The following is a 57671-nucleotide window of genomic DNA, read 5'->3' as shown; positions in this document are numbered from 1 at the left end:
AGCCACTTTTAAAACCACTATTATTCCATTAACAAATGCCGATTCTTGAGTTCCTCTAATCAATAATAAACTTAAAGCTCCTACGATAAATAAAGCTGGTAAATTGATGATTCCACTAACTCCATCAGCTGATGTTTGAAAAGGTGAATGACACCATTCATAAGGAATTGGACTGACATGAAAAACATTGACCAGTAGATTATTAAGATATTCACTCCAAGCAATACCTACAGTTGCTGCTCCCACAGCGTATTCTAATATTAAATCCCAACCTATAATCCAAGCTAGAAATTCTCCCATTGTAGCATAAGTGTATGTGTAAGCACTTCCTGCAATAGGAATTGAAGACGATAATTCAGCATAACATAATCCTGCAAGAGCACATCCAATAGCGGCAACTATAAAACCAATAGTTACTGAAGGTCCTGCGCTATTTGCAGCTGCAGCTGCAGTTCTCACGAACAAACCTGCACCAATGATTGCTCCAATTCCGAGGGCTACAAGAGTCCAAGCGGTTAATGTTCTTTTTAATCCTTTCTCCGAGTCAGCTGCTTCAGCAAGCAACAAGTCGATAGATTTTCTTTTCCAAATTGACATAAATTTTAATTTTGGTTTAGTGCTTCCAAAAATAGGCTTTTTTAAAAACAATTGCACAAAAAAAAAGATTTTCTACTTTTTATTTAACAATTAAACACTTTAAAACCAAAACCCAACACTAAACCAAGTAAAATGTTTATTAGTTTCAGGAGACCAACTATGTTTTATTTCGACTGGACCAATAAAAGTTTCCAATCCATATCCAAAGGCGTAACCTGTATAATTAGGCTTAACAAGCCATTCTTGCTTATCGAAGATTTTATTTCCTATATTTGAGAAGTTTGCAGTAAAATTTAAATGGTTTTTTCTATAAAACTCATAATCCGCCGAAGCGCTTCCTTTCACATAACTGTTACCTGATAATGCTAAATAATCATAACCATAAAATGGTTTAAAATTTCCAAATCGATGAAAACCATAACCTCCAAGATTAAAATCAAAAATATTATTTACATTTTCCCCTACTACAAATCCTCCTTCAGTTTGTAGTTTTACAGAAACTTTTTTAAAGAAAGTTTGCACTACACCCATATCAGCCTTCAAAAGCGTAAATTTTTGAAAGTCAGCAGCATAATTTGAAGAATACAAATACATTTGAGCATCACCCATAAAATACCATCCTTTTGTTGGGAAAAATTTATTGGTAAAGGAGTCAAACTTCATAAAACCTGCTGCCGAAATATAATTACTTCTGTCGATTCTTGGAATAATATTTTCAGTAGTTTTCGAGTTTATTTCCATAAACTCATGTTTCAATCCAGCTCCAATAAGAAACTTTTGAAAAAAGATAGTTTGCACATAAGCTTGATTGGTAAGCTGATGATAATCGATATCTATTTCTTCTAATCCTAGTTTAGATTTTAACTTTCCTCCTTTAAAATCGTTTCTACTTATTCTCTTAAATTGATCAAAACTAGATTTTACTCCAAAACTCCAATGAAATCCATTATCTATATAATAGTCTAAATTATAGCGAATATTATCACCTAGAATTACATCTGCTGAAGCAACATCATTTTTGAATAATAGATTTTTCTTAGTAATATTTAATAAGGCAGCTGACTTAAACAAATCATCATAATGAAGAGCCAATTTTAGATAGGTTCTAACTGGGTTTTCACGAACATTAAGAATTAATGTTTCTTCCTCATTTCTTTTCTCTAATTTATAATTTATAGAACTAAAATTTTGAGTTGCATTGAGATTGTTCATTCCGCTACTGAGCTCTTCATAGGTAATTTTTTCATTAGGTCTAAATCTTAACTTTCCTAATACATAAGATCTAGTATAATTTTTCAACCCATTTACACCTATACCTTTTATGTATAAACTATCTATTTTAGCTTTATTTTCTCGTTCTGTCTTGTAATTTGTTCCTAAAGCAGTTAATTTGTCTTTAACCTTCTGAGCCGCATCAACTCCTTTCTGAATAATAGCTTCTCCATCTTCAAAAGATATCACCGAATAGCCTTCAATATTAGGCTTTATGTAAACATCTGTCTGTGCAATTTTTTGTTTCATTCTTTCCACCATTTGGAAATTTGAAATTTGAACAAGAACCCCAGCTGCCCCATTAATTTGATTAATATTTTTTAGACCATCCTGAACATCTACACCAATGACAATATCGGCACCCATCTTTTTCACTTCTTCAACTGGATAATTATTGGTCACCCCACCATCGATATAATAACTACCATAAATCTCCACAGGAGAAAACAAAGATGGAAAAGCACCACTTGCTGTAATAGCTAAAGGCAATGAACCTTCTCTAAAAACAACCTCTTTACCAGTTTCTACATTTGTAGCAATGCAAACAAAAGGGATTTTAAGCTTATTAAAATCGTTTTCATGTCTGTATTTGTGTGTAAGTCTGCTTAATAAATTGTAGTTATAAAGACCCTTTGATAAACCCTTTGGTACCGAAACCCTCATTTTTTGAAAAGGGAGAGTCACAACATAGACCTCATCGTTGTATTTCTCGTAAAATGTTTTGTTTTTTCTAGGAATATCATCCTGAATTAAAGCATCTGTATTTACATCTCTAAAAATAGAGTCTAGCTCATGGGCGGTATAACCAGCAGCATATAAACCACCTATAATTGCACCCATACTAGTTCCGCCTATATAGTCAATTTTAATACCTGCTTTTTCAATTTCTTTAAGCACACCAATGTGTGCCAACCCTTTTGCACCTCCTCCACTCAAAACCAAACCAATTTTAGGTTTTTTTTGTTCTTGAGAAAAAGCAGAAAAAGTCAGGAAAAAAAATAAAATCAGCGTGAGAGATTTTTTCATTCTATTTTGACGAATTGAATTCCTTGTAAAATTCGATAATTTTTTTGGCTTTTGAAAGCCCTACAACATCAGAAATCTCATTTTCAGTCGCTTTTGACAATCTTTTAACAGATTTAAAATGTTTTATTAATGTAATCATTGTTTTTTCGCCTATACCTGGAATAGTTTCTATCGATGTTTGAATGGCTGCTTTGCTTCTTTTATCTCGATGAAAAGTAATTCCAAAACGATGCGCTTCATTACGCAAATGCTGAATGGTTTTTAGTGTTTCTGATTTTTTATCTAAATACAACGGAACTGAATCTCCGGGATAAAAAATCTCTTCAAGTCGTTTTGCAATACCAATGATAGCTATTTTACCTCGAAGTCCTAAATCGTCTAGACTTTTTAAAGCCGAAGACAACTGCCCTTTTCCACCATCGATGATGATTAACTGCGGTAATGACTCGTTTTCGTCCAATAATCTTTTATAGCGTCTGTAAACGACTTCTTCCATAGAAGCAAAATCATTTGGCCCCTCGACCGTTTTTATATTGAAATGACGATAATCTTTCTTACTTGGCTTACCATCCTTAAAGACTACACAAGCTGAAACGGGATTTGTTCCCTGAATATTCGAATTATCGAAACATTCTATGTGACGTGGTTCGACAGACAATCGTAAATCTTTTTGCATTTGAGCCATAATGCGATTGGTATGTCTGTCAGGATCTACAATTTGAATTTGTTTTAACTGATCCATTCGATAATATTTGGCATTGCGCAGGGATAATTCTAAAATTTGTTTTTTATCGCCCAACTGCGGTACCGTTACTTTTATTTTGTCACCAAAATCCAATTCAAAAGGTACAATAATTTCTCTAGAATTCAAATGAAAACGCTCTCGAAGTTCTACTACAGCCAATTCTAGTAATTCTTCATCTGTTTCTTCTAGCTTCTTTTTAAGCTCAAGAGTATGTGAACGTACAATTGCCCCATACGATATTTGGAGAAAATTAACGTAAGCCATACTTTCATCAGAAATAATAGAAAACACATCAACATTTGAGATTTTAGGATTTAATATGGTTGATTTCGCCTGATAATTTTCAAGCACTTCAATTTTCTCTTTTATTTTTTGAGCTTCTTCAAACTTCATGTCCATTGCTAAATCGGTCATCAGTTTTTTAAACTCCTTTAAGCTTTCTTTGAAATTCCCTTTTAAAATTTCACGAATCGCTTGAACTTGTTTTTCATAATTAGCTATTGTTTCTAAACCTTCACATGGCCCTTTACAATTCCCAATATGATATTCTAAACACACTTTAAACTTTCCACTATCAATATTAGCTTTGGTCAAATCAAAATTACAAGTTCGTAAAGGATAAAGTTCTTTAACCAAATCCAAAATTGTATGCACTGTTTTAAAACTCGTATAAGGTCCAAAATATTCAGAACCGTCCTTTATCATTTTTCGGGTAGAAAAAATTCGCGGAAAACGTTCGTTTTTGATGCAAATCCACGGATAGGTTTTGTCATCTCGTAAAAGGACATTATAACGTGGCTGAAGCGTTTTTATCAAATTATTCTCTAACAAGAGCGCATCAGTCTCTGTAGGAACTACAATATGTTTAATGCTTACAATTTTTTTGACCAAAACATTAGTCTTAGCGTTATCATGTATTTTATTGAAATAAGAAGAGACTCTTTTTTTTAGATTTTTAGCCTTACCTACATAAAGTATTTTACCATCTTTATCATAATACTGATAAACTCCTGGATTATCTGGTAAGGTTTGTATTTGGAGCTCTAAAGGTGTAGGCATTTTTTATTTTTAATATACGTTCAAATTTACGAATTCCATTGGTATAAAGCTCAACTAACATTTATCATATTTTTTAGTTTCTAAAACCAATAGTTTTGATTTAAATTGATTAGTTATGATTACTTGGAAAAAATTAAGTCAGGAAGAACGTCAAGAACGTATTGAAAAAGCACTATTGGAAAATGTGAATTTTTCAAATGATGCTTCTTTGGGTTATCCAGCGTCAAAATTAGATAACAAAGTATTTTACAGCGACGCTTCTTTTCTTAAAGATGCACCAACTTTAAAAACCTATGTTGCTAATCCAAATCATATTGGTTGCCATACCATAGGTTCTTCCGAAAAAGCTTTTAGTGGTACACAAGAAATTGAGAGAGAGGTGCTGAAAGTTTTAGCAGTAGACATTTTTAAAGCAAAGCCAGAAAGTTATGATGGTTATATAGCTCCAGGAGGTACAGAGGCTAATATTCAAGCCATTTGGATGTATCGCAATTTATTCATGAACATTTATGGTGCATCTTTGAACGAAATTACCATTGTCGCTTCAGAAGACACTCATTATTCCATTCCAAAGGCAGCTAACTTATTAATGTTAGATAGAATTCAAGTTCCTGTTGATTTTGAAACAAGAAAAATTAAAAAATCGGAATTAGAAAGTTTACTTATTGAAGCAAAACAAAACGGCAAGAAATATTTTATAATTGTTTCTAACATGGGAACCACAATGTTTGGTGCTGTTGATGACCCAGAAGATTATATTTCGGTGTTAGAAAAACATCAATTAATTTATAAACTTCATATTGACGCTGCTTATGGTGGTTTTGTTTATCCGTTCAGCAATAAAAATAATTCGATTAACTTTAGTAATCCTAAAATTAGCTCCATAACAATTGATGCTCACAAAATGTTACAAGCTCCTTATGGAACAGGTGTTTTTATTTGTAGAAAAGGACTAATTGAAAACGTTTTAACTAAAGAAGCCGAGTATGTAGAAGGAATGGATTTAACTCTTTGTGGAAGTCGAAGTGGTTCTAATGCTGTTTCAGTTTGGATGATCTTGTTTACTTATGGTCCTTTTGGCTGGTTTGAAAAAGTAAGCGTTCTACAAATGCGTACCAACTGGTTGTGTGAACAATTGAAATCGTTAAGTGTTCCTTACTTTAGAGAACCAAATATGAATATTGTGACAATTCCATCTAAATATATCTCTAAAAATTTAGAAGAAAAGTATGATTTGGTTCCTCAAAAACATGATGAAAACAATAAATGGTATAAAATTGTAATAATGGATCACGTAGAAGTCGATCATTTAAGTACTTTTATATCCGATTTAAAAGAAAATTTACATGTTAAAAGCTGATTTGCGAACAAAATACAAAGCATTAAGAAAGCAACTAACGTTTGATGAAATAATGAATGATAGTTTAATCATTGCTAATCATTGTATTGATTTACCCATTTGGGACAAGACTTACTTTCATTTGTTTTTACCTATAGAAAAGCAAAAAGAAATTAACACTGAATTTATTCTTCAAATTTTAGCTGGAAGAGATAAAGAAATAGTGATTTCAAAATCAAATTTTGAAGATTTGTCAATGACTCATTATTTATTGACAGATAATACAACAATAAAAGTCAACTCTTACGGAATTCCCGAACCTGTGGATGGCATTGAAGTACCTATAAACAAAATAGAAGTGATTTTTGTTCCTTTATTAGCTTATGATAAAAAAGGAAACCGTGTAGGATATGGCAAAGGCTTTTACGATAAATTTTTAAGCAAATGTAAAACAGAAAGTATCAAAATTGGGCTTTCCTATTTTGATCCTGAAGATGTTATTGATGATATACAAGATAATGATATAAAATTAGATTATTGTATAACACCCTTTGGAGTAATCAAGTTTTAGTTTATATTCGCAAAACCTAAAACTTAACCTATGAGTAATCAATATTTTAAAAGAATTCGTACAATTGTTACGTTCTTTTTAGTTGCAATTAGTTTAGCTAGTTGTGTTCATGTCCATCATCCCGGACCAAGAAGAACAGTAGTGGTAAAAGAAAAAAGAATTCCACCAGGTCATGCTAAAAAAATGCACGGAGACAAAAGTGCAAGAAACCATGCTCCTGGACATAACAGATAATAAAAAAAGCCCTCAGTGAGGGCTTTTTTTACGTCTTTATTTATTAGTTTTTTGAACCAAATGCTTTTTTATTAAATACAATCAAGATCCCTACTCCGGTAGAAATAGCTACATCAGCAATATTAAAAATGGCATTGAAAAAAGTGAAATTTTTACCTCCTAAAAACGGAACCCATGTTGGCATTGGATAATCCTTTATAATTGGGAAATAGAACATATCCACTACTTTCCCATAAAACCATTTTCCATATGGTTCTTTTGAAAATAAAGTTGCTACTTCGTATGAACTGTCATTAAAGATACGACCATAAAAAACAGAATCTATAATATTACCAAAAGCACCAGCAAGAATTAAAGAAATCGCAATTATTAAAAGATTAGATCCGCTTTTTCTAACCGAATCCCACAACCAGTATCCAATACCAAAAACGGCAAGAATACGAAATAGTGTTAACGCAATTTTACCATAAGCTCCTGGAATTTCAGCTCCCCAAGCCATACCTTCGTTTTCGATGAATAAAATTTTAAACCAACTAAATACTCCAACCTCTTCATGAAGTACAAAATGTGTTTTTACATATATTTTGGATATTTGGTCAATTAATAAAACCAAAAAAACGATTAGATAGGCTTTCTTTAAATTCATTTGTTAATATTTATTGCTTTTCAGCAGTCAAATGCAATCGCTTTATTTGACATATTATTCATCGTTGCGATTCCATTATTTTTCTTTGTAGGACAAAAATAAACATTATTACATAAAAAACGCTCCAAAAAGGAGCGTTCAGTCATTTTTAGAAAAAGATTAACGTTGCAAGTTCTTTGCTTCGATACTCATAGTGGCATGAGGAACCAGTTTTAATCTTTCTTTATTTATAAGTTTTCCTGTTACTTTACAAATCCCGTAGGTTTTATTCTCAATACGGATTAAAGCATTTTTCAAATCACGAATAAATTTCTCCTGACGAATTGCTAACTGTGAGTTGGCTTCCTTAGACATTGTCTCGCTTCCTTCTTCAAACGCTTTGAATGTTGGTGATGTATCATCGGTACCGTTATTCAAATCATTAAGGTAAGCACTCTTGATTAAGTCCAAATCATTTTTAGCTTTTTCTAACTTCTTTTGGATCAATTCTTTGAATTCTGCTAAATCAGCATCAGAATATCTAATTTGTTCTTCTACCATAATTTCCTTCTACTTTGAAATTAATATTTTAGTTCTTAGTTCATCAAACTCAATTTCCGTACCATTATCGATACTTTCTGTGAAAACAAGTTCCTCTGTTAAAGTTTCTGATTTGATGTAATCTGAATTAGCTTCTATCGCTTGCTGAATTATACCATCTTTAAGCATGGTAACTTTAATTTTATCAGTTACTTCAAAACCAGAATCTTTGCGGATATTTTGGATTCTATTTACTAATTCCCTAGCGATACCTTCTTTTCTTAATTCATCGGAAATTGTTATATCCAATGCTACTGTTATACCGTTTGAATTAGCAACCAACCAACCCTCAATATCTTGTGAAGAAATTTCCACATCTTGAGTTGTTAAATTAACATTATTTCCTGAAATAACAATAGAAATCTCACCGTTTCGCTCTATTTCTGCGATTTGTTCTTGTGTAAAATCCTGTATTCCTTTGGAAATCAGATTCATATCCTTTCCAAATTTTGGCCCTAAAGCTTTAAAATTTGGTTTAATTTGCTTCACTAATATGCCCGAAGCATCGTCTAAAAGCTGTACTTCTTTAACGTTTACTTCTGCTTTTATAAGATCAGAAACTGCCTCAATTTCTGCACGTTGTACTTCGTCAAGTACCGGAATCATTACCTTTTGCAATGGTTGACGTACTTTTATCATCTCCTTTTTACGAAGTGACAACACCAATGATGAAACCGTTTGTGCTTTCAACATTTTGCTTTCCAGCGATTTATCAACAAAATTTTCAACAAAATTTGGAAACTCCGCTAAGTGTACACTACTATATTTTTCGGCATTTGTAGCCGCATTTAAGTCCTTATACAATCTATCCATAAAGAACGGAGCGATTGGCGCCGATAATTTTGCAACGGTCATTAAGCACGTGTAAAGCGTTTGATAGGCCGCAATTTTATCTGTTCCGTACTCCCCTTTCCAGAATCTACGACGACATAAACGCACGTACCAGTTACTCAAGTTTTCCTGAACGAAATCAGAAATAGCACGAGCCGCTTTGGTTGGTTCATAATCGGCATAGGCTTCATCAACCAATTGGATTAACGTGTGTAATTCAGACAAAATCCAACGGTCAATTTCAGGTCTTTCAGCCAATGGCACTTCTGCTTCAGCATATTTAAATCCGTCAATGTTCGCATATAACGCAAAGAACGAATACGTATTATACAATGTTCCAAAGAATTTACGACGTACTTCTGCCACTCCTTCTATATCAAACTTTAAGTTATCCCATGGATTTGCATTAGAAATCATGTACCAACGCGTAGCATCTGGACCGTATTCAGCCAAAGTGGTGAATGGATCAACCGCATTTCCTAGACGTTTTGACATTTTTTGTCCGTTTTTGTCTAGCACTAAACCGTTTGATACTACATTTTTATAAGCTACTTGATCAAAGACCAACGTTCCGATGGCGTGCAAGGTATAGAACCAACCACGCGTTTGATCTACTCCTTCTGCAATGAAATCAGCAGGGAATGATTGATGACCATCAATTAATTCCTTGTTTTCAAAAGGATAATGCCATTGTGCATAAGGCATTGCGCCTGAATCGAACCAAACATCAATTAAATCCGTTTCGCGATTCATTGGTTTACCTGATGGCGAAACTAAAACGATGTTATCTACAATATTTTTGTGTAAATCAACTAAATAGTAATTTGTTTCTTCCATATTTCCGATTTGGAATCCTTTGTATGGATTTTCAGTCATGAAACCAGCAGCAACCGCTTTTTCAATTTCGTTGAATAATTCTTCTACAGAACCAATACAGGTTTCTTCGGTTTTATCTTCTGTTCTCCAAATTGGTAAAGGAATTCCCCAATATCTAGAACGTGACAAATTCCAATCGTTGGCATTTTTCAACCAATTTCCGAAACGACCTTCTCCTGTAGCTTTTGGTTTCCAGTTGATGGTTTCGTTTAAGTCGAACATTCTATCTTTGATTTCGGTTACTTTGATGAACCAAGAATCTAATGGATAGTATAAAATTGGTTTGTCGGTTCTCCAACAATGTGGGTAACTGTGGACGTATTTTTCAACCTTAAAGGCTTTGTTTTCTTCTTTTAAACGAATCGCGATTTCAACGTCTACTGATTTTTCAGGTGCTTCACCATCATTGTAGTATTCATTCTTTACGTACTTCCCTCCAAAATCACCTAATTGCGCAACAAATTTTCCTTGTAAGTCAACTAGAGGAACCGGATTTCCATTTTCATCCAATACCAACATTGGTGGTACTTCTGGAGTCGCTTCTTTTGCTACTTTAGCATCATCCGCTCCAAAAGTCGGTGCCGTGTGAACGATACCCGTACCATCTTCGGTAGTAACGAAATCTCCCGAAATTACTCTGAATGCATTTTCAGGATTTTGGTATGGTAACGCCCAAGGCAATAATTGTTCGTAACGAATTCCTACCAAATCAGCACCTTTTGCTTCTGCAATAATCTTAAAAGGTATTTTATTTCTTATTTTTCCTAAAAGATCAATTCTTTCCTTGACTAATTCAGGATGAGTTGCATCTTTTACTCGAAGTGTTAATTCATTTATTTCTCCATTTAAAAACTCTTCATAAGCTTGTAATGAATCACTTTCAGACAAATATTTATTAAACAAAGTATCACTTGAAATATCTATTGTTTTATTACCAAACTGTTTTCCTACTAATGTTTTAGCAAGAATTACATTGATAGGTTCGAATGTATATTGATTGAACGTTTTTACTAAAACATAATCGATTTTAGGACCAACGGTTAATGCAGTATTTGATGGCAATGTCCAAGGAGTTGTTGTCCAAGCCAAGAAATGAATGGTTCCAAAACCTTGTAAGAAACTTGGTAAAGTTTCGTCTTTGGCTTTAAACTGCGCTACAATTGTAGTATCCGTTACATCACGATAGGAACCTGGTTGATTTACTTCGTGAGAAGACAAACCTGTTCCCGCTTTTGGCGAATACGGTTGGATGGTATATCCTTTGTACAACAAATCTTTGTTATAAATCTGTTTTAGTAACCACCAAACCGATTCCATATATTTCGATTTGTAAGTTACATACGGATCTTCCATATCTACCCAATACCCCATTTTTTCCGTAAGGTCATTCCATACGTCAGTATAACGCATAACGGTGCGCTTACACGCTTCGTTGTATTCAGTTACCGAAATCGTTTTTCCGATATCTTCTTTAGTGATGCCTAATTCTTTTTCGGTTCCTAATTCAACAGGCAAACCGTGCGTATCCCAGCCCGCTTTGCGCTTTACTTGGAAACCTTTTTGAGTTTTGTAACGACAAAAAATATCTTTAATCGCACGCGCCATCACGTGGTGAATACCCGGTAATCCGTTTGCTGAAGGCGGTCCTTCAAAAAACACATACGGAGTAGCTCCTTCACGAGAAGTTACAGATTGTTCAAAAACATTGTTTTTTTTCCAAAAATCAAGCACTTCTGATGCCACTGTAGGCAAGTCAAGTCCTTTGTATTCGTTGAAATTCATATTATTATGGTCGTTTTATAAAATCAATCCGCGAAAGTAGTGATTTATAAGGCAATAGCCAAAGAAAGAAAGGTAAAAAATGGTTAAAAATCTAAGAGTTTAACGAAAGAAAAATAAATGTTACGAAAAAACTTCTTTTAATACTTCCAGCGACTTTGGTTTTTTAAATCCAACCAAGTGAATTACATAGTAATCCAAAAGGATTTTAAGCAATATTTGACGTTCTGAAGCAGTGAAAAATTTTTGTGAACTATCGAATTTTAATTCCAATAATTTTTTAAGCAAAAGTGTTTCCTGCATGTTGATACAGTTCATGGATTGATGAAGAGCAAAATGCCCTTCGCTTATATCAAAAAAAGGAAAATTAATTTGTGAGTCATCAGGATAAAACCCCAGAAATTTTGTAATTTCAAGCAGTAAAATAAGGTGGAAATTAGCAATTTCATCATGAGTATCTAACCAAATCAAAGCGGTTTCGAGAAAAGCAAAAAGCGACTCGTTTTTTTCTTCTTCTTTGATGGCATGATGCAACACTTCTGAAAGAAAAATAACGATGGTACTTTTAACTATTTCCAGATTTAATGTTTGATAAGGAACTGAAATCTTAACTTCTTTAAAATGCTCTAATGATCCTTTATTTTTATGATTGGCTTCAATTTCAAGAATATTCAACGGCTGAAAATAAGCAATTCGCTGACTCGATTTTTTAGTTGAAAAAGCACTGGGTACGAAATAACTCTTCAACCCTTCTGATTGTGTAAAACACTTTACTATCAGTGATTTTTCCTGATATTTTAATGCACTCAAAACAATAGCTTTGGTTTTTACCAACATTATCGCACAATCATAACTTTTTTAACTTTGGTTTTTTCACCACTTTCTGCAGAAATCAAAACCATATAAACACCAGAAGCTACTTTGCTTCCACGAAAGTTTCTAGTATCCCAAAGCACGGTACCTCCTTCAGAAATAGCCTCGAAGACCAAATTACCTTCAATATCTGTGATTTTTACATTTGCTTTATCCATCAAACCAGAAACAGCAACATTACCTCCAAACTCTGGTCTTACCGGATTTGGAAAAACAACAACATTTTCTAAATCATCTGTTCCTGAAGTTGCTGACCCTCTAAACGAAACCATACCACTTTCTGTAGCTATAAAAACTTCGCCGGTAACTTTATTAATCTCAATATCATTGATCGTATTATTAGGCAAAGGAGAGTTCTCTTTAGTGAAAATATTAAATGTTTTTTGACCATCATCTGAAATATAAAAAACCCCAGCACCAGCAGTACCAATCCATTTATTATTTGCACCATCTACCACTATATCAGTAATAAATTGATTATATAGTAGCTCTTGCGCCAAACCATCTTCCAAAATTATTATTGAGTTTGCGGTTAATTTATCTTGAGTTAAAAAAGAATCGACACTAGACAATACTCGAAGTCCATAGGCAGTTCCTATCCAAAGTTTATTTTTATTATCAACCGCCACTGCTCTTACATCACTTGTTGGTAGATTTCCCGAATCACTTCCTTCAGTCATTCTTAAACATCTATTATTATAGTTTTCATTAAAACCAATAATCCCAGCACTGTTTGAACAAATCCATTTCGTATTATTTTTATCGACTGCTATTCTTCCATAACTAACAACAGCTGGATTTTGAAGCACCGATAAACTATAACCTTGCCATTGACCATTAGATCTTAAAACATTAATCGGATTTGTAGCTAGTGAATTTGTAACCCATAAGTTATTACTCTTATCAAAACCTAATCCGTTTACTCTAATATTCTCTGTTGGCTGTAATGGCAAATAAGCTTGTAGGCTACTATTTGTAGCATCATAAAGTGTACTTGGTAAATTATTATCAAACTTTAAAAGTCCAGAATGATATGAGCTAAAAAAGACCTTTTTTTCATCATTAGGATGAGTTTCTATTCTTACAATAGATTTTGCACCAAAAAGACTCGAATAAGGAGTAGAAACCCACCCCACTTTTTCTTCAAAACGACTTACACTCAATGCGTCCAATGGATGAGGGTTATAATAAATTGTATGATCTCCATAAACTGCCCAAACACCATTAGAAAATGATTTGACAGCAAAAATCCTATTTCTATCAGGACCGTTAGGTGAAATATTTTGAAACGCTGTTGTATTCGTTTGGGTAGTCGTTATCACTCCTCTTTCTTGAGTCCCAATATAAACTTTGTCACTTAAAACAGTAGCACAGGTAAAATGCGTTGTAGAATCGGCAGAGTTATTTATTCTAAAAATCTCATTCAACTGACTATCAAAAACATAAACATAATTTTGTGTAGTAACCACATAATTACTTTCTGAAAATCTAGCATCAAGTGACATTTGATTAAGTGCAGTTAAATACACTGGCGAATTTCCAACTAATTTATAAAGCTGGCCACTTAAATTTATCAAAGCAACATCAGTAGCTGTTGTCGTTACACTTGCCCAATTTCCTGAAGCTGTCATTGTCCATTGATTGTAATCGACAAGATTGGGATTATTTACTGATGCACTTAAAAGTCCATAACCATTGGCTACTGCATATATGGTGTTGTTAGAAACTGCCGTTTGAAGAATTTGAATATTTGAGCCATTTGAGCCAATAAAATAAGTATCTCCAAATTCTGAAGTTGCTAAATCAAAAACACAAATTCCAAAATCTGTTGCAATATAAAGCTTACCATTATACTCGTTAATATGGTTAACTTTTTTCATATTAGGTGGTACCGATGGCTTGTTAACAATATCAACAACATTAAGCATTGAACCGTCTTTTTCATTAACCACAACTAAAAGACCATCAACATGCCCAATAATGGTTTTCTTGTAGGCTTCACTATAGTATATTTGAGTTATTGTTTGCCCCGAAAGCCCTTCTATAGTGGACGTGGTTGAAATTTCATTTGTAGCTACATTTCTCTTAAAATAAGCATTTTCGGCTGCCCCATAAAAAGTAGTTGTACTTTGTGATATATCTTTAATTGAATTATATGAAAAATATCCTTTCCAAACACTATTCTGCTGAGAAATCATCAAATTAGAAAAGAAAAAACTAAAAATTATTATAAAGAAATTTTTCATTCAAAAAGGATTGATTATGTTACAAATATAGATAAAAACGACAGGTTTTAAATTTTAATATTTTACACATAAAAAAAGTCCTGCTTATAGCAGAACCTTTTATAAATATTGTAATCTTTAATAAATTAAACAACACCTTGAGCTAACATAGCGTCAGCAACTTTTACGAAACCAGCAATATTTGCTCCTTTAACATAGTCTACGAATCCATTTTCATCTTTACCATAAGTAACACAAGCCTCATGAATATCACTCATAATTCTTTGTAATCTTTGGTCAACCTCTTCTCTTGTCCAACTTAAACGCAATGAGTTTTGAGACATTTCAAGACCTGAAGTAGCTACACCACCAGCATTTGATGCTTTACCAGGTGCAAATAAAATTTTGTTTTTCAAGAAAACCTCAACTGCCTCTGGAGTTGAAGGCATATTAGCTCCTTCAGCTACACAAATACATCCGTTACTCACTAAAACTTGAGCTTCTTCTCCATTTAATTCATTTTGAGTAGCACATGGCAATGCGATATCACATTTTACTTCCCAAGGACGTTTTCCTTCAACAAATTTAGCATTTGGATATTTTTTCAAGTAATCAGAAATACGTCCGTAGTTAACATTTTTGATTTCCATGATATACCCTAATTTAGCAGCATCAATACCATCAGCATCATAGATATATCCAGAAGAATCTGAAGCGGTAACAACTTTTGCTCCTAATTGAGTTGCTTTTTCGATAGCATATTGTGCTACGTTCCCAGAACCTGAAACTACAACAGTTTTACCTGCAAAGCTTTCTCCTTTAGTAGCCAACATGTTTTGTGCAAAATACACATCTCCGTAACCAGTTGCTTCAGGACGAATTAATGAACCTCCAAAAGTGATCCCCTTACCTGTTAAAACTCCTGTAAATTCGTTACGTAATTTTTTATATTGACCATACATATAGCCTACTTCACGTCCTCCAACTCCAATATCTCCAGCTGGAACGTCAGTATCAGCACCAATATGACGAGCTAACTCAGTCATAAATGCTTGACAAAAACGCATAATTTCAGTATCTGATTTTCCTTTAGGATCAAAGTTAGAACCTCCTTTACCACCACCCATAGGCAATGTAGTTAATGAATTCTTGAAAACCTGTTCGAAAGCTAAGAATTTTAAAATACTTAAATTAACAGAAGGGTGAAAACGCAAACCTCCTTTGTAAGGACCAATTGCAGAGTTCATTTGGATACGGTATCCTTTATTTACTTGTGTTTGACCTTTATCGTCAATCCAAGCCACACGGAACATCATTACTCTTTCTGGTTCAACCATACGCTCAAGTAACATTTTCCCTTGATATTTTGGGGTTTTTTCAATGAACGGAATTACAGTTTCTGCAACTTCCATAACTGCTTGCAAAAACTCAGGCTCATTTGGATTGTTTTTTGCAACTGCTTCGACAAAAGCATTAATACTTGGTGACATAATTTTAAATTTTATATACGTTGTGAAAACGTTTTCGTTTGGAGGAGCAAATATACATTTTATAAAAATACCGACATACTTTTTTTACTAACAAGTACACAATCAAAATAAAAGAAATATTAAATTTTTGTTTTTTTTAAGATTTTGTTTTGAGGTCGTTGATGTTTTTATATATTTGTCGTTGATGAATTAAATATTCACTATATGACTAAATTTATTAGCTTAACCGCCTTATTATTAATTGGATCTATTCAAACCATTCAAGCCCAGTTTGGTTTCTCGCATGAGCTTGGTCTAATTGCAGGCCCTGTTGCCTTTCAATCAGATTATGGTGTTCGCAATGATTTTGAAACAAATTCAGGTAATACTGGTATAGGTGTGGGTTTAATTCATTACCTAAATTTTTCATATAGAGCAGATTGTAATTGTTATACTCCCGAAAATTATTTTAATGATCACTTTAAAGTAAGATCAGAATTATCATATAACAAAACAAAATTAAACCATTTTGGTGAATGGGTTACTCCTGAAAAATTAGTGAAATCAGAAGACGCGAGAAAACTAAAACAAATGACTGGTAGTACAGCCGTGACTAATATTGGTATGCAGTTAGAGTTTTACCCATTAAGTATTCGAGATTTTACTGCTTCAACAGGAAGTTTAGCACCTTTTGTTAGTTTAGGGGCTCAGTACAGTTTTTTTAGCCCTACAGTTGAAACATCATATGGGAACGGAAAACTTTTAGAAGAAGATAATATTTATTATAAGTATTGGCAAGCATCCGAAGGGAAAAGACACGGTTTTTCTAATGACAAAGGAACAACTTGGTCTGTTGTAGGAAGTGTAGGAAGTAGATACAAATTAACCCCCTTATCAGATTTAATTGTAGATTTGCGTTGGCAATACTATTTTTCAAATTGGGTTGATGGTCTAAATCCAAACCCAACATTATATCCAGAAAACAAGTCTAACGATTGGAATGTTTGGTTAAATTTTGGATATATTTATTACATAAATTAAATAAAACCTAAAATCAACATAAAAATAAAGCCCCGCTTAAGTGGGGCTTTATTTTTTTAAGCTAATGCCTGTTTTAAATCTTCAATTAAATCCTCTGCATCTTCTACACCTACACTCAAACGAACCAAATCATCAGTAATACCGATTTCTTTACGTTTGTCTTCTGGGATTGAAGCGTGAGTCATCAAGGCAGGATGATTAGCTAATGATTCTACACCTCCTAAAGATTCAGCCAATGTAAACACTTTTAATTTTTCAAGAAAGCTAATTGCATCTGCTTTAGCGCCTGTTTTGAAAGTAAAAGTTACCATACCTCCAAAACCACCTATCATTTGTTTTTTAGCAATCTCATGAAACGGATGATTTTCTAATCCTGGATAATACACTTTTTCTACTTTTGGATGATTTTGAAGAAACTCTGCCACTTTTACTCCATTTTCGCAATGACGTTGTACTCGTAAGTGAAGTGTTTTAATTCCACGTAATACCAAAAAGCTATCCATTGGACCTAATGTTCCACCAGTAGCAAATTGTTTAAAGTGTAATTCATCACCAAGTACCTTATCTTTTATTATTAAAGCACCAGCAATTACATCACTATGACCTCCTAAATATTTTGTTGCCGAGTGCATTACAATATCAGCTCCTAAATCCAACGGTTTTTGAAGGTATGGTGTAGCAAACGTATTGTCAACTGCAAAAAGAATATTATGCTTTTTAGTAATCTGTGCAATCGCAGCAATATCAGCTAATTTCATCAATGGATTTGTAGGTGTTTCAACCCAAACCAACTTCGTGTTTTCGTTAATTAATTTTTGAAAACCTTCCAAATCATTCATATCAACAAAGTGGAATTTGATTCCGCTATCCTTGTACAAACGAGTAAATAAACGATATGTTCCTCCATATAAATCGTCCATAGCAATGATTTCATCACCTGCTTTAAACAAACGAAGTAAACAATCTGTAGCTGCTAATCCTGATGCAAAAGCCAAACCTCTTGCTCCATTTTCGATTGAAGCCAAAGCATCTTCTAAAGCTTGACGAGTTGGATTGGCTGCACGGCTATATTCGTATTCTCCTACTGGTTGCCCAGGAGAAACTTGAGCAAAAGTAGATGTTTGAAATACTGGAGGCATAACTGCTCCAGTTACTTTTTCATGGTGTTGACCACCATGTATCGCTTTTGTGTTAAATTTCATAATTTATTATTTTTTACAAAGGTATTAACTTCGTAGTATTTTTTTTAACTTGCCTTCTCTTTTAAAATAATTTTAAGACTAATCCCTCCGATTGAAGCACATCACCCATGAAAAAAATACTTTTAGTTGAAGATGAGGCCCATGTTGTTTCTTTTATTAAAAAGGGACTCACTGAAGAAGGATTTGAGGTTAGTGTTGCCTTTGATGGTAAAACAGGTTTGCAATTGGCACTCGAAAATAATTTTGATTTGGTTATTTTAGATATTATGCTACCTGAAATGAATGGGCTGGAGGTTTGCAAATCAATTCGCAGTAAAAATCAAACAATTCCTATTTTATTTTTAACTGCACTAGGCACATCAGAAAACATAGTTTTAGGGCTAGAAAATGGGGCAGATGATTATTTGGTAAAACCATTTAAATTCATTGAACTTGTAGCCCGTATCAAAACACTACTGAGACGTTCTTCAGGACAAACTATTTCTCAAAACGACGAAAATATAACTTCTGATCATTTATACACCTTCAACACTTTAAAAATAAATGACTATACCAAAACAGTCACACTTGAAAATGAAGAAGTATCTTTGACCTCAACCGAATACAAGCTATTGCTACATTTACTAAAAAACAAAAACAAAGTTCTTTCAAGAATGGACATCCTAGAGGCCGTTTGGGGAGTTGACTATGATTTAGGCACTAATGTGGTAGACGTATACATCAACTATCTTAGAAAAAAAGTAGATACAAAGTCGGATGATAAGATAATTCATACTGTTATAGGCATGGGTTATGTATTACGTGAGAATTAACAATACGCAATGAAAGGCAGCTGATTTATGAAAAAAAACTCAAGAATCATTTTACTATTTCTAATTCCTTTCTTAATAGTTATTTTTCTATTCGGCATTTTCATTTATGCTACAGTTTCTAACTATTCAGAAGATTATTTATTCCGATTATTAGAAGCAAGAGCAAATAAAGTGGCTAAAGAAAGATTTGCAGGAGAAACTAATTTCTCAAAAGAAGAACCTTCAGATAAACTACCTCACGAAAAAGATTTTTTTATTCCTATAAATGACAAGCTAGATATAATTAGTGAATCAAAAAAAGTAGGAGTTGATGAATTGTTTTTCAAAGATGTGATAAAAAAAGGTCAGGCACGATTTGTAACTAACGAATATCTTTACAAGGGAATAAAATACAAATCTAAAAAAAGTGACTTCATTGTTATAACGGTTGCTGAAAATTACTTTGAAATTAATCAGGCCGAAAACTTAATCAAGACAATGCTTTTTGCAATCACCGCAGCATTTCTACTTTTATTATATATTGCTGTTTATTATTCTAAAAATATTTTTAAACCTATTTCAGCTATAACTGAAAAGGTAAAAGAGATAAGTTCTGAAAACTTGCACCTACGTTTGAGCGAAGATACTGCTAAAGATGAACTCTATGAACTTACAAGCACATTCAATGACATGCTCGATCGAATTGAAACTTCATTTGAAACGCAAAACAACTTCATCAGCAATGCCTCACATGAATTAAGAACTCCGTTGACCGCCATAATAGGTGAGGCCGACGTAGTTTTAGCTAAGCCAAGACAAACAGAAGAGTATGTAGAAGCCTTAAAAATAATTCTACAGGAAGCTGAAAAGCTCGACAATAAAACAAAGGCCCTTTTATTCCTTGCACAAACTGGATTCAATGGTAAGGTACAGAAATTCGAAAAAGTACGCATTGATCAACTTATCTGGGATGTAAAAGAAAATCTTGACACCTTAAACAGCAAAAACAAGATACATCTCGATATGGAGTTACTGCCAGAAAATCCTTTAAAACTAAAGGTAAACGGAAATATTCAATTGCTACATCTGGCATTTAGCAACATTATAAGCAACGCTTGTAAATATTCTGATAACCATGTAACAGTATCGATAGGGGCATCTGATGATTATGTTTACATCATCATTAAAGATAAAGGTATTGGTATACCTGAAAACGAAATAAAATATATTTATGATCCATTCTTTAGGGCTTCAAACACTAAAAACTATGAAGGTTATGGGATTGGTCTTCCGTTGACTAGAAACATTATACGCATGCACAACGGAAAAATACTGGTAACTTCAATAGAAAATCAAGGAACAACTGTTCAAATTACACTTCCATCAATTAAAACATTAAGTTAGACAGGACTATTTTAACTTTTCTATAAGCTTTTCTAATCTCATTTTAATCTTATCTCAAAATTCTAATAACATTCTAATGTAACTTTAATAATGCTCTAATACTCTGCTTCTAATTTTGCTCTGTAAACAATAAATAAAAAGAAGCATGAGAAAGACAATTTTAATACCAACTGATTTTACCGTTAATTCTTTAAACACTTTAAAAACGGTTTTAACTAATAATTCATCAGATACAAGTCTAGATATTATTTTACTACACGGTTTAACATTGAATGATTCAATACGAGAACTTCTATTTTTTTCAAAAATGAAACAAATAGATTCTTTAACAAACAATGAATTTGAAGAAGCCTACGAAGTACTTTGTAACAAATTTGACTCCCAAATTAACTCGTTTAAAATAGATCTATTTACTGGCTATAATCAAACTGCCTTTAATAGCTATTTAAAAGCAAATAAGGTTGAAACGATTTTTATTGCTAATAGAAAACAAAAACTCTCAAATAGAAAAAGCTTTGACTTAAGTCCATTCATTAGAAAATCGAATGTCGAGGTAATTACATTAAATACAAATACTGAAACTCTGCAACAGGAAAAAGGAAAAATTACCGAAGTCTTCTTGAATCAGGTTTCAATTAGTTAATTAAAACAATGAAAATTATTTTAAAATACATAAGTCTTCCATTGCTGATAATTTTGTGTCTTACAGTTATGACAAGCATGGCCGAGAATCCAGAAAAAAAGATTGAGGGCGTTTGGAAAGAATCAGTTTGGGAATATGAAAAAGTCGATAAAAACGATACTGTAAGTAAGGACTTTAAAAACCTTTCTAATTATGTTAAAGAAATTGCTAGTCAAAACCTAGTCATACATAAAACTGAAAAGTGGATTTTTAAGTCTAACAAAAAATTAATTCTTAAAGGGAAAGACACTACAAAAGAGTTAACCTGGAACATCAAAGGAAGAGGAAATATTCTTGAGTTAAAATACAATGATAACACCTTAGAACATTATACTCTTACAGAAATTTCAAACGACAGACTTGTACTCAATTTCAACACAAACACAGATATACGCGGTATTGTCCGCTTAACATTTGAAAAACTAAATAAAAATGCTTAGAAAATACAGTAACAGTAGATCGCATTCTGACAACCTTAAACTCGGTTCTTTATCCGCTTTCTCTGCCGGAATGATTAATATCGGTTCGCTACTGCTATTTTTTTCATTCTCGTCAAATATAACAGGGCATTATGCCGTTTTAGCTTCAGAAATAGCAAAAGGTAATATTTACCAGACCGTTGTCGTTTTGTCTTGGATTTTATTATTCTTCATGGGAAGTTTCATCTCAAACCTTGCTGTAATACATCTTAACCATAAGAACAGTTATATTGCTCACTCTATACCATTAATACTTGAAATAGTGTGCCTAATCACTGTTAGTATTTATGGAGACCATTTTTATAGAGAAACTTTAGCAGAAACTGAAATACTTTTGGCAATTATGTTATTTGCGATGGGGTTGCAAAACGGCTTAACAGCAAGTATTTCTAACTTCTCAATCAAAACAACACATTTAACTGGAACAACAACCGATTTAGGAATTTTGTTCTCAATGTTTACTAAGAAAGAATTTAGAAATAACAAAACATTAAAACAAAGAGCTAAACTATTATTATCAATAACCGTGTTTTACCTTATAGGTGCAGTGCTGGCAGGATTCACCTATAGGTATCTAGAATTCAAAATGTTTTACCTTGTAAGTTCAGTACTAGTAGTAATTATTGTATACGATTTATACAAGCTACGTTTGAAAATTTACTTGCATAAACGAAAACTATTTAAGCTTAAGCTTCCAGTTGTAGAACTAAAAGAAAATATCATTCTTAAAAAAGAAGAAAGAGTTGCTTAATTCAAGAGAAACTCCCCTGAGAGATTTTTTGTTTTTTCTTTTGGGGAGTTTTAACATTATTAAAGAAATTTTTTGATTTGCATCATAATTCCAGTATGCATTCCTTCGTGGTAATTATTAAATTCTATCGCATCCTTTGCACTTGTAACCGTATATCCAGTTGATGTAGTAAATTCGGTATAGGTTTTGAAAATATCGTTTTCAAAATCTTTTTTAGATTGTTCTAAAGTTGTAAATAACAACAATTTGATTTCCTCAACTTCTTCTTGACTCACATCGGTTTCGGGTTTTGTCCCTCTCATGTATTTAGCAACCATTGCATCTGAAATCACCATAGGCAATCCTGACAATCTGTAAACCAGCATTTGTTGTACGACTACTATATGACCAATATTCCATATCAAATTATTACTAAATCCTTCTGGAACTTTATTTAGTTGTTCCAGTGTATGATCTTCAAGAAATTTCAAAAGAACATTACGTGATAAAAGGTTAATTTTAAAAGTTGTTTGCATAGTTATAATTGTATAAAATCTTCAGTTTTAGGGAAAGCATTCATTACATCTACAACAATTTGCGGTGTTGGACTTGCTAATTTTCTCAACTTTGTATCCATCCAAGCTCCGTCAACACTAATCACTGCACAAAGTTCATCTCTTTGATTTCTCAGTTCATGAACGATAGTCCAACGCGAAGCATCTGCTTTCATTTTTCCCATCTTAGTTGTAATCGTAATTGTATCACTTAAATGAATTTCTTTTCTAAAAATTGCTTCTTCTCGGAACAAAACTGGACCAAAAAACTGTTGTTGCATCACTTTCATGGTCAAACCATGTTGCTCTAAAACTTCGATACGGTGCTGTGCCCCAAAATCGTAAAAAGCACTGTGGCGCATATGAAAATTAGGATCAAGATCTGACCAGCGAATAGAAATCTCTTTTGTAAAAATACCCATAAATTATTTTTTTTCAAAAGTAAACCAAAACCTCCAACCGTAAAGTTAAAAAGTTAATTTTGTAGAACAATTTAAATAATTTTTAACGTGATAAAATCATTGTACTTTATCCTTCTTGCCAGTTTTTTTATTAGTTGCAAAAAAGAAAACCCAACTATTAATATCAAAAAAACAAACACTGAATTTGAAGCTTCAAAATCAAATATTGACACTTTAGCTTTTGACATAAAAAAGTTCGAAAAGTATAGCGTATACAAATCTGATACTACCAAAATAGAAATTGAAATCCCAGTTTCAAAAACAAAATCTGTGGTTACAGACAGTATCAATAAGTTACTATTAAAAAAATTCCATTCGATATTCACAAACGATACGCTTCATGAACCCAAAAATTTCGATGCCATCTGTTCTACTTTCATAACAGAATATAATGACTATCTAAAAGAAGACTCTGAATATAGTACTGCTTGGGAAGCTATTGGCCACGCATCAATTAACTATCAATCGCCCAAATTAATAAACGTAACGATCAGCTACTATGCCTTTACAGGTGGTGCACACGGTAATGACGCTTCACTTTCCTTTTTAATTGATGCTAAAACTGGCAAACAAATCAAAAAAGAAAACTTGTTTTCCGACCTTAAGGGATTTACAAAATTAGCCGAACAGAAATTTAGAAAACAACAAGAAGTTCCTAAAAATGTCAACATCAATGAAACTGGATATTGGTTTACTGATGAAAAATTTCATTTACCTAAAAACATCTTCCTGACTAAAAAAGGAATAGAATTAGTTTACAATCAATACGAAGTTGCTTCTTATGCAGAAGGCCCAATTGTATTATTAATCCCTTACAAAGAAGCTGAGAAATATTTAAAAATAAAATAATGAGAAAAATATATTACTTAAAAACGTGCAGTACTTGTCAGCGTATACTTAAATCATTACCTCATCTTGACACTTTCGAACTACAAGACATAAAGACTGAGCCTATGACGGTTAAACAAGTAGAAGAAATGCAACAAATGGCTGGTAGTTATGAAGTCCTTTTCAGTAAAAGAGCTACTCTATATAAAGAAATGGGACTGAAAGATGAAAAACTTACTGAAGCCGACTTTAAAAGATATATTTTAGAACACTACACCTTTTTATCTCGTCCAGTAATTATTGTTGATGGTAAAATATTTGTTGGAAACAGTGCTAAAACTGTTGACGCAGCTATTCAATTTTTGAGCAATGAGTAAAAGAAATTGGGCGCTTATTGCCGCTACATTGGTATCCATTATTTATGGTGTGACTTTTACGATTGCCAAAGATGTTATGCCAAAATATATTGATGCTTTCGGATTTATATTCCTTCGAGTTGGAGGTTCAATGTTGTTATTCTGGCTTTCTACTTTATTTGTTAAAACAGAAAAAATTGAAAAAACAGATTTTCCAAGAATCATTGCTGCTTCTTTTTTTGGAATTGCTTTTAATATGCTCACTTTTTTTAAAGGACTAAGCTATACTTCTCCCATAATGGGAGCTGTTTTAATGGTTACTACCCCTATGATTGTATTGGTTCTTTCTGCCATACTTATAAAAGAAAGGATGGAAAATCGAAAAATACTAGGTATTTTGCTAGGTCTGGCTGGAACTGTAACTTTAATACTCTACGGAAAATCGATGGTCAATGCACCCAATGCCATGTTGGGTAATTTCTTGGTATTTGTAAATGCTGTTTCGTATGGCTTTTATCTCATCATTGTCAAAAAGCTAATGGATAAGTACAAAGCGATTTCTTTTGTAAAATGGATTTATTTCTTTGGATTTCTAATGGTTATACCTTTTGGCTGGAGCGAATTTCAAGCGGTAGACTGGACAATTGTGCCTACATCTGCTTACTTAAAAATAGGCTTTGTAGTTATTTTTTCGACCTTCCTGACTTATCTACTGAATTTGCTTTCGATGAAAGAACTAAAACCCACAACAGTGGCAGTATTTATCTACTTACAACCGCTTTTTGCTTCTATTTTTGCCATTGGATTGGGAAAAGATGAATTGAGCTGGGTTAAAATTGGTTCTGCTTTATTAATCTTTATTGGAATTTATTTAGTGACACAAAAAAAGCAAACAGCTGTAAGCAAACAGTAATCAGTTGTTACAATTTCTGAAAACTAAAAAACACTATCTTTACACCTTATTTTTCGCTTATGATACAATCAATGACAGGTTTTGGTAAAGCATCTTTGCAATTAACCACAAAAAAAATTACTGTTGAATTAAAATCATTAAACAGCAAAGGTCTGGATTTAAATGTGCGTATGCCATCAGCGTATCGTGAGATGGAATTAGGCTTGCGTAATCAAATTTCTCAACAATTAGAAAGAGGAAAAATTGACTTTTCGTTATATATAGAAGTTACTGGAGAAGAAACTTCTTCAAAAATCAATGCACCTATCGTAAAAGCCTATATTGCGCAAATGAAGGAAATACTTCCTGAAGCAGATGCAACCGAGTTAATGAAAATGGCAGTTCGTATGCCTGACGCTTTAAAAACTGAGCGTGAAGAAATTGATGAAAATGAATGGAACGAAATCCAAAAAGTAATTAATGAAGCTTTAATTGGCATCAACCAATTCAGAAAAGATGAAGGACAATCTCTTGAAAACGAATTCAAAACACGAATTTCGAATATTCGACAATTGATGAATGATGCCGTTGCCTACGATGCAGAACGAGTAGAAACTGTAAAAACAAGACTTCGCACTGCATTAGATGAACTTCAAGCAAATGTAGATGAAAATCGTTTCGAGCAAGAATTGATTTTCTATTTGGAAAAATATGATATTACTGAAGAAAAAGTTCGACTTGGCAATCATTTAGATTATTTCCTAGAAACCTTAAAAAGTAATGAAGCAAACGGTCGAAAACTAGGATTCATTACTCAGGAAATGGGTCGTGAAATAAACACCATGGGATCTAAATCAAATCACTCAGAAATGCAAAAATTAGTGGTAATGATGAAAGATGAATTGGAAAAAATAAAAGAGCAAGTGCTTAATGTTCTTTAAAACTTAAAAAATGAATAACGGAGGAAAATTAATCGTATTCTCAGCACCATCAGGATCTGGAAAAACAACTATAGTAAGACATTTATTAGGAATTGACGAATTGAATTTAGAGTTTTCAATTTCTGCTGCAACTCGCGAACCAAGAGGTCAAGAAGTTTCAGGAAAAGACTATTACTTCATGTCAATTCATGATTTCAAGCAGCACATCAAAGCCGAAGATTTTGTAGAATGGGAAGAAGTATACCGTGATAATTTTTATGGCACATTAAAAAGTGAAGTAGAACGCATTTGGGCTTTGGGTAAGAATGTAATTTTTGACATTGATGTGGCTGGTGGATTACGCATTAAACACAAATTCCCTGAACAAACCCTTGCTGTTTTTGTTAAACCGCCAAGTGTAGATGAACTTAAACGCCGTTTAAAAGAACGCTCAACCGAAAGTGAGGAAAAAATCAATATGCGTATTGCAAAAGCTCATGTCGAGTTAGCTACAGCGCCCCAATTTGACACCATTATCAAAAACTATGATTTGGATATAGCTAAGCAAGAAGCTTATGAATTAGTAAAAAATTTCGTGAATAAATAAACTTACTCAATGAAAGTAGGATTATATTTTGGAACATTTAATCCAATCCATATTGGACATTTGATTATTGCCAACCATATGGCTGAGTATTCTGACTTAGACCAAATTTGGATGGTGGTTACCCCACACAATCCTCACAAACAAAAAAACACCTTATTAGACGATTACCATCGTTTGCACATGGTACATTTAGCTACTGAAGATTTTCCAAAAATAAAACCTTCTGATATTGAGTTTAAATTACCGCAACCCAATTATACTGTAAACACACTAGCACATTTACAAGAAAAATTTCCTGTGTATGAATTCTCATTAATTATGGGTGAAGACAACCTGAATTCGTTGCACAAATGGAAAAACTACGAACATATTTTATCTAATCATGATGTGTATGTTTACCCAAGAGTAAATTCAGGTGAAATGAATTCTGAATTTGCTAATCATCCAAAAATTCATCGTGTAGGGGCTCCAGTCATTGAAATTTCTTCTACTTTTATTCGTGAAAGCATCAAAAAAAAAAAAATGTAACTCCTATGTTACCCCGTAAGCTTTGGGAATATGTGGAGCATAATTTGTTTTATAGAAAGTAGAATATGGGGCCAATATTTGCAATCGCAATACATTTAATCTTAATTGGTCTTGTAAGTCTCATTTTATCAATTCCTACATCAATCACAACTTATTTTTTAAGTAAAAAAGAGAAAAAAAGAAGAACCTTTCTTGCTTTTTGTTCTCCATTTATTTGGCTTTACAGCATGTATTTTTTTGCTTTTACTGGTTCAATATTCGTATCTAAAATTAAAGATATAGATGAAGGAGTTGGTGATTATTGGTATGCTCCAATAAATGAAAAATATAAAATATCATTTATTGATTTACCTGAACAAGCTTACATTGAAGATGAAGAGACTGAAATAATTACTGATATTGATGAAGTCCAATTAATTGGAAACAACTTCATAGGAAACACATTTAATAATAAATTTTTCCACATCAATCTGCAAACTAACAAAGTAACTAAAGTTGAGACAGAGAAAGAACTAAAAACTTTGGTAAAAAATCAAAAATTTAATTTCATTAAAGCTTTCGATTTTTACAATCAGAGGCGATGGCAGGTTGCCGGCACAAGTTTTATCATTGTTGGTGTCTTATCTTTAATCTTAAGTTCATGTTTAGTTTTGCTTTTTATAAAACTAATTTTAAAAGGGTTTTCCCTTTTCACAAAACCCAATCCTTAACATTCTTTTACCATTTGTTCCCAAAATTGTTCCGTAATTTTATGACTCATTAAAAAAAATGTAGTCATGACAAACTTCGAATTATACAATCCCACCAACTATGTGTTTGGAAAGGGACAAATTACAAAGCTTCCTGATTTAATAGCAAAAGGGAAAAAAATATTACTAGCCTACGGTGGTGGAAGCATCTTTAAAAATGGTATTTACGATCAAGTAAAAACCGCTTTAACAGGTTATGAAATTGTAGAATTTGGTGGAATAGAGCCAAATCCACGTTACGAAACCCTGATGAAAGCAGTTCAAATTATCAAAGACCAAAACATTGATTTTATACTAGCTGTAGGTGGCGGAAGTGTGATTGATGGTGTGAAATTCATTTCGGCAGCCGTGAAATTTGAAGGAGAACCAAAAGAAATTCTACACAAACGATTATTAATCAAAGATCTTTCTCAGGTTATCCCTTTTGGAACTGTTTTAACATTGCCAGCAACCGGTTCAGAGATGAATTCGGGAGCTGTAATTACCATTAATGAATCACAGGAAAAACTATCTTTTGGAGGTAGTGCTTTGTTTCCTCAATTTTCTATTTGTGATCCAACTGTAATTGAATCGTTACCCAAAAAACAAATTCAAAACGGAATCGTAGATGCTTACACTCACGTTTTAGAACAATATTTAACCTATCCTCACGATGCATTATTACAGGATAGAATTGCAGAAAGCATTTTACAGACTTTGGTCGAAATTGGTCCATCAGTAGTTGAAAACCCAAGTGATTATAAATTAGCTTCTAACTATATGTGGTGTGCAACCATGGCATTGAACGGATTAATCCAAAAAGGAGTCCCTTCAGACTGGGCAACTCATATGATTGGGCATGAGCTAACAGCATTATACGAAATTGACCATGCCAGAACATTGGCAATCATTGGCCCTAATTTATACCGTGTGATGTTTGAAACTAAAAAAGACAAACTAGCTCAATATGGAGAAAGAGTTTTTGGCATTACTGGTAATACTATAGAAGACAAAGCAGAAAAAGCCATCGAAAAAACTGTTGAATTCCTTCATGAAATGGGAATGCAGACAAAATTATCTGAAAACACTTCAGACAATTATACAGAAACAGCCGACTTTATTGTAAAACGATTTGAAGAAAGAGGTTGGAAAGCATTGGGCGAAAAACAGAATATTACCCCAGAAAAAGTTCGTGCTATTGTAGAAATGAGTTACTAATTGTTGCCTGAGGCTCTCGAAGGCAAAATTTCGAAAGGCGTTCAGATTTATACCTGAACGCCTTTCTACTTAACACCAAAAACAAAACGTAACTTAACTTTATTTATATTTATTAACTCTCTAATTTTCCTGCAGTACTTTTTGCTCTTTCTCTTGGAGTTGTTACTCCTTTTTTCATGTACTGAATAAATCCTCGACCAACAAATTCATAGGTTGTCCCTGATGCATTGTGGTATAATCGAATCCTACTATCATTAATAACGGTGATGGTAAACGATTCATTGCCCCAAAAATCATAATCTAATGTTAAAATTTTACTGTAATAGCTAGATGTGTTAGAAATGCCATATAATCCTGTAAAATCCCAATAGATATTATTGTATGGTGTACCAGGTGCATCTTGTGATGAACGGAAATTGTTATCACTCCCTCCTGCAATGAACTGAATAAAATGTTCGTTATCAAAATCATTTAACGCTCCATAGTTACTTGTATATACCTTTTCCCAAGCTTTATATTCTTGTAAAAAATAATGTAAATTATCATAGAACAATTTATTGTAATCAAAAGAACTTCTTTGGTAACCGTTTAAATAATAAGTTACATTCTCACTACGGTTATACAATTTAATTCGGTTAGAAGATAACTGATATACCTCAAGGTCATAAATCCCATAAATATCATGATATACCCTTACAGCATTTGTAAAATAATTATAGCTTCCTATACGCACTCCAAAACCTCCTCCAGTTGAACCAATACCTGCCAAATTGTTATTAGCATACATACTCCCATTCACAAACGAAACAGTAAAGGCTCTTGTTAAAAAAGGAACATCACCGCTTCCTGTTGTTGCATCATAGTCTACATACCACAAATCGTATCCTTCCATAAGTTGTGGTAATGAAATACCATTATCTACATATGTATCTTCAACATATACTTCCTTCACACATGCCGTAAAGAGCAGTGGAGTAAAAATGGCCAACAAAAGTATTTTTATAGTTTTCATAACCTGTGTTTTTTATAGTTTCATATATCATAAACCAATATGCGTGCCAAAAATTTTATACCTTTGATTTTTCTTTTATAAAAACGTCGTTCCGACTTTTATTTAGGAGCTTTTTCCCGCTATTCGCTATATCTTTTTTGGCAACTTCAAGAATCTCAGTCGCCATAAAAGGATATCGCTACTATCGGGGCTAAAAAATAAATTATGAGTGAAAAACCAAAATTTGCCGTTATAGGTGGTGGTAGTTGGGCCACAGCCATTGTGAAAATGTTAACTATGAATGTTGACCAAGTAAATTGGTACATGAGAAGCGTATATGCTATAGAACATTTAAAACTTCACAAACACAACCCAAACTATTTAAGTTCGGTTGAATTTGACATCAAAAAACTAAACCTAACTAATGATATTAACGAGGCAGTAAAAGATGCTGACTATATAATATTTGCAATCCCTTCGGCTTTCCTAAATAACGAACTTCAAAACTTAACCGAAGATCTGCAAGGGAAAGTCATTTTTTCGGCAATTAAAGGTATTGTTCCAGAAACCAGTATGATTGTTGGTGAACACTTCCACAAAAATTATAATATCGATTATGATAATATTGGTGTTATAACAGGCCCTTGTCACGCCGAAGAAGTTGCTTTAGAACGCTTATCATATCTAACAATTGCATGCGGTGATGCTGCTAAGGCGAAAATAATGGCTAAAAATCTAGCTAGTTATTTTATAAAAACCAAAACCACTGATGACATCATCGGCACTGAATATGCAGCAGTTTTAAAAAACATTTATTCGATAGCTGCTGGTATTGCTCATGGTTTGGGTTATGGAGATAACTTTCAAGCTGTATTAATGAGTAACGCGATTCGTGAAATGAAACGATTCATCAAGAAAGTTCATAAAATGAAACGCAACATCAACAATTCGGCATATTTAGGAGACTTGTTGGTAACGGGTTACTCAGTCTTTTCCAGAAACAGAATGTTTGGTAACATGATTGGTAAAGGCTATACTGTAAAATCAGCACAAATGGAAATGAGTATGGTTGCCGAAGGATATTATGCTGCAAAAAGTGCTTGGAATTTAAATAAAGAATACAAAGCCAAAACTCCTATCCTAGATGCTGTTTACGAAGTATTGTATGAAGGAAAAGAAGCAAAACAATCGTTCAAGAAACTAACGGATAAATTGAATTAATTGACAAGTAAGTAATCTAAATGAGTTGTTGTAATTTATAAAAAATTCATGCTTACTTTACTATGAATGAACATTTAATAATTGAAGACATCAACTGTTGGATGGATGGTGGATCCATTACTTTAAAAGTGAAAGAAAATGGAATCAAGTCTTTATGATATTGAGTTTATCCAAAAAAGTTTCATTGGTAAATAGAAAAGGATTCCCGATACCTGGAAGTTTAATACTAAATGTCAAAGAAGTTGAAATTAGATCTGATTTAGAAAATGAAATTCTTTCAAAACTAAAATCTGCCAGATTTAGCACAAAAATAATTGACAATGAAAAACAGATATTGCATAAAATAATTCAAGAATCAATAAGTTTTATTGAATCGGATAATTATATAGAGATAGCCAAAAATAGTTGGCCGGATAAAATAGCCAAACAGAACAAAGGTTTTTACTGCAATAGTAATTTCTAAAATTATTTTACTACAACTCCATTCTTCCAAATATGAGGCACTTCCTCGGTAGCATGTTCGTTAATTGTATTTTTACGGAAAGTGAATTTTTTATCATACAATGTATTTCCTATGAAATAGGTCACCATAAACTCGTTATTAAGTGCTAAAACGCTATTTTCAATCATTTCTACCTTTACAGCAGATACAGTTGGAACTTTCATAAATGCGTGTCTTAAAAGCGACGTTTTGCGCATTTCTCCATCAATGGTTCCAAAGGCTTTAGAAACAACCATCACACTATCCAGATCAAAATCTGAATCATTTACTAAATAAACATACCATACTTTGTCCATAAAGTCATCACTCCACTCTTGTATAGCAGCTAGGAATACATTTTCAACTTTAGGTATTTCGATATCTTTTTTCATAATATACAGAAGAAAAAACCCTTTCAGATTTATTAGAAAGGGTTAATATATTTTATGTTAAATACTTGATTTAAATTGCTCTAAGAAACGTACATCATTTTCATAGAACATACGGATATCACTTATTTGATATAAAAGCATTGCCATACGCTCGATACCCATTCCAAACGCAAAACCGTTGTACTCGTCTGGGTTAATGTCACAGTTTTTCAAAACATTAGGATCCACCATACCGCAACCCATAATTTCCAACCAACCTGTACCCTTAGTAATACGATAATCAGTTTCTGTTTTTAATCCCCAATAAATATCTACTTCAGCACTTGGTTCTGTGAACGGGAAATATGACGGACGTAATCTAATTTTAGATTTTCCGAACATTTCTTTAGTGAAATATAAAAGTGTTTGCTTCAAATCAGCAAAAGAAACATCTTTATCTATGTACAATCCTTCTACTTGGTGGAAAATACAGTGTGAACGTGATGAAACCGCTTCATTACGAAATACTCTTCCTGGAGAAATCGTACGAATTGGCGGTTTATTATTCTCCATATAACGCACCTGTACCGATGATGTATGTGTACGTAATAAAATATCAGGATTTGTCTGAATAAAGAACGTATCCTGCATATCTCTAGCTGGATGATATTCTGGCAAATTTAATGCTGTGAAGTTATGCCAATCGTCTTCAATTTCTGGTCCTTCAGAAACATTGAACCCAATGTTTGAGAAAATATCAATCACTTGATTTTTAACCAAAGAAATAGGATGACGAGAACCAATTTTGAACGGTTCAGCTGGACGCGATAAATCGCCGTAAATTCCTTTTACTTCTTCTTTGCTTTCTAATTCATCCTGAATTGCCTTTACTTTCTCTTCAGCGATGGTTTTAAGCAAATTGATTACTTGTCCAAATTCCTTTTTCTGATCATTAGGGACGTTTTTAAATTCGGCAAAAATATCCTTCACCAAACCTTTACTTCCTAGGAACTTAATTCGGAATTCTTCTAGTTTTTCTTTATTCTGAGTTGTAAAAGCTTTCGCTTCTTCAATATATTCTTTAATCTTATCAGTCATCGTTCTTCGTAATAAGGTGCAAATTTACAATTTTTAGTTTACAGTACACAGTGAACTATTTACAGTATTTAGCTGATTACTTTCTTTTCCAAAAAATAATTTACAATAGCTTCTTTCATTAAAACCGATTGTTCACCCGCTTTAAGTGGTGGCAACTCTTCTTTAATTTTATAATGTGGCCATCCTTCGTTATCAAAATAATCAAATTCATAATAACCATAAGGTTCAAGTAAACGACAAATGGCAATATGCATTAAGTTAATTTTTTCGTCTTTTTTGTAAGTTGTATTGAACTTTCCGAGCTCTTGAACACCAATTAAATAAATTATTGCATCAAGATCAAGTTCATCCCCTTCAGCAAATTTTTCTGAAAGAAATTTAACTATAGAGTCCCAACGTTCTTTGAGTTGTATATCGCGTGACATTTTTTGAGTTATGAGTTATGAGTTATGAGTTTTAAATTCATAATCACAAAATTAGTGTGCAAAGATAGTGCTGAAAATCTTTTCTGTTGGTTGTTTATACAATTTTATTAAATTTGAGAAAAAAGAGACAAAAATGAGTTTTTTAGATATTATATTGATTGTTGCCATTGCAATTGGTTTTTTTAAAGGATATAAAAATGGGCTTTTTGTAGAGTTGGCTTCTTTAATTGCCTTTTTTATAGGAGTATTTATTGCAGTTAAATTTTCATATATAACTCAAGGTATGCTAGAAAACCATGTTTCATGGTCCCCAAAAACTATTACAGTTGCTTCATTTCTAATTACTCTTTTTGCTTTTGTTATTGGAATTCATTTATTGGCAAAAATAATCTCTTCAATAGCTGATTTCGCATTTTTAGGCATCTTAAACTCTTTACTTGGTGGAACTTTTGGCGCAATTAAAACCGCTCTCTTTTTTGGAATACTTTTAAATTTATTTCAAAAGGTAGATATCGGCTTTGTTAGCGTTGATGAAAACCTTCAGGAGAAAACATTACTTGTTGGACCTTGTATGAAAACTGCTGAGTTTTTATTACCCGTTTTAAGTGAATGGTTTGACGATGTAAAAAAAGAAGTAAAAGAGTTTGATAAAGCGGAAGACGGAGAATTTGATAAAGATACAGTTCAGTAATTACTTAATCTCTTTAATAGCGCTTTTCTCTATCCAGCCTTCTTTTAAATCAGCAAGCTGAATCTTTTTGTAACTCCCTAATTCTTCAAGAACCATTACTTTAGTTCCCGCATGTAGCTTGAAAGCATCTTGAGATAATGGATTAGGTTCGCTTTTCACTGAAATTACATCCGCAAAAACAATAGCTGGACGATCATTACTTATCCTGTTCTTTTCATAAAATCCAGAAAAAATACTTATTACTAAAAAGAGTAAAAACAAAATCATTCCTGAAAAGAAAATACGTTTTAAACCAGTTGAACTAGAAAAGTAATACGATACAAAACCTATCAGAAATAAAACTGAACACAATATTGAAATCCAAGCCCAAGTATCATAATGAAAGCTTGATGTGAAATCTGCTATAATTTTAGAAAATCCAACTTTTGGCGCTTCGGTAATTTCATCAATTGCCATTTTTTTAGCAAAAGATAAATTATTCTGTATTTCAGAGTCGTTGGGACTTAACAATGATGCCTTCTCAAAATTATAAATTGAGGGAGCAACTTTATTGAGTTTGTAATAACAATTTCCTAAGTTAAAATAAACCTCCGCAGATTCTTGTCCTGATTTTACGATCCCTTCATAAGAAGCAATTGCCTCTTGATAATTCCCTTTTTGATATAAGGCATTTCCTTTCTCAAAAGCCGACTGTGCCCAAAACGTTTGAGTAATAAATAAGAATAGGTAAACTATATTTTTAATCTCTTTCATAACTACGTTTCTTAATACAATTATGCCATTTGCTTTTCTAAATCGGAAATAATACTTACTGCCAGATTGTAATCGTTTTGAATACTTGTGCTTGTTGAAGGCGCATAACGTGCAAACTCACAACTTTCAACTAAAGAAATGAATTGGTTTACTGTATCTGTTTCAGCATTTTTAACCAATAACAACTGAGTAATTTTATCTTTACTCATTTCTGATGTTTCGATGTGCAGTTTTGCCTTCAAGAAGTTATGCAAAGCTCTTTCTAATGCGATGTAAAATGGTTCTTTGTTTGCCAGTTGCTTTTGCGCTTCAGAAAGGTATTTTTTAGCTAATTTATTTGAAAGTTTGATTCGATTTCCAGCAACATCAGCATCAAGTTCTTCTTTCTTTCTTCTAAATAAAATAATTGCAGGAATAATTAAAAACGGTGCAACTAAAAATCCGTAAAACATTCCTGACCCTAAAAAGTCTGATTTACTTTGAGAAACTAATTGCGTTTTAGATTTTATAAAAGCAAAAGTTGCATTTGATGTTACTTGTTTTTTATTTGTGTTTTCGGCTACTGCAGATGATGTTGCCACTCCATCTAAAACATTAATCGTAATTTCTTGAGATGTAATGGTTTTATAACTCTTTGTAGACAAATCAAAATAAGTAAATGTTAATGGCTGAATTGGATATTGTCCTTTTGACTGTGGTATGATTGTGTAAGTATCTGAAATACTACCCGTCATTCCTGTTAATGGCGTTTGAACATTTTCTTTATGCGCTGGATCGTACATTTCTAAAGAAGCTGGTACTACAGGTTTTGGCAATGTAAATAATTTTAGATTACCCTTACCAGACACTACTACTTTTAAATCTAATGATTCTCCAGCCTTCAACTCTGTTTTAGAAGGTAAAACCTGAAAATTAAAATTACCAACTGCTCCGCTAAAATCTTCAGGTTTTCCTGCTTCGGGAAGAGGTTTTACATTGATAACTTTTGAACCCGCAGCTACTTTTTTGCTACCCATTTTCATAATTGGTCTACCAAAAAAATCAACTTGACCAGATGGCACTTCAACCTCAACATCTAACGATAATGGTTCTATTTCTAATTTTCCTGATTTTTGTGGATATAAAACCGTTTTGCGCAAAACAGCATAACGATAAGGCTCTCCATTAAAGGTGCCTTCTTGAACTTGTAGTTGTTTTACGTCTATATTTTGACTCCAAAAATTAGTGTATTTTGGACTTGATAATTCTCTCCAACCTCCTACTCCTGATCGATGGCTTACATATATTTTATAAACAACCGTGATAGGCTCGTTTAGGTAAGGGTTTGAATTTGAAATTTCGGCAACAAGATGTACGCCATCTTTTCCTGATGGCCCAGCTGGTGCTTGACGTTGTTGTTGATTATACGGATTATATTGCTCGTAAGGATCTCTCTCTTCAGCTACTGCATTTCCAACAGTTACTTTAAGCGGAGATGTTTTATACACTTGACCATTAATTTCTATGGTCGCTTGCTTAATAACAAACGTTCCTTTTTTTAATGGTTGAAGAAAATATGAATATGTTTTTTCGAATGATTTTCGGCCATTAACCCATGAATAACTCACCGATTGATTGGGTCCTCCAACAATTCGAAAACCTTCAAAAGCTGGTGGACTAAAGTTATCACCATCTTCATTCATTGCAAAATCAACGCGTAAGCGTTCGTTTATTCCCAAAGAATTCTTACTCACACTAGCCACGAATTGGGTTTGTGCAAATAAACCAATGTTAAATAATATTGATATTACAAAAAATAGCTTCTTCATTTTCATACATTCATTAGTTACCAGTCTTTCTGATTTTCAACCGGTTTACCTTTTACTTTTCTTGCGTTTACTTTATCTTGAATTTTCTTTTCTTCATTATTTACAGCGTCCAGCAAGTTTTGTAAACGATCTTTTGGAACATTACCTTGCTTAGGCTCTGGATTATCTTGATTTTGATCTTTTTGCTCAGGTTTGTCTTTATTATCTTTTTTGTCCTGATCTTTTGGCTGATCTTTTTTATCTTCTTTCTTATCCTTGTTTTGATCTTTTTTCTGATCCTGATTTTTATCTTTTTTGTCGTCTTTTTTATCATCCTTCGGCGGATTATCCTTCAGCATTTTTTTTGCCAAAGCATAATTATACCTAGTTTGATCATCATTAGGATTGTTTCGCAATGCATTTTTATAGGCTTCAACAGCCTTGTCATATGCTTTTTCTTTCATGAAAACGTTGCCAATATTATGAAAAGCATTATGTTTTTGTTGCTTCCCTTTGGCAGTTTCTATTGCTTTCGCATAAGCAAATTTTGCCTCACTTGGCTGATTTTGCTTATAAATTGCATTTCCTAAATTATATGATGCTGTAGCTCTTTTTGCATTAATCCCTTTTGAAAGTCTGTAATTTACCTCAGCATCTGCATATTGCTTTTTAGCAAATTCCTCGTTCCCATCAGGCAATGCAAAATCTTTTTTCTGTTGGGCAAATGTACTAACAGAAAGCAATATAAATACTATTTTAAAAATGCTTTCCATGCTATCTTTCCTTCTTCTCATTAAACAAGTCTAATTTTTGTACCCATTTTGTTTTTCTTTCCAGTAGAAAAACATCTAAAAGCAATAAGAAAAACCCAAATCCTAAAAACCATTGAAATTGAGATTGAAAGTTTGCCATTTCTGTCGCTTCAAACTCTGTTTTTTGAATGTTATTTAGTGATTTACGCATAAAATCCAACACTTCTTTTGTGTTGTTCCCGTTTATGTAACCTCCTTTTGCTGCTTTTGCAATGGCTTGTAAAGCTTCTGGTCGTAATTTTGTGATTACCTTTTCTCCTGTCGATTTATCTATATGATAACTTTCAGTAACTCCATTATTTTTAATAGGAATTGGTCCTCCCGAAGTTGTTCCAACACCAATTGTAATAATTTTTATTCCTTTCTTTTTTGCTTGTTCAGCAGCTGACTCTGCTGCTTCTGAGTGATCTTCACCATCAGTCACCATTATTAAAAGCTTACTTGTGTTTCCGCTTCCTTCAAAATACTTTTCTGTTAATTCAATTGCTTCATCCAAATTACTTCCTTGAGAAGAAATCATGCCCGGATTCATAGACTGTAAAAACATCTTAGCAATATTATAATCAGTAGTTATTGGCAACACAGGGAAAGCACTTCCTGAATACGCAATAATTCCAATGCGATCACTTCCTAGATTATTAATGATTTGTGATACTAACTGCTTACTTTTTTCTAATCTGTTAGGAGCAACATCTTCTGCCAACATACTTTTTGAAACGTCAATAGCAAAAACAATATCAATTCCTTCTCGTTTTACTTTTTCGACTTTGGTTCCAATTTTTGGATTAACCAAACCTAAAATAAGCATCGCGAAACCTAATAGAACAATTCCAAATTTTAGCGACGGCTTAAATCTTGATTTTTCTGGACTTAAAACTTTCAGTAATTCTTCATCCCCAAATTCGCGTTGCTTTTTTCTTTTCCAGATTTGGACCCAAAGAAAAATCAACACCAATAGTGGTAGTAAAATGAATAAATACAAATATTTTGATTCGTCTAACTCGTACATTTTTTAATTATGAGTTTTGAGTTATGAATTATGAGTTAATTATGGTGCTATTTTTGAAAGACCATCAAAAAACTCATAACTTATAATTCATAATTTCTAATTTTTCAATTATATAAAACTTCTAAAAATTGTATTTCTTAATACTATTTCAATTAACAACAACAAGCCTGCCAACCACACAAATGGTCTGAATTTTTCGTCATAATTAACATACTTTAACTCTTCGACTTTAGTTGTTTCTAACTTATTTATCTCTTTATAAATATTTTCTAAACCTGTATTATCTTGAGCCCTAAAATACTTCCCTCCTGTTTTTTGTGCAATTTGTTTCATCAACTTTTCATCAATTTGCACTGGCATCATTTTAAATAAAAATCCACCATTAGGAGCATAAGCATAAGGAAAAAGTGCATTCCCGTTTGTTCCGATTCCGATAGTGTATACTTTTATTCCTAAATCGGCAGCAATTTCAGAGGCCATTATGGGTTCTAAAAATCCTGCATTATTCACTCCATCGGTCATTAAAATAACCACTTTACTTTTTGCTTTACTTTCTTTTAATCGATTAACCGCTGTTGCTAATCCCATACCTATTCCAGTACCATCTTGTAAAACATTATCGTATTTTATATCGTTTATAGCTTGCAACACAACCGCTTTGTCACTTGTTACTGGTGTTTTCGTGTAAGCTTCTGCCGCATAAACCACAATACCAATTCGGTCGTTTACTCTTTCTTCAACAAAGTCAGCAGCTACACGTTTTAAAGCCTCCATTCTATTTGGCTTTAAATCTTTTGCCAACATACTTCCGGAAACGTCAGAAGCAATTACAATATCAATACCGTTTGTACTGTTGTTTTTATTGCTCACATCAACACTTCGTGGTCTTGCCAAGGCAATTATCAAAGAACTTAATGCAATCAATCGTAAAACAAACAACATAGGTTTTAATTTAGGAAGTATTGATGTAGTTCCTTTAAAACCTTGTAATGAACTTATTTTTAAAGTTGGTTTTTCTTCTTTTCTTTTAAAGAAATACCAAACAATTATTAATGGCAGTAGCAAAAACAACCAAAAAAACTCTGGATTTAGAAAAGTTACATTGGTCATTAGTTTGCTAATTTAAGTTCAACAGAGTTTAACATTCGTTCACTAATTTTCTGTGCGTTTTCATCACCTTCTTTATGAGCAATCATAATTTGTTGCAACCCTCCTGCCTGACTGAATAAAAGTATTTGGTAATACATTTTTTCTCCGTTGGCAGTCATTGTTCCGTATCCTTTTATTCCTTTTATACCTTGTTCTGTACTAAATTCTTCTTGCTTTACAATCATGTTTTGACAGCCCTGTGCTTCCATGGTTTCGATTGTTCCATTTAAAGCTTGGCCTAAATCAAGTCCTGTTTGTTTACTTTCATCACCTTCTTGTGGCTTATTTTTAAACTGAGTTGTTGAAACCACAATTGTAAAGTGGTCTAAAATACTACCAAAGCCAAACATTTGCATGTCTTTTATTAGCGCCATTGCATCTTTTGGCACAGCCTTTTTAGTATCTAAACGTTTTAAAACTTCAGGTGTTTCTATAACAACCGAAGGATTTCCATATTCAGATTTTATCCAATCTTGATTTACTAATTGCTTAGTAGAATATCCTGAAAAACCTCCTTTTACATAATCAAAACCTTTAGTAATAATAACAAATGTTAATGCAAACAATAGCATAAATCCAGTTATTCCAGCCAAATTAACAAGTTGTGACTTTCTTTTTTGTTTCTTAAGAAATTCTTGTTGTTCCTTTTGCCACTTTAAGCTATTTTCATCAACAATTACTGGAATAGCTTTATCAAGTGTTAAGATTGTTGTTTCTATCTTTTTTCTATCATCAGCAATTTCGAAATCTAGTGGTTTTGATTTGGCAAATTTTACCAAATCGGCTTGTTTTAATACTTTTTCTAAACCTTCGAGAGTTTCTCTTGAAAGTTTCATTTTCTTTTTGTTAGATGCTGCGCGGAGCGCTACTATAAGTTCTGAAGTAGTACTTTCTTTTGCTGGAATTTCAATAGCTTCTTCGATATAATCACGAGCAATATCCGTTAATTCCGAATAATATTCTTTTACTTCTCCTTTTTCTAATAATTCCTTCTTCTCTAAAAGTTGTAATAAACTTGTTGCTTTTTCAATAGGTGAATTGTATACAATTTCTTTTTGTTTTGGTTTTCTGTTTTTCTTCCAAAGATAATATCCCAAATATCCTAATCCGCATAAAAGTATAACTACCAAAAGGTATTTCCACCAATTACCAAAAGGCTTTTCAACAGCTATAATTGGTTTGATGTCATACATTTTTTGTTTAAGCGTATCTACTTTTACGTTGAAAACCTCAACCTTAATACTGTCTGAGAATATTGGTTTTTTATCAAATAATACGGGAAGTCTTGGTATAACATACTTACCTGAGTCAAATTGTGTTAGACCGTATTTTTTAATTAGCTCGTAATTAGCATCACTTTTTACTGTATCGATAGGATAAGATTCGATAACTTCAAGTGCTCCAAAGTTATTTCCGCGTGGGAAAGTAACCAAAGTACTTGGTTTTGTTTTTACCTTTAAAGTCAACGTAAATTGAGCTCCAATTTTATTTTTTGTAGTATCGATTTTAGTCTCCAATGATTGTGCAAAAACAACCGATTGAACCAATAAGAATAATAAAAAACAATATTTTTTAATCATCATCATAAAACCCTATCTCGATTTAAAATATCCTAAAAGTTTCATTACATAGCTTTCATCCACTCTAGTATTTACGGTACCAGAGCCACATTTTGAAAAGATTTCTTTAAAATAGGTAACCTTGTCATTGTAATACTTCTCATATTGTAAACGAACACTTTTTGAACCTGTATTTATCCATTGTGTTGCACCTGACTCAGCATCTTGCATAGCAACCAGTCCTACATTGATCATCTTCTCTTCACGAATATCATGCACTCGAACACCTGTGATGTCGTGTTTTTTACTAGCAATTTTCAAAGTTTTCTCATAATCATCATCAGCAATAAAATCGGAAATCATAAACACGATAGCTTTCTTTTTCTGAGTTGCCGATAAGAACTGTAATGCTTGTGAAATATTGGTTTTATTACTTTTTGGTGAAAACTCGATTAATTCGCGAATAATTCGCAACACATGAGATTTTCCTTTTTTAGGAGGAATATATAGTTCTATTTGATCTGAGAATAGAATCAGCCCTATTTTATCATTATTTTGAGTTGCAGAGAATGCTAATGTTGCTGCAATTTCAGTAACGATCTCACTTTTTAATTGGTTTTTGGTACCAAAGCTTTCCGAACCAGAAATGTCTACCATAAGCATCATGGTAAGCTCTCTTTCTTCCTCAAAAACTTTTACATAAGGTTCGTTATAACGTGCTGTAACATTCCAGTCGATAGCACGCACATCGTCCCCAAACTGATACTGACGAACTTCTGAAAAAGTCATCCCTCGTCCTTTAAAAGACGTATGATACTCTCCCGAAAAGATATGATCACTCAATCTTCGGGTTTTTATCTCAATTTTTCGAACTTTTTTAAGTAATTCCTTGGTATCCATTTTTTTTGCTATTAGTCATTAGCCATTAACCATTAGTAATCAGAATTATGCTGACTGCTAAAGGCTAATTGCTAAAAACTGAATTAAGGCACTTCAATTTCGTTTACAATCTTATTAATGATTTCAACAGAAGTAATATTTTCAGCTTCTGCTTCGTAAGTAATTCCAATACGGTGACGTAATACATCATGTACAACAGCACGTACATCTTCAGGAATTACATACCCGCGACGCTTTATAAAAGCATAACATTTTGCAGCATTTGCCAAGTTAATGCTTCCACGTGGTGATGCCCCAAAACTAATTAAAGGCTTTAATGAATCCAACTTATATTTTTCTGGATAACGAGTAGCAAAAATTATGTCTAAAATATATTTCTCAATTTTTTCATCCATGTATACTTCGCGGACAGCTTGCTGAGCACGTAAAATTTGATCGATTGAAACTACTGGATTTACTTTTTCGAAACCTCCATTTAAATTTTGACGAATTACCAAACGTTCGTCTTCCATTTTAGGATAATCGATAACAGTTTTAAGCATAAAACGGTCTACCTGAGCTTCTGGCAATGGATATGTTCCTTCTTGTTCTACAGGATTTTGTGTTGCTAATACTAAGAAAGGTTTTTCTAACTTAAAGGTAGTATCACCAATTGTTACTTGTTTTTCTTGCATCGCCTCTAAAAGTGCAGATTGTACCTTTGCGGGAGCACGGTTAATCTCATCTGCAAGAACGAAATTTGCAAAGATTGGTCCTTTTTTTATAGTGAATTCGTTTTGCTTAATATTATAAATCATCGTACCCACGACATCAGCAGGTAATAAATCTGGTGTGAACTGAATACGACTAAAACTACCATGAACCGCATGTGACAATGTATTGATAGCTAAAGTTTTTGCTAATCCTGGAACTCCTTCAAGTAAAATATGACCCTGACCCAAAAGCCCAATAAGCAAACGTTCAATCATATGTTTTTGACCCACAATTACTTTATTCATCTCCATAGTAAGAAGATCAATAAAAGCACTTTCGCGTTCAATCTTTTCATTAATGGCTCTAATATCTAAAGTCGTTGTATTTTCTTCCATTGTTGTATTTTTTAAGGCGTGAAATTAACATTTCAATTAATACGATGCAAATTGAAAATTAAATTAGATTGATGCTGTTAATAATCAGTTAAATGTTAAAGAAATAGGTTATTTTTAAGCTTTGTTTAGGATTATATTTGACAAATTTTAAGAACTACTAATTCAAATCAGTTTGAAACCAAATTTATCGCCTATTATTGCCGGCACCATGACTTGGGGAAAATGGGGCAAAAATCTTGACATTAAAGGAATTATTTCATTAATGGAAACTTGTCTGCAAGAACAAATTTCGACTTTTGATCATGCAGATATTTATGGCGGACATACCACTGAAGAAGATTTTGGAAAGGCTTTTTCAGAAAGTAAAATAGATCGTTCTGCGATTCAATTAATTTCGAAATGTGGGATTAAATATATTTCTGAAAATAGGAATTATGATATTAAACACTATGATTATTCGGAAGAATATATCATTTGGAGTGTAGAAAATTCATTAAAAAACCTTCAAACTGATTATCTAGACGTACTTCTTTTACACAGACCCAGCCCTTTAATGATTGTTGATGAAATTGCAAATGCTATTGAAAAACTAAAAACACAAGGAAAAATAAAAAGCTTTGGGTTATCAAATTTTACCAATTCTCAAACTCAATTAATTCAGCGAAAAATTAAGGTTGATTATAATCAAATCCAGTTTTCTGCTACACACCATGAAGCAATGACTGACGGAAGTTTAGATTTTATGCAAATTCATGATATAGCCCCTATGTGTTGGAATCCGTTAGGAAGTATTTTTAAAGAAGAGAACGACCAAACTCAAAGATTAAAAACTTTACTAAAAGATCTTTCTAAAAAATATAATACAGATGAAGATGTAATTTTATTATCATGGATTTTACAACATCCATCAGGGATATTACCGGTTATAGGCACCACAAATCCTGAAAGAATAAAAAATGCCATGAAGGCCATTAATCTAAAAATGGATTTAGAAGATTGGTTTAGAATTTGGACTGAAAGCATGGGAACAAAGGTTCCATAGATAAAAACTTATCTGTTTTATTTAATCCATTTTTATAGTTTTGGGATTAAAAATTAATGGTTTATTAACGTCAAAAAATGTAATTTAGTGTTCAAATCCTGCTCTAAATGATTAACAAACGTCTGCTTATTAAAAACCTACTTGCCCATAACGACGAGAATAGTTTTTATGATAAAAAACGCCAACTTAACCTGCATAGCAGAGAAGGGAAAGGAAAATTTTTAAAACATATTTGTGCCCTTTCTAATTCTAATCCTAACAATAATTCTTATATCGTTGTAGGGGTTGAAGATGAAACCAACGAGATTGTTGGTGATGATTTTTTTGATGATAGCAGAATACAAAACCTAGTAAATGCTTTTTTAGAAAATCCTCCTAAAATTCAATATGAAAACATTCCATTTCCAAATCTACCTAAAGATAAGGTTGTAGGATTGGTAACTATTAAACCAAATCATAAAACGGCTTACTTTAAAAAAGGGATTCACACCATTTTAGCCAATAGTACTTTTATTAGGGTTGGCAGCAATACCATCCCAACTGAGGATAAAATTCCTTTTTCAAAACAAAATATTGAAGCGGTTATAAGCATTGAAAACAATTCCAGAAACAGTATTGCTCATACCCTTGATGGTGTTTTAGATTTTATAAATGTTCGTCATAAGGATATGGATACAAAGCACAAAGTATTTAAAGAACTTTTTGTGGTTTGTTGGGCTGGAAATAAAAAAAAGGTTCGCGATATTACTTATTTATCTAGGGTTGACATTGAATTAGTCAACGAACAAATAAAGCTTTTTTATTCGGCTCAAGATGAAGTAACCATAGAATATAATGATAGTGATTTTATTATTACGGAATATATTCCATTGGGTTTAAATGACAAAACCAGTTATTATCCATTAGAAAAAGTCATCATAACTTTCTTTGATAATGGCTATTATAAAATCGAAAATGAGATGCTATTTGTACCTCCTCAATACAATAAAAAAATGTTGCATCATATTTATAACTCAAATAAAGCTTTAATTGCCAAAATGGAGAAAGGCATGGAATTAAATGATAGAGAACTCAAAGATTTACAACAATTACCTTCGTCGTTTATGGTATGCTACTTAAACGGATTTGAAAATGCCAAACAAAGATTAATTGACTCTAAAAATTATCTAAAACCTTATCCTCAAGTCTACGAAAGTTTTAAAGAAGCCCTAAGAGTTTTAAGAAAAATGAAATATGACAACTAATAGTCTGTACAATAAAAATTATAAATTCTATCATATTAAAAAAGTAGCTATTGTTTTATTAACTGTTTTTAAAGTATGCCATATCATAATAATCCAGAGAAAAACTATCCCAAAAATATTAAATATAAATGGAGCTTCTATTTTATAGTTATTTACATAATAGTAACCATCTTTTACTGCTAATGAAAACTCGTCTAAATCAGTATACTTAATTAAATCTTGAATAGAAAAAAAGGTGATTATTAGGTTAATGATCAACATAAAAAAAATTGATAATCCTAATGTTGTTAACAGCAAGTCTAATTTGAAATAGGTAAAGGAATTAGGTAAAAAATTTTTCATAGGCAGATAAGAGACTTTAGCAAACAAAAATAGTTTGATGTAAAGCAAAAAAAGTACGGATTCTCCGTACTTTTTGTTAATTATAAAATTCAAATCAAACCTCGCTTTTTAGCTTCTCGAATAACATCTTCATCAGTTCCTTTTTCAATTCCTAGATAAAGCTTTATTTGAACCTTCCTTTTTTCTATAGAACTCATGGATAAATTCATGTGTTGTGGCAAATTTTTCGTCTTAATACCTTGCGATAACAATGTTAACATTTGACGATTAAAATCGTCTAAATAATTATCTTTAGAAAGCAATTCTTTTAAACTTGCTTTTACCGTTGCACTATTATAAATCTCATTGTTAATAATTGCCTCAAAAGCTTTTAAGAGTTCTTCTGCCGTAAAATCACTTTTTACCAATAATCCATTTGGATCGACTTTTTTTATAATGTTATATAATATAAGTGTTTCAATGTGTGATGTTAATATCACAATTTTTGTTGAAGGACTATATTTCTTAACTAACAAGGCTAAATCTTCTCCGTTAACGATATTTTTTTCTTCGTATGACGGTAGACTGTAATCTAAAAAAACAATATCAAAATAATCTTTTTTGCTTGGATTTGTTATTATATCATATGCATCTTTACAATTAAATGCGGATGTGGTTTCTATTTCATATCCGAGATCATTATATGAAAGTATAATCTTATACCCTTCAATCATTGAAGGGTGATCATCAATCATTAAAATTTTTATTTTTTCTGACACTTTATAATTATTTAGGCGGGTATATTTATTTTAATTTTAGTTCCTTTTCCTTTCTCAGATTCAAAATTAATTGTTCCGTTGATTGATGCTATTCGAGCATTCATGTTTTTTAATCCTATTCCTTCTTTAGATTTTTTTACATCAAATCCTTGTCCGTCATCTTTTATTTCAATATTAATTTGATTATCGACTTTATTAATTACTGCCAAAACATTTTTAGCTTTTGCATATTTGTAAATGTTTTGAAGTGATTCTTGGAAAATTCTATACAAATGCATTTTGGTTGGACTATCTATATTTTCCCATGAAATAGAATCATCGATTTCGACGGAATAGTTAGCATCTGATATACTTTTTTGATTTTCGAAAAGAGCTTGAATAATTGCTTTAAAACTATCTTTTGCTGCAAATATGTCTCTATTTAAATCATGTGAAATAGCTCTAATTTCTTTTTCAATTTCTTGAATTCCATCAATATGAGTTATGCATTTTTTAATAGTTTCTTCATCATTCTTTTTTGACAAAATAAATAAATTTAACCTTGTACTTGTTAATTTACTCATTATTCCATCATGTAATTCTTGCGCAATTCTTTTTTTCTCTGCTTGCCTTCCTTCATCAATCCTGTTGTTTTGATCCAACATTAATTGATAAATTTCTTCATTTGCCTTTTGTTGCTCTTGTTCAAGCAATAACTCCCTATTTTTTGCGCTTTGTAATCTATTTGTATAAATCATGAAACCAAATAAAAATGCAATCAAACTTAGGCCTAATATGGTCCATCTTTGCTTAGAAATCTCGTCTTTTTCTTCTTCAATAACATTTTTTTCTGTTATTATTTCATCAGTTTCAAATTCTATTCTCGCAAATTTATTTCTAGTAATTCTTTCTTGATTATGTAAACTATCTGTTAAAGCCACATAGCGTTCCATGTGTTGAACTTTATTTTTTTTATCAATTTTGGAAAGTAAACCAATCGCTTTCAGTTCATCATCAAACAATTTTAATTTATGCGCTTTTTCTCTTGAAAAATTAGAGTTTTCAATCGCAAGTAAAGTATCTTTTTTTAATAAATTATATTCTGAAATACTCATTTTACTTGTTACTATACCTGGACCATAATCTAAACTATCTCTTATCTTATAAGCTTTTAAAAGGAATTTTTCAGCTTTAACACTTGAAGATTTCACCATGGCATATCCTAAGTTGTTCAATAAATTAGAATATAATATTGGTTCAGATATTTTAAAATCCGTAAATTGTAATGCTTGTTGTAAATACTTTATTGCTAATTGATACTCTCCTTTTTTAGTATATAAAATTCCTAAGTAGTTATAAATTTGAGCTCTTAAAAGTTGATATTGGAGTTCTTCTTTCAAAAAGTCAGTTGTTTTAAAAGCCTTATTGTAATATTTCTCAGACTCTGAAAAATTACTTACTCCTTCTAAAATGTTACCTAAAGTTAAGTAACACTCGTACACTAATCTATAGTTTTTTTCTTGTATAGCAGACTTTAAAATTTCTACAACAACAGTTTCACTTCCTGCAAAATCTTTCTCAAAAAACAAAATTCTTGCTTTTGCAAACTTGACAGTATTAGAGCCTTCACTGTTTCTAATTTTATCGTAAACCTTCTCAGACTTGCTATAATAGTAGTAAGCACTATCGGTAATAAATTTTTCGTAAAAATAATCTCCAATATAATTTAATCCTCTCGCAATGTTTGTACTATCTTGTGCAGCAAGAGACATTTTATAAACATCTTTTGAAACTTCATGATAATCCTCATACTTTTCTATATTATAGTATCTGCCAGCCAGTTTAAAAAAATATTCTCTTCCTTTCTGGGAATTTGGATAATTATCTAAAATCTTGTGAACTTTTTGAGTTAACTTATATCTTTCCTCCTTAGTTTTGGAATAATCATTTGCATTACTCAATAAACCATCTATTTCTACAACTGCCAAATTGCTTTCTTCCTGATTATCATTTTTTGAATTACAGGATGAAAGCAATACAATGACTAAAATTTTATAAAATAAAAATTTCAACTTCACAATTTGTGACATAAATACTCACAAACTTACAATATATATTCAAATAAAAATTAACGAATTATGGTTTTGTTCCCCCTTTTGGTGGATCAATATCACATTCTTCACAAAATCCTTTAGGGTCAGAATAAATTGGCGGTGGTGGAGCAAGTGTATCAGTACCTGTACTAGATGAAACAACTTCACCATCTTTAGCTAAATAATCAGACTTTGAAGCAGCAGCCTTAGCTTCTATTTTCTTAATCTCATTATTAAGAATTTCTTCATTTTCATCATTCGAACATGATGCTACAAAAACAACAAGAACTATAAGTGACACGATCTTTTTCATAACTTTTCAGTTTTAAAATATTTAACAATTTCTTTGGGTTTATATTTATAATTTTATCAAAATTATAACCCTTGGAAATTTAAATTTTACGGTTTTTCCGTATATTTTGTTAAAATATTTTTTTAGAAAATGATCCAGAAAAGCATTTTTCTTTAATGCATTTTTCGTAAATTTAATTTTCTAAACTCTTTTGATGAGAACACTCGTTATTGGTGATATCCATGGTGCTCTCAGGGCTTTAAAACAAGTTCTGGAAAAAGCTAACGTATCACAAACAGACACTTTAATTTTCTTAGGCGATTATCTGGATGGGTGGAGTGAATCTCCTGACCTAGTGGATTTTATGATTTCTCTAAAGATACAAAAAAATTGTATTTTTTTACGTGGCAATCATGACGAATTAGTTTTACACTGGTTACAAAACAATCATGACAACCCTATGTGGTATAATCACGGAGGTGAATCAACGGTTAAAGCCTATGCTTCTGTAAATCAAAAAACAAAAGAAAGTCACATCGAATTTCTTTTGTCGTTAAAAAATTATCATCTTGATGAACAAAATAGATTATTTGTTCATGCTGGTTTTACAAATCTTAAGGGAGTTACTGCAGAACATTTTCCAAGAATGTTATACTGGGACAGGACTTTATGGGAAATGGCTCTTTCATTAGATCCTTCCATAAAAAAAGACTCTCCATTTTATCCTAAAAGATTTTCTGTTTACAAAGAAATATACATAGGTCACACACCTGTAACACAAATAAATGAGATGATTCCAATAAATAAAGCCAATGTTTGGAACGTTGATACTGGAGCTGCATTTAAAGGGCCGTTGACTATAATGGATATTGACTCTAAAGAGTATTGGCAAAGCGATCCTGTATATAAACTCTACCCAAACGAAATGGGGAGAAATTAAAGTTTAGTTAGTATATTTGCGCAAAATTTATTTAACAATGAAAAAGATACTTTTTATAGTTTCACTACTTGTTTCAGCTTTTTTTGTTAACGCACAAGCATATAAGGGAAAAGGAGACACTAAGTTTCAAGTTGGAGCTAACATACAAGATGGTGGTACTGGAATAACGTCAACTGTTGATTTCGGGATTGGAGAAAACATGTCCTTTGGTTTTCAGGCAACTTATATGTTGTCAGCAAACAAGATCTTAGATGAAAAGCCTAAATTTGGAGACAGAGCAGATATTAGAGCTCGTTTTAATGCCAATCTAGGAAATGTAATAAACGTAGATGAAAAATTTGATGTTTATCCTGGTTTAGACTTAGGTCTAAGAAATTTTGGAGCACACTTAGGTGCAAGATATTTCTTTACAGATGGTTTTGGTGTATATACTGAATTTGCTCTTCCAATCGCCAAATACGATTCAACCCCTGGTCTTTATGGCCACTATAACAATCAATTCAACGCAAGCGTTGGAATGTCATTTAACTTATAATACCTGAGATGAGTGTTATTGAAAAAAAATTAAAAGACAGAAGTAATTCTTCTTGTGAATTGTGTGGTAATCAGCACGATTTAAAAGTCTTTAATGTTGCTCCAAACGCAACCGAAAGTTTGGAACAATCAATTTTAGCCTGTACAACATGTATCAATCAAATTGAAAACCCTGAAACTACAGATGCAAATCATTGGCATTGCCTTTCTGATAGTATGTGGAATGAAAATCTTCCTGTTCAAATTGTTTCATGGCGTATGCTAACCCGTTTAAAAAAGAATGATTTATTAGATATGATGTATCTAGACGAAGAGGCTTTAGAATGGGCAAAAGCGACTGGTGAAGACAATGATGATGAAGGAAAGATAATTCACAAAGACTCCAACGGAAATATTCTGCTAGATGGCGATTCAGTAGTTTTAATTAAAGACCTTGATGTAAAAGGAGCAAATTTTACTGCCAAACGTGGTGCTGCTGTTCACAACATTAAGCTTGTTTGGGATAATCCTGACCAAATTGAAGGCAGAGTTGAAGGACAACACATCGTAATATTGACACAATACGTTAAAAAAACAAAATAATGGCGTTCCCACGCCCAAGGCATGGTCGGGCTATCAGCTGCACAAGGTACTTGCCTCTATCCCTAGCGCAAAAGCGACACCTTAAAAGGTGTCGCTTTTTTTTAAACCCAAATTTATAATCGTGTTACTTATTCTATAATTATTTTTTTGCTCAATATTCCATTATCCGTTTTAGTTTTTACAATATAAGTACCTGAACTTAATCCACTCACAGAAAACTGCATATTGGTTTGATCCTGATTTGTTATTTTTTGTTCGAAAACTTTTTGCCCAAGTATTGAAAACAATTGTACATTTTCTACTCTAACATCATAACGCTGATTTTTTATTTTTAAATAATCATCACTATAAAAAACCGCAACTCCTTCGCCCAACTCATAATCGTCAACAGTAAGAGCCTGATTACTAAAACGAATTGAAAATCTATTATTATATTCCCCTGCAGGAAGAGCTATAGAAAAATCTGCACTTCTTAAATTGTGGTACACTCTGGTTACTTCATCAAAAAGATAAATTTCTTGATCTGCAGCAATGTTTTCTAAGGAAGCTATTTTGATAACATTATTCCCTTGATTTGTAATTTTTAAAGCCAATGGTATTACTTGACTACTATTAAAATCAGGAACGGCTTGAATTACCAGTTTTGCTCCACTAAGACTCCAATATATGTCATCTGGATTAACATCGACCATCACTGCATCAAATCCAAAATCATATTGCATAGTTGCATTTGCATCTGCACCAATTAATAATTGTCTATACATATTTGACGGTGAATCATACTGTAATCTAATTTTTGGCCTAACATCTTCTATAACTTGATTAGAACTATTATTTGATGATTTGAAAAATACTGATTGACCTGATGCTTCTGTTTTGAAGGTTCTTTGTGAATTTTTAAATATAATACTTCCTCCGGTAATCGCTCCAGCTAAATTTGGATTATTTGCTATCAAGCCAGGGTCAACATTAGAATTAATAAAAAAGGCCTGTCCTACTGGAATGTATCTTTGAGGTACTTTTATGCCTCCTGAACCATTATTATTAATCATTGGATCATTAGAAATAGCGACAACACCACCCATTAATGTATAAGTTGCATAACCTGCCACGTAATTAGCTAAGTAGTGAGAATTACCTGCAAAATTATCATAGAAATACAAGGCTCCATTAAATCTATTTCCTGAAGCTCTCCCCCCACTGTCTCTCATATTATCTAAAATAAACTCATTAGCATCTAGTGCAGAAACATAAGGATTCCCTATTAAATAACTTTGGTTTAAACCTATGGATAAATTTATAATTCCATTATTAGGTTTTCCCGAATACACATAGTTTTGGATATCTGAAACCGTAGCAGTTCCTGTTACACCTTTCATAGTATATCCTTCTCCAATTTTTATATTTCCAGTGCTGCCTACTCTTTGCCAAGAATAATAATTTGTACTAGCTAAAGTAAACTTATGAATCCATCTATTGCTAATTTTAATTGGATTAGAAATTACTCCATCAGCATAAGTAGCAGCATCTCCAAAAGAAATTATTCCCGGATTGTATGGATTTGTCGTAGCATCTGTTCCATCTCTTAAAACACCTGACACAGTGTAATTTATTCCATCCAAACTAACTGGTGAAGACCAATAATTATAATGAAAACTACTTTTCTTCCCTTGTTGATCTCTTAAAAGTTTACCAGTCCCTTCAATTGGGTTTACCACATCACCTAACTGTACTAATTGAGCTTCGTCTGTTAATCTTAAAATTCCGCTAGTTAATGTTAGTAGATTAGCTACTGTTAATTGAAAGTTGTTAGATAAATTAATTCCTTTAGCATTATCCAAGCTATTCAAGGTAAGATTATAAAATGTCTCATTTAACTTTATCCCCGAATTTATCAATTGCACTTGATTAATTCCTTCTCCGTTAAACGTTACCGTACCTTGACCTGGAGTGAAAGCACCGCTATTTTTCCAATCTCTTTTAACATGTAATAAAGAAGTGCCTAACATAGTAAGAGAAGCAGTATTTCCTATTATTAAATCTCTACAAATAGCAATTTTATCTTCTGGAGCATAAATACTATTTCTATCAATTATAGGCATTCTCACACTACCATTAGGAATCACAGCGTCATCAACCGTAGTTGGCACACCACCTGCCCAATTTTTACAATCAAACCAATCTGTACTTTGAACTCCTGTCCAAAGACCTTTTGTTCCATTCAATACAGATAAGACAGCACTTCCTACCAAATCTGCTGGTTTAGCAGTACAATTTTTATCACTTAGTGCTGTTACAGAATAAGTAACATTTGCAAGTAAATTAGGTACTACAAAATTATACGGATTACTTGATGTGGTAACTGTTGTACTTGTTGAACCATTAGTATAAGTAATATTCCATGGAGCAGTTCCAGTAAGTGCAATACTTAAAGAAGCACTGTCACCTAAGCAAACAATCTGCGAAGAACCTATAGATGCAGTTGGTCTTGGTCTAACTGTAACTTTTATTTCTGCTGTCCCTTCTGGTCCATAACTTGTACACCCATTAATATATGAAACCACATAATAGGTAGTTGTAACTGGAGGAGTTACTATCATTACTGAACTTACAGAACTTGTAGACACCAAAACATTACCATTTTGATCGAGCCATTGCGTTGTTAGGCCTGTTGGCGTTTGAGGAATCCCTATATTATCAATTGCCCATGAACTGTTCAACAATCCATGAAAACTAAATTTCACTCTCAAATTAGGTTGTCCTATATAATTATTCAGGTTAATAATTTCTTGAGGAAAGTTATTGTATGGAGTTCTAATCATAGCCCCTGTATAACTTGATAAAAGGATATTATATGTATTGCCTCCATCAAGAGATAACCAAACCTTTGCGGTAGCACCAGTTGTTAAATTAAAAGCATGGTTAAATTGAATTGTAAATGTAGCCAATCCAAAACTGTTGAATATTGGTGTTTCAAGCTCTGAATCAATTGCTCCGTGTGCTATAGCAAATTTTCCTGTTGATGTATATGTTGTTCCTGAATATGTTCCTGAATTTGAAGTTGTTAATCTAAAACCAGTTGGTTTTACATTACTACCACCTGCATTCAATCCATTAGTATTTCCATCAACTTCCCAACCTTCAGGATTAGCATAACTAAATGCACCACCAGTTGCCACTCCTTGACTTGTTGCATAACCACTTAATGCCGTTAATGTTGAACTTTCGCCGGCACAAATTGTTCCTGGCATCGCTACCACAGTAGGCTTTATATTAGGTATTACGACTACTACAGAAGTACTTGAATAGGCAATTCCACACGTCCCGTTTTGAACAACTGCTCTAAAAATGGTTGTATCATTTAAAGCTATATAATTATAACTCGCTGCTGTGTTTGAAATTGCTGCCCATGTATTTCCGCCATCTATTGAACTCTCCCAACGAATAACACTTCCTGTATGACCACTTAAATACAACCAACCACTTCCTAAATGGCATATTGTATTTACAGTTACAAGAGGAGTTACACCAACTGCAGAAACTGTTACGGTTCCTCCTAAAGAAGGTTGAAAAACTGCTACGGTTACTGTATCAAGATAAGCTGAAGGGCATAAAGTCGCTTTCACATTGTATGTAGTTGTTGTTATAGGTGATGCTGAAAAATTAATAGTACCACCGTTCCCAACAACTGGAAGACCTACTGGATTATTTGAGGCATCTCTAAGTTGATATGAAACACCTGATTCACTGCTAAATAATGATATTGTTGTTCCTTGCCCTGAGCATATTGAAATATCGTTTGACAATATTTTTTGGATACTACAATCTTGACCATAACCCAAAAAAATACCACATAGCAATACTAGAAAGAAAGTAATTTTTCTCATAGTCTATTTCTTTGATTAGTAAAATAAAAAGGTTGAAAATTACTCTATTCTAAAAAGAAGTGTTTGTAGCCTAACAGATGTAAATTGTGAAAACTAATGCATTCCCATGCCGCAATTTTATTCTGTTTTTTTAGAATAGATTTCCAAAAATTGGGTTGTGGTATTTGTTTTACAGAACTAAATTAATCATTTCGTTAAACAAAAAATGTTTTTATGTTGAGTTTTCGATTAAAGGTTTCTAAACTCGACGAATGACTTTTTTATTTCAAAAAAGATAGCTTTAAACTTAGAAAATAAAAAAAGCAACCTTTTCAGGTTGCTTTTAGATATAATGTATGATTTCTATATTACAAATCAAATTTAATTCCCTGTGCTAAAGGCAATTGATCTGAATAGTTCACTGTATTTGTTTGTCTTCTCATGTATACTTTCCAAGCATCTGATCCCGACTCACGTCCTCCACCAGTTTCTTTTTCACCACCAAAAGCACCACCAATTTCTGCACCAGAAGTTCCGATGTTTACGTTAGCGATACCACAGTCAGAACCTGCGAATGACAAGAATTTTTCTGCCTCTTTCATGCTGTTTGTCATTATTGATGATGATAAACCTTGAGCAACACCATTTTGTAATTCAATAGCATTTTCAACTTCACCACTATATTTCATTAAATATAAAATTGGCGCAAATGTTTCGTGTTGTACAATTTCAAAATGATTTTCTGCTTCAATGATAGCTGGTTTTACATAACATCCTGATTCGTATCCTTCGCCAGTTAAAACACCTCCTTCAACTAATACTTTTCCTCCTTCAGCTTTTGCTTTTTCAATTGCCGCTAAGTAAGTATTTACTGCATCTGTATCGATAAGTGGACCAACATGGTTTTTTTCATCTAATGGATTACCAATTTTGATTTGTCCATACGCACCAACAATAGCGTCACGAACAGTATCATATACTGATTCGTGGATAATTAATCTACGAGTAGATGTACATCTTTGTCCAGCTGTACCAACCGCTCCGAAAACTGCTCCCGGAACCACAACTTTTAAATCGGCAGTTGGTGTGATAATGATTGCATTGTTTCCACCTAACTCTAATAAAGATTTTCCGAAACGCTCTGCTACTTTAGCACCCACGATTCTTCCCATTCTTGTAGAACCTGTAGCAGAAACTAATGGAATTCTAGTATCTGTAGTAATCATTTCACCTACTTTATAATCTCCGTTTACAATACAAGAAATTCCTTCTGGTAAATTATTTGCTTTTAATACTTCAGCAATAATGTTTTGACAAGCGATAGTACAAATTGGTGCTTTTTCAGAACCTTTCCATACACAAACGTCACCACAAATCCATGCTAAAGCTGTATTCCAAGACCAAACCGCTACTGGGAAGTTGAAAGCAGAAATGATTCCAACAATTCCGATTGGGTGCCATTGCTCACGCATAACGTGACCTGGACGCTCAGATGGAATAACTTGTCCGTTTAATTGACGCGATAAACCAACTGCGAAATCACAGATGTCTATCATTTCTTGAACTTCACCGTAACCTTCTTGTAAAGATTTCCCCATTTCGTAAGAAACTAATTTCCCAAGAGGTTCTTTTAATTCTCTTAATTTATTTCCAAACTGACGTACAATTTCTCCACGTTGTGGTGCTGGCATTGCTCTGAAAACTTTGAAAGCTTCTTCAGCACTTTTTATTACTTTTTCGTAGTCTGCACGCGTAGTTGTTTTTACTTTTCCAATTAATTGACCATCAACTGGTGAATAACTTTCAATAATTTCTCCCGAAGAAAAACTATTTGAACCTGTTGAAGTTCCGTCGTTAATTTCTTTAATTCCTAATGCTTTTAATGCTTCGGTCATTCCGAATTGTTGAGCTATTGTTGACATTGTAACTTTTTTTTCTTGTTTTGTTATATTTGTGCAAATGTATGTTTTTTTTCGAATATTTAGCCCTAATTGCAACGATAGCTTTTTGAAATAAATAGTTTGCAATTGTGGTGATTACAAAGCGATAACTGGAGCTCTTGTTATCATCAACAATTGTTGCTATTTATAAAAAAACTAAAGTGTAAAGCAGGAAATTGCTA

General features: G+C 32.6%; 54 protein-coding genes and 1 pseudogene (2 of these 55 only partly in view). 25 read left to right on the top strand and 30 right to left on the bottom strand.

Annotated elements, in window-relative coordinates:
- From LJY17_RS12640 to uvrC, 3 genes are all read right to left on the bottom strand, one after another.
- Positions 1-597 carry the 5' end (the start) of an amino acid permease gene (locus tag LJY17_RS12640; RefSeq protein ID WP_264544183.1) on the bottom strand. Its footprint begins 879 nt before the window's first position, so the window shows 597 of its 1476 coding nt (coding positions 1-597); it begins with the start codon at positions 595-597; the stop codon falls past the left edge of the window.
- A 99-nt stretch (positions 598-696) separates the two neighbouring features.
- Positions 697-2895, bottom strand: coding sequence for a patatin-like phospholipase family protein (locus LJY17_RS12635; protein ID WP_338441427.1), 2199 nt, complete (start codon positions 2893-2895; stop codon positions 697-699).
- A 1-nt stretch (position 2896) separates the two neighbouring features.
- A complete protein-coding gene (gene uvrC, locus LJY17_RS12630; RefSeq protein WP_264544181.1) occupies positions 2897-4699 on the bottom strand; it encodes an excinuclease ABC subunit UvrC in 1803 nt (600 codons plus the stop codon).
- Between the two features lie 115 nt (positions 4700-4814).
- Between uvrC and LJY17_RS12625 the strand changes: the two genes are divergently transcribed.
- From LJY17_RS12625 to LJY17_RS12615, 3 genes are read left to right on the top strand one after another with little or no spacing between them, the layout of a single operon-like run.
- Positions 4815-6059: a pyridoxal phosphate-dependent decarboxylase family protein gene (locus LJY17_RS12625; RefSeq protein ID WP_264544180.1), complete on the top strand. Its 1245-nt coding sequence runs from the start codon at positions 4815-4817 to the stop codon at positions 6057-6059.
- Positions 6046-6609: a 5-formyltetrahydrofolate cyclo-ligase gene (locus LJY17_RS12620; protein WP_264544179.1), complete on the top strand. Its 564-nt coding sequence runs from the start codon at positions 6046-6048 to the stop codon at positions 6607-6609. The genes LJY17_RS12625 and LJY17_RS12620 overlap by 14 nt, the downstream gene beginning before the upstream one ends.
- A 30-nt stretch (positions 6610-6639) precedes the next feature.
- Positions 6640-6843, top strand: a complete 204-nt coding sequence (locus LJY17_RS12615) for a hypothetical protein (protein WP_264544178.1) — start codon at positions 6640-6642, stop codon at positions 6841-6843.
- A 43-nt stretch (positions 6844-6886) separates the two neighbouring features.
- Here LJY17_RS12615 and LJY17_RS12610 read toward each other — a convergent pair whose 3' ends face one another.
- The 6 genes from LJY17_RS12610 to gdhA form a co-directional block, all read right to left on the bottom strand.
- Positions 6887-7489 carry a lipoprotein signal peptidase gene (locus LJY17_RS12610; protein WP_264544177.1) on the bottom strand — a complete coding sequence of 201 codons (603 nt, stop codon included), beginning with the start codon at positions 7487-7489 and terminating at the stop codon, positions 6887-6889.
- A gap of 159 nt (positions 7490-7648) precedes the next feature.
- Positions 7649-8029: a TraR/DksA family transcriptional regulator gene (locus LJY17_RS12605; protein ID WP_264544176.1), complete on the bottom strand. Its 381-nt coding sequence runs from the start codon at positions 8027-8029 to the stop codon at positions 7649-7651.
- A 9-nt stretch (positions 8030-8038) separates the two neighbouring features.
- Positions 8039-11557: an isoleucine--tRNA ligase gene (ileS, locus tag LJY17_RS12600; RefSeq protein ID WP_264544175.1), complete on the bottom strand. Its 3519-nt coding sequence runs from the start codon at positions 11555-11557 to the stop codon at positions 8039-8041.
- Positions 11558-11677: 120 nt separating this feature from the next.
- Positions 11678-12391, bottom strand: coding sequence for a DNA repair protein RecO (gene recO, locus LJY17_RS12595; RefSeq protein WP_264544174.1), 714 nt, complete (start codon positions 12389-12391; stop codon positions 11678-11680).
- On the bottom strand, positions 12391-14673 hold the full coding sequence (locus LJY17_RS12590) for a T9SS type A sorting domain-containing protein (RefSeq protein ID WP_264544173.1): 2283 nt from the start codon (positions 14671-14673) through the stop codon (positions 12391-12393). Before LJY17_RS12590 ends, recO begins: the two co-directional genes overlap by 1 nt.
- A 125-nt stretch (positions 14674-14798) precedes the next feature.
- Positions 14799-16142 carry an NADP-specific glutamate dehydrogenase gene (gene gdhA, locus LJY17_RS12585; RefSeq protein ID WP_264544172.1) on the bottom strand — a complete coding sequence of 448 codons (1344 nt, stop codon included), beginning with the start codon at positions 16140-16142 and terminating at the stop codon, positions 14799-14801.
- A 204-nt stretch (positions 16143-16346) separates the two neighbouring features.
- Between gdhA and LJY17_RS12580 the strand changes: the two genes are divergently transcribed.
- Positions 16347-17162, top strand: a complete 816-nt coding sequence (locus LJY17_RS12580) for a THC0290_0291 family protein (protein ID WP_264544171.1) — start codon at positions 16347-16349, stop codon at positions 17160-17162.
- A gap of 56 nt (positions 17163-17218) precedes the next feature.
- Here LJY17_RS12580 and LJY17_RS12575 read toward each other — a convergent pair whose 3' ends face one another.
- Entirely contained in the window at positions 17219-18364 is a 1146-nt protein-coding gene (locus LJY17_RS12575; protein ID WP_264544170.1) for a cystathionine gamma-synthase, read from the bottom strand.
- 107 nt (positions 18365-18471) lie between these two features.
- Between LJY17_RS12575 and LJY17_RS12570 the strand changes: the two genes are divergently transcribed.
- From LJY17_RS12570 to LJY17_RS12550, 5 genes are all read left to right on the top strand, one after another.
- A complete protein-coding gene (locus LJY17_RS12570) occupies positions 18472-19176 on the top strand; it encodes a response regulator transcription factor (protein WP_264544169.1) in 705 nt (234 codons plus the stop codon).
- Positions 19177-19203: 27 nt separating this feature from the next.
- On the top strand, positions 19204-20559 hold the full coding sequence (locus tag LJY17_RS12565; RefSeq protein ID WP_264544168.1) for a HAMP domain-containing sensor histidine kinase: 1356 nt from the start codon (positions 19204-19206) through the stop codon (positions 20557-20559).
- Between the two features lie 145 nt (positions 20560-20704).
- Positions 20705-21202 (top strand): hypothetical protein, encoded by a 498-nt coding sequence (locus LJY17_RS12560; RefSeq protein ID WP_264544167.1) that lies wholly within the window; start codon positions 20705-20707, stop codon positions 21200-21202.
- Between the two features lie 8 nt (positions 21203-21210).
- Positions 21211-21681, top strand: a complete 471-nt coding sequence (locus tag LJY17_RS12555) for a hypothetical protein (protein WP_264544166.1) — start codon at positions 21211-21213, stop codon at positions 21679-21681.
- Positions 21674-22471, top strand: a complete 798-nt coding sequence (locus tag LJY17_RS12550; protein ID WP_264544165.1) for a YoaK family protein — start codon at positions 21674-21676, stop codon at positions 22469-22471. The genes LJY17_RS12555 and LJY17_RS12550 overlap by 8 nt, the downstream gene beginning before the upstream one ends.
- Positions 22472-22530: 59 nt before the next feature.
- Here LJY17_RS12550 and LJY17_RS12545 read toward each other — a convergent pair whose 3' ends face one another.
- On the bottom strand, positions 22531-22986 hold the full coding sequence (locus LJY17_RS12545; protein ID WP_264544164.1) for a DinB family protein: 456 nt from the start codon (positions 22984-22986) through the stop codon (positions 22531-22533).
- A 2-nt stretch (positions 22987-22988) separates the two neighbouring features.
- A complete protein-coding gene (locus LJY17_RS12540; RefSeq protein ID WP_264544163.1) occupies positions 22989-23426 on the bottom strand; it encodes an acyl-CoA thioesterase in 438 nt (145 codons plus the stop codon).
- An 87-nt stretch (positions 23427-23513) separates the two neighbouring features.
- Between LJY17_RS12540 and LJY17_RS12535 the strand changes: the two genes are divergently transcribed.
- From LJY17_RS12535 to LJY17_RS12500, 8 genes and pseudogenes are all read left to right on the top strand, one after another.
- Positions 23514-24314, top strand: a complete 801-nt coding sequence (locus tag LJY17_RS12535; protein WP_264544162.1) for a DUF3298 and DUF4163 domain-containing protein — start codon at positions 23514-23516, stop codon at positions 24312-24314.
- Positions 24314-24670, top strand: a complete 357-nt coding sequence (locus LJY17_RS12530; RefSeq protein WP_264544161.1) for an arsenate reductase family protein — start codon at positions 24314-24316, stop codon at positions 24668-24670. Before LJY17_RS12535 ends, LJY17_RS12530 begins: the two co-directional genes overlap by 1 nt.
- The gene (locus LJY17_RS12525; RefSeq protein WP_264544160.1) at positions 24663-25562 is read left to right on the top strand and encodes a DMT family transporter; all 900 of its coding nucleotides are present in this window, start codon (positions 24663-24665) and stop codon (positions 25560-25562) included. Before LJY17_RS12530 ends, LJY17_RS12525 begins: the two co-directional genes overlap by 8 nt.
- Positions 25563-25621: 59 nt before the next feature.
- Positions 25622-26482 carry a YicC/YloC family endoribonuclease gene (locus LJY17_RS12520; RefSeq protein WP_264544159.1) on the top strand — a complete coding sequence of 287 codons (861 nt, stop codon included), beginning with the start codon at positions 25622-25624 and terminating at the stop codon, positions 26480-26482.
- 10 nt (positions 26483-26492) lie between these two features.
- Positions 26493-27068 (top strand): guanylate kinase, encoded by a 576-nt coding sequence (gmk, locus tag LJY17_RS12515; RefSeq protein WP_264544158.1) that lies wholly within the window; start codon positions 26493-26495, stop codon positions 27066-27068.
- A gap of 9 nt (positions 27069-27077) precedes the next feature.
- A pseudogene (nadD, locus tag LJY17_RS12510) lies at positions 27078-27658 on the top strand (nicotinate (nicotinamide) nucleotide adenylyltransferase).
- 3 nt (positions 27659-27661) lie between these two features.
- Positions 27662-28306: a hypothetical protein gene (locus LJY17_RS12505; protein ID WP_264544157.1), complete on the top strand. Its 645-nt coding sequence runs from the start codon at positions 27662-27664 to the stop codon at positions 28304-28306.
- A gap of 66 nt (positions 28307-28372) precedes the next feature.
- Positions 28373-29542, top strand: coding sequence for an iron-containing alcohol dehydrogenase (locus LJY17_RS12500; protein ID WP_264544156.1), 1170 nt, complete (start codon positions 28373-28375; stop codon positions 29540-29542).
- Positions 29543-29654: 112 nt separating this feature from the next.
- On the opposite strand, the gene LJY17_RS12495 is transcribed toward LJY17_RS12500, so the two are convergent.
- Positions 29655-30554, bottom strand: a complete 900-nt coding sequence (locus LJY17_RS12495) for a nicotinic acid mononucleotide adenyltransferase (protein WP_264544155.1) — start codon at positions 30552-30554, stop codon at positions 29655-29657.
- Positions 30555-30758: 204 nt separating this feature from the next.
- Between LJY17_RS12495 and LJY17_RS12490 the strand changes: the two genes are divergently transcribed.
- Both LJY17_RS12490 and LJY17_RS12485 read left to right on the top strand, forming a co-directional pair.
- Complete coding sequence (locus LJY17_RS12490) at positions 30759-31754, top strand: NAD(P)H-dependent glycerol-3-phosphate dehydrogenase (protein ID WP_264544154.1); 996 nt, start codon at positions 30759-30761, stop codon at positions 31752-31754.
- A 154-nt stretch (positions 31755-31908) separates the two neighbouring features.
- Positions 31909-32217 (top strand): hypothetical protein, encoded by a 309-nt coding sequence (locus LJY17_RS12485; protein ID WP_338441412.1) that lies wholly within the window; start codon positions 31909-31911, stop codon positions 32215-32217.
- Between the two features lie 2 nt (positions 32218-32219).
- On the opposite strand, the gene LJY17_RS12480 is transcribed toward LJY17_RS12485, so the two are convergent.
- The 3 genes from LJY17_RS12480 to LJY17_RS12470 form a co-directional block, all read right to left on the bottom strand.
- Positions 32220-32627: a hypothetical protein gene (locus tag LJY17_RS12480; RefSeq protein WP_264544152.1), complete on the bottom strand. Its 408-nt coding sequence runs from the start codon at positions 32625-32627 to the stop codon at positions 32220-32222.
- Positions 32628-32684: 57 nt separating this feature from the next.
- The gene (pheS, locus tag LJY17_RS12475; RefSeq protein ID WP_264544151.1) at positions 32685-33704 is read right to left on the bottom strand and encodes a phenylalanine--tRNA ligase subunit alpha; all 1020 of its coding nucleotides are present in this window, start codon (positions 33702-33704) and stop codon (positions 32685-32687) included.
- Positions 33705-33772: 68 nt separating this feature from the next.
- Positions 33773-34129 (bottom strand): hypothetical protein, encoded by a 357-nt coding sequence (locus tag LJY17_RS12470; protein WP_264544150.1) that lies wholly within the window; start codon positions 34127-34129, stop codon positions 33773-33775.
- Positions 34130-34262: 133 nt separating this feature from the next.
- Between LJY17_RS12470 and LJY17_RS12465 the strand changes: the two genes are divergently transcribed.
- Positions 34263-34820: a CvpA family protein gene (locus tag LJY17_RS12465; RefSeq protein WP_264544149.1), complete on the top strand. Its 558-nt coding sequence runs from the start codon at positions 34263-34265 to the stop codon at positions 34818-34820.
- On the opposite strand, the gene LJY17_RS12460 is transcribed toward LJY17_RS12465, so the two are convergent.
- The 8 genes from LJY17_RS12460 to LJY17_RS12425 all read right to left on the bottom strand — a co-directional run bounded on the left by LJY17_RS12460 (position 34821) and on the right by LJY17_RS12425 (position 43877).
- Positions 34821-35573 carry a tetratricopeptide repeat protein gene (locus LJY17_RS12460; RefSeq protein WP_319800126.1) on the bottom strand — a complete coding sequence of 251 codons (753 nt, stop codon included), beginning with the start codon at positions 35571-35573 and terminating at the stop codon, positions 34821-34823.
- A gap of 20 nt (positions 35574-35593) precedes the next feature.
- A complete protein-coding gene (locus LJY17_RS12455) occupies positions 35594-37381 on the bottom strand; it encodes a BatD family protein (RefSeq protein WP_264544148.1) in 1788 nt (595 codons plus the stop codon).
- A gap of 17 nt (positions 37382-37398) precedes the next feature.
- Positions 37399-38154 carry a tetratricopeptide repeat protein gene (locus LJY17_RS12450; protein ID WP_264544147.1) on the bottom strand — a complete coding sequence of 252 codons (756 nt, stop codon included), beginning with the start codon at positions 38152-38154 and terminating at the stop codon, positions 37399-37401.
- On the bottom strand, positions 38135-39181 hold the full coding sequence (locus LJY17_RS12445) for a vWA domain-containing protein (RefSeq protein ID WP_264544146.1): 1047 nt from the start codon (positions 39179-39181) through the stop codon (positions 38135-38137). Before LJY17_RS12445 ends, LJY17_RS12450 begins: the two co-directional genes overlap by 20 nt.
- Before the next feature lie 108 nt (positions 39182-39289).
- Positions 39290-40291: a vWA domain-containing protein gene (locus tag LJY17_RS12440; protein WP_264544145.1), complete on the bottom strand. Its 1002-nt coding sequence runs from the start codon at positions 40289-40291 to the stop codon at positions 39290-39292.
- Positions 40291-41913, bottom strand: a complete 1623-nt coding sequence (locus tag LJY17_RS12435) for a BatD family protein (protein WP_264544845.1) — start codon at positions 41911-41913, stop codon at positions 40291-40293. Before LJY17_RS12435 ends, LJY17_RS12440 begins: the two co-directional genes overlap by 1 nt.
- Before the next feature lie 9 nt (positions 41914-41922).
- Positions 41923-42789, bottom strand: coding sequence for a DUF58 domain-containing protein (locus LJY17_RS12430; protein WP_264544144.1), 867 nt, complete (start codon positions 42787-42789; stop codon positions 41923-41925).
- Positions 42790-42872: 83 nt separating this feature from the next.
- Entirely contained in the window at positions 42873-43877 is a 1005-nt protein-coding gene (locus LJY17_RS12425) for an AAA family ATPase (protein ID WP_264544143.1), read from the bottom strand.
- 172 nt (positions 43878-44049) lie between these two features.
- Here LJY17_RS12425 and LJY17_RS12420 point away from each other — a divergent pair, with 172 nt between their 5' ends.
- The gene (locus tag LJY17_RS12420) at positions 44050-44919 is read left to right on the top strand and encodes an aldo/keto reductase (RefSeq protein ID WP_264544142.1); all 870 of its coding nucleotides are present in this window, start codon (positions 44050-44052) and stop codon (positions 44917-44919) included.
- A gap of 107 nt (positions 44920-45026) precedes the next feature.
- A complete protein-coding gene (locus LJY17_RS12415) occupies positions 45027-46163 on the top strand; it encodes an ATP-binding protein (protein WP_264544141.1) in 1137 nt (378 codons plus the stop codon).
- Between the two features lie 431 nt (positions 46164-46594).
- Here the strand turns inward: LJY17_RS12415 and LJY17_RS12410 are convergent, their stop codons facing one another.
- From LJY17_RS12410 to LJY17_RS12400, 3 genes are all read right to left on the bottom strand, one after another.
- Entirely contained in the window at positions 46595-47263 is a 669-nt protein-coding gene (locus tag LJY17_RS12410; protein ID WP_264544140.1) for a response regulator, read from the bottom strand.
- 11 nt (positions 47264-47274) lie between these two features.
- Positions 47275-49314, bottom strand: a complete 2040-nt coding sequence (locus LJY17_RS12405; RefSeq protein ID WP_264544139.1) for a sensor histidine kinase — start codon at positions 49312-49314, stop codon at positions 47275-47277.
- A 64-nt stretch (positions 49315-49378) separates the two neighbouring features.
- Positions 49379-49648, bottom strand: coding sequence for a membrane lipoprotein lipid attachment site-containing protein (locus LJY17_RS12400; RefSeq protein WP_264544138.1), 270 nt, complete (start codon positions 49646-49648; stop codon positions 49379-49381).
- A gap of 193 nt (positions 49649-49841) precedes the next feature.
- Here LJY17_RS12400 and LJY17_RS12395 point away from each other — a divergent pair, with 193 nt between their 5' ends.
- From LJY17_RS12395 to LJY17_RS12385, 3 genes are read left to right on the top strand one after another with little or no spacing between them, the layout of a single operon-like run.
- On the top strand, positions 49842-50567 hold the full coding sequence (locus LJY17_RS12395; RefSeq protein ID WP_264544137.1) for a metallophosphoesterase family protein: 726 nt from the start codon (positions 49842-49844) through the stop codon (positions 50565-50567).
- A gap of 37 nt (positions 50568-50604) precedes the next feature.
- Positions 50605-51102 (top strand): DUF6646 family protein, encoded by a 498-nt coding sequence (locus LJY17_RS12390; protein WP_264544136.1) that lies wholly within the window; start codon positions 50605-50607, stop codon positions 51100-51102.
- 8 nt (positions 51103-51110) lie between these two features.
- Positions 51111-51683, top strand: coding sequence for a PhnA domain-containing protein (locus LJY17_RS12385; protein ID WP_264544135.1), 573 nt, complete (start codon positions 51111-51113; stop codon positions 51681-51683).
- A 128-nt stretch (positions 51684-51811) separates the two neighbouring features.
- On the opposite strand, the gene LJY17_RS12380 is transcribed toward LJY17_RS12385, so the two are convergent.
- From LJY17_RS12380 to LJY17_RS12370, 3 genes are all read right to left on the bottom strand, one after another.
- The gene (locus LJY17_RS12380) at positions 51812-55570 is read right to left on the bottom strand and encodes a T9SS type A sorting domain-containing protein (protein WP_264544134.1); all 3759 of its coding nucleotides are present in this window, start codon (positions 55568-55570) and stop codon (positions 51812-51814) included.
- A gap of 347 nt (positions 55571-55917) precedes the next feature.
- Positions 55918-57471 (bottom strand): aldehyde dehydrogenase family protein, encoded by a 1554-nt coding sequence (locus LJY17_RS12375; protein ID WP_264544133.1) that lies wholly within the window; start codon positions 57469-57471, stop codon positions 55918-55920.
- A 197-nt stretch (positions 57472-57668) separates the two neighbouring features.
- Positions 57669-57671 carry the end of a 3-hydroxyanthranilate 3,4-dioxygenase gene (locus LJY17_RS12370; RefSeq protein ID WP_264544132.1) on the bottom strand. Its footprint extends 525 nt past the window's final position, so the window shows 3 of its 528 coding nt (coding positions 526-528); its start codon lies off the right edge, out of view; the stop codon is at positions 57669-57671.

Origin of the sequence: Flavobacterium hankyongi (assembly GCF_036840915.1) — a bacterium.
GTDB classification, from domain to species: Bacteria; Bacteroidota; Bacteroidia; order Flavobacteriales; family Flavobacteriaceae; genus Flavobacterium; species Flavobacterium hankyongi.
This window is presented reverse-complemented; position numbering and strand designations above follow the sequence as displayed.

Coding starts and splice junctions, on each gene's coding strand:
- LJY17_RS12550 (WP_264544165.1), top strand. CDS start 21,674: ATGCTTAGAAAATACAGTAACAGTAGATCGCATTCTGACAACCTTAAA.
- LJY17_RS12455 (WP_264544148.1), bottom strand. CDS start 37,381: ATGAAGAAGCTATTTTTTGTAATATCAATATTATTTAACATTGGTTTA.
- gmk (WP_264544158.1), top strand. CDS start 26,493: ATGAATAACGGAGGAAAATTAATCGTATTCTCAGCACCATCAGGATCT.
- LJY17_RS12500 (WP_264544156.1), top strand. CDS start 28,373: ATGACAAACTTCGAATTATACAATCCCACCAACTATGTGTTTGGAAAG.
- LJY17_RS12400 (WP_264544138.1), bottom strand. CDS start 49,648: ATGAAAAAGATCGTGTCACTTATAGTTCTTGTTGTTTTTGTAGCATCA.
- uvrC (WP_264544181.1), bottom strand. CDS start 4,699: ATGCCTACACCTTTAGAGCTCCAAATACAAACCTTACCAGATAATCCA.
- LJY17_RS12470 (WP_264544150.1), bottom strand. CDS start 34,129: ATGTCACGCGATATACAACTCAAAGAACGTTGGGACTCTATAGTTAAA.
- LJY17_RS12485 (WP_338441412.1), top strand. CDS start 31,909: ATGATATTGAGTTTATCCAAAAAAGTTTCATTGGTAAATAGAAAAGGA.
- pheS (WP_264544151.1), bottom strand. CDS start 33,704: ATGACTGATAAGATTAAAGAATATATTGAAGAAGCGAAAGCTTTTACA.
- LJY17_RS12570 (WP_264544169.1), top strand. CDS start 18,472: ATGAAAAAAATACTTTTAGTTGAAGATGAGGCCCATGTTGTTTCTTTT.
- LJY17_RS12385 (WP_264544135.1), top strand. CDS start 51,111: ATGAGTGTTATTGAAAAAAAATTAAAAGACAGAAGTAATTCTTCTTGT.
- LJY17_RS12525 (WP_264544160.1), top strand. CDS start 24,663: ATGAGTAAAAGAAATTGGGCGCTTATTGCCGCTACATTGGTATCCATT.
- LJY17_RS12380 (WP_264544134.1), bottom strand. CDS start 55,570: ATGAGAAAAATTACTTTCTTTCTAGTATTGCTATGTGGTATTTTTTTG.
- LJY17_RS12375 (WP_264544133.1), bottom strand. CDS start 57,471: ATGTCAACAATAGCTCAACAATTCGGAATGACCGAAGCATTAAAAGCA.
- LJY17_RS12560 (WP_264544167.1), top strand. CDS start 20,705: ATGAGAAAGACAATTTTAATACCAACTGATTTTACCGTTAATTCTTTA.
- LJY17_RS12625 (WP_264544180.1), top strand. CDS start 4,815: ATGATTACTTGGAAAAAATTAAGTCAGGAAGAACGTCAAGAACGTATT.
- LJY17_RS12465 (WP_264544149.1), top strand. CDS start 34,263: ATGAGTTTTTTAGATATTATATTGATTGTTGCCATTGCAATTGGTTTT.
- LJY17_RS12520 (WP_264544159.1), top strand. CDS start 25,622: ATGATACAATCAATGACAGGTTTTGGTAAAGCATCTTTGCAATTAACC.
- LJY17_RS12580 (WP_264544171.1), top strand. CDS start 16,347: ATGACTAAATTTATTAGCTTAACCGCCTTATTATTAATTGGATCTATT.
- LJY17_RS12460 (WP_319800126.1), bottom strand. CDS start 35,573: ATGAAAGAGATTAAAAATATAGTTTACCTATTCTTATTTATTACTCAA.
- LJY17_RS12395 (WP_264544137.1), top strand. CDS start 49,842: ATGAGAACACTCGTTATTGGTGATATCCATGGTGCTCTCAGGGCTTTA.
- ileS (WP_264544175.1), bottom strand. CDS start 11,557: ATGAATTTCAACGAATACAAAGGACTTGACTTGCCTACAGTGGCATCA.
- gdhA (WP_264544172.1), bottom strand. CDS start 16,142: ATGTCACCAAGTATTAATGCTTTTGTCGAAGCAGTTGCAAAAAACAAT.
- LJY17_RS12505 (WP_264544157.1), top strand. CDS start 27,662: ATGGGGCCAATATTTGCAATCGCAATACATTTAATCTTAATTGGTCTT.
- LJY17_RS12620 (WP_264544179.1), top strand. CDS start 6,046: ATGTTAAAAGCTGATTTGCGAACAAAATACAAAGCATTAAGAAAGCAA.
- LJY17_RS12575 (WP_264544170.1), bottom strand. CDS start 18,364: ATGAAATTTAACACAAAAGCGATACATGGTGGTCAACACCATGAAAAA.
- LJY17_RS12540 (WP_264544163.1), bottom strand. CDS start 23,426: ATGGGTATTTTTACAAAAGAGATTTCTATTCGCTGGTCAGATCTTGAT.
- LJY17_RS12530 (WP_264544161.1), top strand. CDS start 24,314: ATGAGAAAAATATATTACTTAAAAACGTGCAGTACTTGTCAGCGTATA.
- LJY17_RS12415 (WP_264544141.1), top strand. CDS start 45,027: ATGATTAACAAACGTCTGCTTATTAAAAACCTACTTGCCCATAACGAC.
- LJY17_RS12490 (WP_264544154.1), top strand. CDS start 30,759: ATGAGTGAAAAACCAAAATTTGCCGTTATAGGTGGTGGTAGTTGGGCC.
- LJY17_RS12430 (WP_264544144.1), bottom strand. CDS start 42,789: ATGGATACCAAGGAATTACTTAAAAAAGTTCGAAAAATTGAGATAAAA.
- LJY17_RS12590 (WP_264544173.1), bottom strand. CDS start 14,673: ATGAAAAATTTCTTTATAATAATTTTTAGTTTTTTCTTTTCTAATTTG.
- LJY17_RS12445 (WP_264544146.1), bottom strand. CDS start 39,181: ATGTACGAGTTAGACGAATCAAAATATTTGTATTTATTCATTTTACTA.
- LJY17_RS12555 (WP_264544166.1), top strand. CDS start 21,211: ATGAAAATTATTTTAAAATACATAAGTCTTCCATTGCTGATAATTTTG.
- LJY17_RS12450 (WP_264544147.1), bottom strand. CDS start 38,154: ATGAGAAGAAGGAAAGATAGCATGGAAAGCATTTTTAAAATAGTATTT.
- LJY17_RS12605 (WP_264544176.1), bottom strand. CDS start 8,029: ATGGTAGAAGAACAAATTAGATATTCTGATGCTGATTTAGCAGAATTC.
- LJY17_RS12635 (WP_338441427.1), bottom strand. CDS start 2,895: ATGAAAAAATCTCTCACGCTGATTTTATTTTTTTTCCTGACTTTTTCT.
- LJY17_RS12565 (WP_264544168.1), top strand. CDS start 19,204: ATGAAAAAAAACTCAAGAATCATTTTACTATTTCTAATTCCTTTCTTA.
- LJY17_RS12545 (WP_264544164.1), bottom strand. CDS start 22,986: ATGCAAACAACTTTTAAAATTAACCTTTTATCACGTAATGTTCTTTTG.
- LJY17_RS12615 (WP_264544178.1), top strand. CDS start 6,640: ATGAGTAATCAATATTTTAAAAGAATTCGTACAATTGTTACGTTCTTT.
- LJY17_RS12610 (WP_264544177.1), bottom strand. CDS start 7,489: ATGAATTTAAAGAAAGCCTATCTAATCGTTTTTTTGGTTTTATTAATT.
- LJY17_RS12390 (WP_264544136.1), top strand. CDS start 50,605: ATGAAAAAGATACTTTTTATAGTTTCACTACTTGTTTCAGCTTTTTTT.
- recO (WP_264544174.1), bottom strand. CDS start 12,391: ATGTTGGTAAAAACCAAAGCTATTGTTTTGAGTGCATTAAAATATCAG.
- LJY17_RS12440 (WP_264544145.1), bottom strand. CDS start 40,291: ATGACCAATGTAACTTTTCTAAATCCAGAGTTTTTTTGGTTGTTTTTG.
- LJY17_RS12480 (WP_264544152.1), bottom strand. CDS start 32,627: ATGAAAAAAGATATCGAAATACCTAAAGTTGAAAATGTATTCCTAGCT.
- LJY17_RS12425 (WP_264544143.1), bottom strand. CDS start 43,877: ATGGAAGAAAATACAACGACTTTAGATATTAGAGCCATTAATGAAAAG.
- LJY17_RS12435 (WP_264544845.1), bottom strand. CDS start 41,913: ATGATGATTAAAAAATATTGTTTTTTATTATTCTTATTGGTTCAATCG.
- LJY17_RS12495 (WP_264544155.1), bottom strand. CDS start 30,554: ATGAAAACTATAAAAATACTTTTGTTGGCCATTTTTACTCCACTGCTC.